Below are 55,238 nucleotides of genomic sequence, written 5' to 3'. Positions count from 1 at the left end.
AAAACTTACTACCCCTACAAATTTCAACACAATTACAACCGCGGGGTGGAGCAGCCCGGTAGCTCGTCAGGCTCATAACCTGAAGGCCGCAGGTTCAAATCCTGCCCCCGCAACCAATGTAGCCTGCTCATTACTTGAAGAGCGCAGTTTTCTTCGGTTGCAGGTCCCCGCAACCAATGTATCCTGTTCAATGAACGACTGAAGAACGTCGTGGTCCGGATGGACTGCGGCGCTTTTTTTGTTGGACGAGAAGTTCAGAATTGCAGCGAGGTCTCCTTCGAGGAAGATGGCAAGCTCGCCGTCCAGCGGAATCAGCTTGATCCGTGAGACCAGAGCGCGCAGCCTCTCGATGGCCTCAAGGCTCGCATCCTCCTTCTGAAGGTTTTCGTAAAGGGCTTCGATGCGTTCCCTGTAGATCACAGCCATGTTTGGATGCAGCAAAGGAGGTGGCTGGGGTGCATCGGCGAGCAGAGCCGTCAGTTCTTCCTTGCGGGCCTCCAGCCGTCCGATCTTGTCCTTCAGCTTGACGCCGGGTACGCCGTCGAGAATGGCCTGGATCGCCTTGTCCAGTTCGCGATCAACGCGGGGTAGTTCCGTGCGCATCGCAGCGAGATCTGCGCCGCGCTCCATTCTCACGCGGTTAACCTCCCGAGTAAACTCATCACAGAACTCCTTGAACAGCGCGGGGTCCATGAGGCGCGTCCGTAGCCCGTTAAGTACAGACTTCTCGAGCATGTCCCGCCGGATGGTCATGCGATTGTCGCAAGTGCCTTTGTTGCGCGCAGTCGAGCAGCCAAGCAGGTTTTTCGAGATCATTGAAAAACCACCGCCACAGCAGCCGCAGCGTGTCATCGCAGTGAAGAGGTGACGAGGACGCTTGAGACTGTTCAGAGGATGGACGCCGTCACCACGTGTCTTTTGCGACCACGTTGTCGTTGCCTGACGGGCCTTGGTCGCTTCCCATAGGTCAGGCTCGACAATTCGAAGTTCAGGAACCTCCTGCAGAATCCATTCACTTTCTGGATTCAGGCGCGAGACGCGCTTGCCAGTTTCCGGATCCTTCAGATAGCGAAGGCGGTTCCAGATCAGTCGGCCAATATAAAGCTCGTTGTTGAGGATGCCGGTGCCGCGGTCACGGTTGCCGTGGATGGTGGATGGTCCCCAGGCACCTCCCAATGGTCCGACAATCCCTTCCGCATTCAGATCGAGCGCAATGGCCCTAGGCGCCTTGCCGTCTGCATATTCACGAAAGATGCGCCGCACGATCGCGGCTTCGCTGATGTTGATCGACCGCTCTCCGCGGACAGCTTCGCCGGCAGCGTCAAATTTTCGGACGACGTCATACCCATAGCACAGACCGCCGCCCGATTTACCGGCTTCAACGCGTCCCCGTATGCCGCGCCGCGTTTTGTCTGCCAGATCCTGCAGAAAGAGGGCATTCATGGTGCCCTTGAGCCCGACATGGAGTTGGGTGACGTCGCCTTCTGAAAGCGTGATGATCCGCACCCCGGCAAACTTCATTCGTTTAAACAGCCCGGCGATATCTTCCTGATCGCGCGAAAGACGGTCCATGGCTTCGGCGAGAATGATCGAAAACTTCCCGCGCTGTGCGTCCTGCATCAGTTCCTGAATACCAGGACGAAGCAGGGAGGCACCAGAGACGGCTCTGTCGCTGTAGCTGTCGACGACGTTCCAGTCCTGACGGGCAGCATATTCCCGACACAGCCTCAGTTGATCCTCAATGGAGGCATCGCGCTGGTTGTCAGAAGAATAGCGGGCGTAGAGCGCGACCTTCATGAAGACCTCCTGTTAGTCCTCCGATCGTGTACGGATCGGTCCGTTTTCATGTTCAATGTAATCCCGCGCCGCCTGCCGGGCGAGGGCTCGTATCAGCGCCCGCAGACCCTCACCGTTACCGTCTCCATGACCGGTAGGGTCGAGAATGACACGGGGCGACGTTGACACTGTAGCGTCTTTTGCGCGCATCGTCCTGCCTTTTCTTGAAGCTCAGATGTGTGCCATCGTGCCTCTCATCGGCACGCAGGAAAATAGAAAACCGCAATAAAACAATGTGGTAAGGAGTATCGTGGCGGGTCGGGGCGTGCCCCTGTCGGTCGTGGCGTGGCGTTTTACGCTCGAAACATTCACGTTCTTGTGAGATTTCCCGCTGACTGGATCAGGAACAGAACAGTCAGTGCGATTCGAAGTGCCGCGGCTTTATGCTGCCTCCGACCACGGGGGGCTGTAAAACTACCTAAAAACAACATACTGCGCGGATCGTACTTTCACAAAAGCATTATACCTGCGGCTAGGCCTTCGGTTCTGCCTCTGCAATTATGACGAATACGCGTCAGTACGGTCTTTTTTCTTGACTCAAAACGGACCGTTTCGTCACTGTGCAACATACAGGTCGCGAGCTGTTTCCAGATTGTACACACATTGCAAGGAACTGCTTTATGCTGACACATGCTGGCGGCGCTGCTTTTGCGCGACCGGAGATCAACATCGCTGACGATACACCGCAGGCACTGCGCCGTCTGGTGAATGATGCACTTTCCAACGACAACGCGGATACGTTCCTTGCCTCTCGCGGAGCCTCGGGTCAGTTGGAGGCGCTCGCGCATCGGTGCTGTGATATGGCGTTTGCACAGAGCGACCTTGCCGCACGGAAGACCGTTCATCGCGTGCTGCATGACCTGTATGGTTTGCATCTCTCCCGACCCCACCCGGGCCTTACTGATAACCAGTACAGTATCGAACTGTTGCGAGCTCGCCGTGCGATCGAAGTTTCGTGGATGGAGTGGGAATTGAGCCAGGCCAGCCCAATCCCGGCCGATGTCGAGCCGGAAGCAATTGGCGACGCCATCAAGTCCCTCTGGAAGAGCCATTCCGGGTATAACCATGCGGTATTCGATTTCATGAAGACCGACGCGTCACGACCGCAGATCATCAAGTATTTTACGACCGATTACGCGCTGAATATGCGTTTTTATGACCTGATCGTGCTGTCTCTTGTCGGTATCGACGAAGATGTCCGGATGGAAGTCGCGCATAATTTCTGGGATGAGATGGGGCAGGGTAACCCAGCCCGCACGCATGTGCGTCTCTACCGCGACCTGCTCGACTATCTCAAGATTGAAGATAATCCGACCCAGTTTGTCGATGCGTTGGGTTGGGAGGGCCTCTCGGGGTATAATCTGCTGCTTTATTTCGCCTTCAACCGGCGGGAATATTTCCGCTCGATCGGTGCGCTTGCAATTACGGAACTCTCGGATCCCGAGCAATACGCCAAATTGCTCTCGGGTTGCCGTCGCGTCGGTATTGGCAACGATCAACCGTCGATTCTGGATTATTACAGCGAGCATGTCGAGGTCGATGCCCTGCATGGCGATGGCTGGATTGACAATGTCATTGTGCCTGTTCTCCGGCGGTATCCCGGTGAAGCGCGATCTGTGCTTGAGGGTGCGGCGATGCGCCTGAACTCCAGTGAAGCGTACTGGGACTGGCAACTGGCCGAAATGAAAGCCGTCAAACCAGTTCCGACCGTGGCCCTGGAGGCAGTCAATTAATCAGATAACGTCCCGTGTATGAACGACCGGTACATTTGATATCGCTTTATTAACTTGTGGAAAGGGAATTGCTGTGGCCTGATCTGTGCCTTGAACTTGTTGACGCACAAAACGTTCCGATTATGAATGAGACGGATTGATGCGAATTCCTGTGAGGTCATGGACGTGCCACAGCAAAAACTCCGCAGAAAGCGGAATGGTCCGGATAGTCGGGCTACTCTCTTAACGACAGCGGGATCCCTCTTTGCCCGTTCGGGTTTCCACCAGGTCAGTGTCGATGACATCGCCGACACCGCGCAGGTCGCGAAAACGGCAATCTACTACCACTTTGGAAACAAAGAGGGGCTGGTGACCGACTTCCTGGAAGGACATATTGAGACGCTTGAGGCCTCGCTGATTGAGGCCGTCAGCGCACATACGAAGCCCAGAGCCCGGCTGCGCGCGGTGTTCGACTGGCATACGTCCTGGTTTCGTCAACCCGACTTTGCAGGATGTGTGTTCTCTCGCGCGACCGAGGAATACAAGGGCAAGCAGGACGCAATCGTTGAGATTTCGCGACTGCAGAAGCGCAGCCTGCGGCACGCCATCCGGGCGCTTCTGGAGGCGGATGGCGTTCTGGAAGAGCGATCTGAGCAACTTGCTCACTTCATGATCTACCTGCTTGATGGCGCAGTTGTCTCAGCCAATGTTCTGGACGAGAAGGATGCCGCGGATCAGGCGTGGGTCGCTGCGGAACGTCTGCTGGACGATGAAACCCGCAGGCACCCACCCACAAAAAACTGACTCTTGCCGGGTCTGCCTGAAGCCAGAAGGCGTTTGGAAGTGCTACTTACGCCCGCGCCAGTTTGTTTACGCCTCCGCACGCCCGTGCCGTCAGTTGACTGGGAAAAGTCTTGAACTGAAGGGTGTGTCGTCATGCAGAGTTCCTTCCAACTCGGGAGGAATTCATGTCTGGTTCTCGTATCCTGTGGGGGCAACTTTGCCTCTGTTTCCTGATTGTCATTGTGGCTTGGTGGGCCGCGACGCAGTGGGTCGCGTGGCGGCTTGCATTCCAGCCGGAACTCGGTCCCCCGTGGACTTTAGTGGCCGGACGGTGGCCGCTCTATCCGCCATTTCTGTTTCCGTGGTGGTGGTACGAGTTCGATGCCTACGCGCCACACATTTTCGTAGAAGGCGGATGGATCGCCGGATCTGGCGGAGTGCTCGCCTTCCTGACAGCAGTGGTCCTGTCCGTCAGGCGCGCGCGGGAGCATAAACGCACAGCCACCTATGGATCGGCCCGCTGGGCCGAACGCGACGATATCGAGCAGGCCGGACTTCTCGGCCAGGATGGCGTGGTGCTGGGGCGTTGGGAGCGCGACTATATCCGGCATGATGGCCCCGAGCATGTGCTCTGCTTCGCGCCGACGCGCTCGGGCAAGGGCGTAGGGCTGGTGATCCCGACGTTGCTGACCTGGCCCGGTTCAGCCATCGTTCACGATATCAAGGGCGAAAACTGGTCCATTACGGCCGGGTTCCGGGGCCGTTTCGGCAGATTGATCCTTTTCGATCCCACTAATCTCGCGTCATGCGCCTACAATCCGCTGCTGGAAATCCGTCTCGGCGAGTGGGAAGTGCGCGATGCCCAGAACGTCGCCGACGTGCTGGTCGATCCCGAAGGCTCGCTGGAACGACGCAATCACTGGGAAAAAACCTCACATTCCCTGTTGGTGGGAGCCATTCTTCATATCCTCTATGCGGAACCGGACAAAAGCTTGCGTGGTGTCGCCAGCCTGCTGTCCGATCCGAAACGCTCGATCGCGGCCACCCTCGTTGTGATGATGGGCACGCGCCATCTTGGCGAGCGTGGCGTCCATCCGGTGGTGGCGTCGGCTGCGCGCGAATTGCTCAACAAATCCCCCAACGAGCGCTCCGGTGTGCTGAGTACGGCCATGTCGTTCCTGGGCCTGTATCGTGACCCCGTGGTGGCCGAGGTGACGAGCCGCAGCACGTGGCGGATTGGCGATCTCGTCAATCCGGCCCGGCCGACGACGTTATACTTCGTTGTCCCGCCCTCGGACATCAGTCGCACCAAGCCGTTGATCCGGCTGATGCTTAACCAGATCGGGCGCAGGCTGACCGAGGATTTGTCCGGAGCAGAAGGGCGGCAGCGTCTGTTGCTGATGCTCGATGAGTTTCCGGCGCTGGGGCGGCTCGATTTCTTCGAAAGCGCGCTTGCTTTCATGGCTGGCTACCGGATCAAGGCGTTTCTGATCGCCCAGTCGCTTAACCAGATTGAAAAAGCCTACGGGCAGAACAACTCGATCATTGACAACTGCCATGTTCGCGTCAGCTTCGCGACCAACGATGAGCGGACAGCCAAACGTGTTTCCGATGCGCTTGGCACCGCAACCGAAATCCGCTCGCAGAAGAACTATGCCGGCCATCGCCTGTCACCCTGGCTGGGGCACCTCATGGTGTCCCGTCAGGAGAGTGCTCGACCCCTGCTGACCGTCGGCGAGATTCAGGAGCTGCCAGCAACCGACGAACTGGTCCTGCTCTCGGGGATGTCGCCCGTTCGGGCAAAAAAGGCTCAATATTTTCGTGACAGCCGGTTTCGGGAACGGCTCTTGCCCGCGCCGGAGACGGGGACACGAGGATTACCGGTCGCACCCGACGACTGGACCTCACGTCCGCAGCCATCAAAGCCTGAGGTCAAGCCCGACACACCAGAGGATGCGGTCAAGGAGGCGGGTGAGGAAGAAGATCCTGTCGGCACCGAGGCGCGCCGTCAGCCGGAAATGGACGTTTCCGAGGAGCCCGACCTGCCACCGCAAGGCGACGAGGACCCCGCGCGTGATGCGCCTATGCGCGAGCGTGAACGCGATCCGATGGAAGAGGAAGACCTTCATGCCGTGCTGACGGCGGATTTGGCCCGCAAAGCCCGTCAGGCGGCTCTTGATCCAGGCAATGATCTGGGGCTGTCATGAGCGGCGCGCGCCAGAAGAAGAAGCGGCTTTCGGTCTATCTGGAGCCGCATCTATGGAAGGGGCTGCGGACGCAGGCTGCCCGACGCTCGATGTCGGACTCCCTGCTGGCCGAAGCCGCGATTGCGGCGTGGCTCGACCCGGAAGGCGCTGGTGGCGATCCCAAAGCGTCGCTGGAAGCCGCCGTGCAGCGGCTCGATCGTCGTCAGGCGCGGATCGAACGCGACCTGTCGATCTCGGTCGAGACGCTCGCGCTGTTCATCCGGCTGTGGTTCACCAGTATGCCAGGTCTTTCTGACAGCATGGCTGCAGCGGCTCGTGCCCAGGGGGCGGAGCGCTACGACCGTTTCGTCGAGATGCTGGGACGGCGGCTGGCCAGCGACAGGCGGTTCCGGACAGACATTGAACGTGAGGCGAATGAAGGCGGCGACGCCGGTGTGAAAAAGGACTGACGAACCATCCTCACGCGTGATCTCAGATCAGCGAGAGAACGCGTTGGCCAGTCGATGTTCATCCGCTTTCCCTGCTGACCGTTCCTTCCGGCCCCCCTTGGCCTTGTTTCGTGTAGGTGATGGTGCCCCCGGGGCCGACCGCGCAGACGCGTCGGTGCGGTCCGTTTTGTCCTCACTCTGGGAGGCACGCTTTCCAAGGCCGATTTTCTGTGCAACCTGACGCCGCATTTCCGTATAATTCGGCGCGACGGTCGGATATTCTTCAGGCAGCCCCCATTTGGCCTTGTAATCCTCAATGGTCATGTCGAAGGCAGCCGCGAGGTGCCGTTTGAGCGATTTCAGCTGTTTCCCATCTTCCAGGCAGATGATGTAGTCGGGAAAGACAGATTCCTTAATCGGGACGGCCGGCTGCTGCTGTTTCTCGACGGTCAGAATTGTCGGCGACGTCGCCTCCGCCGGCGCCTCGTCGACAGTCGCGGACGGTTCAGGCTTTTCAGGAGGCGAGGGAACATTGCTGGTTTTCCGGGATACTCCCGATCCTGTCGTGTTCGGCACAGGCTGTTCCTCTGAAAGCGACGCATAAAGCCGACGTACGAGGTCCGGAAGCTGGTCGGTCTCCACTTTCGTCGTCGCAAGGTGCGCCGTCACGATCTGTGCCATCGCATTCAGACGACCGAGAATGATGTCCTTGTCGCTGCTCAATAGGGTAGTCCTCAATATAGGGTGTGAATCGTTATAAGCTTCGGAAAGCCTGTATTTCACCAACGGATTTGCGCCTTGTCGATTCAAGCACGGGTCACACCTTCCGAGCAACTTTTTGACGCCGCGTGACGTCGATCTTCGGCGCACCGAAAATATTGCCAATCAGCCGTCTTCGTCGGTGTATAGCGTGTCGGGTACAATCACGCGCCGGTTTATAGTTCCAGATACAGTAAAAACTCGCCATATCCAAATATCGTACTATACGCGTTGCCGTTGATGAGCGGGGCCTGATACTCGCGTCCATACTTAATATTTGGCCCGGCTCAAAAGTTTCACGCTCGCGAAGTCAGTTATCGCCATCGTTGCAATCGGTTTCTTCGGCTCACCGTAATTCCTGACAACGCCGGATTAAAAGTTTCAAGCCTAATGCACTGATAAAACGCCAAATTTTTAGCCGTCTACGCCTCTGCCAGTTTGTATACGCTTTCGTACGCCCCGGTACGATGATGGCCGAATTTCTTGTTGCGATCTGGAAACGCGTGCCTCCTCTATTTGTCCCTGTCGCGATCCGGACCTCCCGGTTCGCTTTCCACAACGGGGACGACAATGCACACCCATGCGACGACGAACGAAGCCGTGGCGCGTGGTTTTTCCATGCTGCGCACGGCTATGGGAGAGGCGATCACGAGACAGCTTGCTGATCCGGCAGTTGTCGAGGTGATGCTCAATCCCGATGGACGGCTCTGGATCGACCGTCTGTCAGAAGGGCTGTCCGACACCGGGCACACGATCGGCGCAGCCGATGCCGAACGCATCGTGCGTCTGGTCGCACACCATGTCGGCGCGGAGGTTCATGAGGCCGCGCCCCGTATCTCGGCCGAACTCCCGACAGGCGAGCGGTTCGAGGGATTGCTGCCGCCGGTCGTGACAGCGCCCAGTTTCGCGATCCGCAAGCCCGCTGTCGCCGTATTCACGCTCGACGATTATATCGACGCCGGGATCATCACCGTCGCACAGGCGGCCTATCTCCGCGAGGCTGTCGTCCAGCGTAGAAATATCCTCGTTGCGGGCGGCACGTCTACGGGCAAGACGACGCTGGTCAACGCCCTGCTGGCCGAAGTGGCGAAGACCAGGGACCGCGTGATCCTCATTGAGGACACGCGGGAATTGCAGTGCACGGCGCCCAATCTCGTCGCCCTGCGGACCCGGGAAGGGATCATCACGCTTTCCGACCTCGTCCGGTCCACCCTCCGCCTACGTCCGGACCGCATTCCCATCGGAGAGGTGCGCGGCGCCGAAGCGCTCGATCTGCTCAAGGCGTGGGGCACCGGACATCCCGGCGGCATCGGCACGCTGCACGCCGGCTCAGCGCTCGCAGCCCTGCACCGTCTCGAACAGCTGATCCAGGAGGCTGTGGTGACGGTGCCGCGCGGCATGATCGCGGAAACCATCAATGTGATCGCCGTGCTGTCCGGGCGCGGGACTGCGCGGCGGCTGACGGAACTTGCAACGGTGGACGGACTGGATCCGGCAACAGGCCGTTACCGCCTGACCTCGTTTGATGCCCCGCCTGGCGAAGCAGGGCGTTCACATTCCTTCAACCTCTCCAGCATCGAGGACACACTCTGATGTCGCAGACCCTGTCCGCGCGCGTCATGACGCGCGCCCATACCAGTCGCCTGTCCCGTCTGACCAGTATGGCGGCCATCGCGCTGTTTGCTGCAACCTCCTCCGCCTGGGCGTCCGGCTCCGGAATGCCGTGGGAGGAACCGCTCAACCAGATCCTGGAATCCATTCAGGGACCGGTCGCGCGCATCGTCTCGGTGATCATCATCACCGTGACTGGCCTGACCCTGGCCTTCGGGGAAACGTCGGGAGGCTTTCGACGCCTGATTCAGATCGTCTTCGGTCTGTCCATCGCTTTTGCGGCGTCGAGTTTCTTCCTGTCCTTCTTCTCCTTCTCCGGGGGAGCATTGATCTGATGGTGGGATATGACGACAACGCGGTGCCAGGCTTTCATGTTCCGGTGCATCGCTCCCTGACCGATCCGATCCTGCTGGGTGGCGCCCCACGGACGCTGGCGATCGCTAACGGCACGCTGGGCGCGGCGATCTCGCTGGGTCTGCGGCTCTGGCTGGTCGGCGCGGTGTTCTGGATCGTAGGCCACAGCCTCGCGGTCTGGGGTGCGAGGCGCGATCCGCTGTTTGTCGAAGTGGGGCGGCGGCATCTCCGCTATCCCGCCTGGTTCCGGGCATGAGGAGGGCACGGCGATGATGTCCCTTGGCGAATATCGCAATCGTGCGGCACTTCTGTCGGATTACCTGCCCTGGGCCGCGCTGGTCGAAAAAGGTGTCGTCCTGAACAAGGACGGCTCCTTTCAGCGCACCGCGCGCATTCGTGGTCCGGATCTGGATTCCGCCACACCGGCCGAGCTTGTCGGCGTCACCGGACGGCTGAACAATGCCTTGCGGCGTCTCGGTTCCGGCTGGGCAGTGTTCGTAGAAGCGCAGCGCGTGCCTGCGACGATCTATCCCGAGAGCGATTTTCCCGACGCCGCCAGCCAGATGGTGGATCTGGAGCGCCGGGAACAGTTCGAGGATGAGGGCGCGCATTTCGAGAGCCGGTATTTCCTGACTGTAGTCTGGCTACCACCGGCGGAATCATCAGGTCGCGCTGAACGGTTTCTTTATGAGGGCAGGGAGCACGACGGGCCGGATCCGCACGGCATACTGAATTCTTTCATTGACCGCAGCGACCGTCTTCTGGCGTTGCTCGATGGATTCATGCCCGAGGCAGTCTGGCTCGATGACGGCGAGACGCTGACCTATCTGCACAGTACCATCTCCATCCGGAACCAGCGTGTCCGGGTGCCGGAAATCCCGATGCATCTGGATGCCCTGCTGGTCGATCAGCCGCTGTCGGGCGGGCTGGAGCCAAAACTCGGCGATGCCTTCCTGAAAACCCTGACGATTACGGGTTTCCCCAGCCGCACCTTTCCCGGAATTCTGGACGATCTGAACCGTCTGGCCATGCCGTATCGCTGGTCCACCCGTGCCATTCTTCTGGACAAGACCGACGCCACCAAGGTGCTGACGAAGATCCGGCGTCAGTGGTTCGCAAAACGCAAGAGCATCGCGGCCATTGTTCGCGAAGTCATGACCAACGAAGCATCCGTGTTGGTGGACAATGATGCCGCCAACAAGGCGGCCGATGCCGACCTCGCGCTTCAGTCGCTCGGTGCTGACGATGTCGGGCAAGCCTACATCACCGCGACCGTCACGGTCTGGGATGGCAGTGCCGGCATCGCTTCCGAAAAACTCCGTCTTGTGGAAAAGATCATTCAGGGTCGCGACTTTACCTGTATGACCGAGACTCTGAACGCGGTCGAAGCATGGCTCGGCAGTCTGCCCGGTCACGTCTATGCCAATGTGCGCCAGCCCCCGGTCTCGACCCTGAATCTGGCGCATATGATCCCGCTCTCCGCCGTCTGGGCCGGGCCGGAGCAGGATGTCCATTTCAGGGCGCCGCCGCTCTTCTACGGCAGGACCGCCGGAGCAACGCCGTTCCGGTTTTCTCTCCATGCCAGCGATGTGGGTCATACGCTGATCGCAGGACCGACGGGAGCGGGGAAGTCAGTGCTGCTGGCGCTGATGGCGCTCCAGTTCCGGCGCTACGTGGGGTCGCAGATCTTCGCTTTCGATTTTGGTGGCTCCATGCGCGCCGCAACACTCGGCATGGGCGGCGACTGGCATGATCTCGGTGGTGGTCTGACGGATGAGGACGGGCTGGGTGTGGACGGCTTTCCCGGCGTTTCACTCCAGCCTCTGGCCCGGATTGATGATCCGGATGAGCGCAAATGGGCCAGCGAATGGCTGGGCCAGATTTTTGTCAGTGAAGGCGTCGCGCTGACGCCGGAGGTGAAATCCTATCTCTGGTCGGCCCTGAATTCCCTCGCGTCCTCCCCAGAGGAGGAGCGGACCCTATCGGGCCTGGTCGCACTTCTTCAGTCCAACGCACTGAAACAGGCGCTCGCACCCTACTGCCTCGGCGGTCCCTACGGTCGCCTGCTTGATGCTGACACCGAGCGCCTGGGTGATGCCGATGTGGTGGTGTTCGAAACCGAGGGGCTGATCGGCTCCGGCGCAGCCTCCTCCGTGCTGTCCTATCTGTTCCATCGCATTGAAGGACGGCTGGACGGACGACCCACCCTGCTGGTGATCGACGAAGGCTGGCTCGTTCTCGATGACGGGAATTTCTCCGGCCAGTTGCGGGAATGGCTGAAAACCCTGCGCAAGAAAAACGCCAGCGTCATCTTCGCAACCCAGTCTTTGTCGGATATCGCCAACTCGCCCATTGCCCCGGCCGTGGTCGAAAGCTGCCCGACGCGGATCTTCCTGCCCAACGAGCGCGCCATCGAACCGCAGATCATGGCGATTTATCGCGACTTTGGTCTGAACGACCGTCAGATCGCCATCATCGCCCGCGCGGCCTCGAAGCGGGAATATTACTGCCAGACCCAGCGCGGCAATCGTCTCTTCGAACTCGGGCTCGGGCCGGTGGCACTCGCCCTGTGTGCGGCTTCAGGGAAGGACGACCATCGTCTGATTGATGCTGTGCTGGCGGAGCACGGGCGGGAGGGCTTTCTGCCCGCGTGGTTTGAGGCGCGTGGTGTGCCGTGGGCCTCGGACCTTCTGCGACACGGAGGCGTGCCATGACGGAAAGATCTTTCCGTATTCGGGCAAAATATTTCCGTAGCGGTTATACCGCAGCTGTGGGCGCCGTTCTGTTTTTTCTCATGCCGGTCGTCCCTGCCTGTGCGCAGTGGGCGGTCTATGACGGAGCCAACCATGTCCAGAATGTTCTCATCGCAGCACGGACTCTTCAGCAGATTGATAACCAGATCACATCGCTGGCCAACCAGGCGCAGATGCTGGTCAATCAGGGTCGCAATCTGGCGAGCCTCCCGCTTTCGACACTTTCGACGCTGCAATCGACGATTTCCCAGACGACAGCACTCCTCGCGCAGGCGCAGAACATTGCCTATAGCGTCCAGTCGGTCGAGCAGCAGTATCAGCAGTCCTACACATCCGTCTCGTCCGGCATGTCTGACAGCACCCTCTTCAGTCAGGCACAGACACGCTGGCAGAATTCCGTCGGTGGGTTCGAGGATGCCCTGAAACTGCAGGCCCGGGTGGTCGGCAACATCCCAACCGACAGTTCGGCCATGACGCAACTGGTCTCGGCCAGCCAGAACTCTGCGGGTGCGTTGCAGGCGGCACAGGCCGGAAACCAGCTTATGGCCCTGCAATCCCGCCAGTTATCTGACATTCAGGCGGAGCTTGCCGCCAACGGCCGGGCTGCTGAACTGGAACGTGCCCGACAGGCTGCGAACGAAGCCGGCGCCGAGGCACAATACCAGCATTTCGCGCAGTACGACGCCTATGTTCCCGAGACTGTCTCCGTTCCCGGTTCGGGAGACTGATCGATGGACGCCAGTAATGTCGGGATTATCGACGGGTTCCTGAACACCTTCGAGACCACCATCGATTCCGGTTTTGGATTGCTGCGGGGCAGCGTCGTGTCCCTCGCCGGATCGCTCTCCGTCCTTGATATGCTGCTGGCCGGGCTGTTCTGGGCCTGGGCGGTGGACGAGGACATTGTCCAGCGTCTGGTCAAAAAGACGCTTTATGTCGGCTTCTTTGCCTTCGTCATCAACCATTTCAGCCATCTCTCGAGCGTCGTTTTCAACAGCTTCGCCGCGCTCGGTCTTAAAGCGGGCGGGGGAACGCTGACACTTGCCGATTTCATGCATCCGGGACGGCTGGCCGCGACCGGCCTCTCCGCCGCACAACCGCTGCTTGATGCGGCCAGCAAACTGGTGTTTTCCTTCGGCGCAATTGCCAGCATCGTACAGATCCTCGTGCTGCTTCTGTGCTGGTTCATCGTGCTGGCGGCCTTCTTCATCCTCGCGGTGCAGCTTTTCGTCGCGATTGTCGAATTCAAGCTCACCAGCCTCGCCGGGTTCGTGTTGATCCCGTTCGCCCTGTTCAACCGGACGGCCTTTCTGGCCGAGAAGGTTCTCGGGAACGTCGTTTCGTCCGGTGTGAAGATCATGGTGCTGGCCGTCATTTCCGCCGTCGCCTCCGGCCTCTTCAAACAGTTCACGACCTCCTACGGGAACAGTTCGCCCACCATCGGACAGGCGCTGTCCGTGGTTCTGGCCTCCCTGTGCATGGTCGGGCTTGCGATTTTCGGCGGTTCACTGGCCAACGGCCTGATCTCCGGCGCCCCACAACTTGGCGCGGGTGCTGCTGTCGGCACCGGTATGGCGGTCGGCGCCATGGGAGCGGCGGCTGTCGCCGCCCCTGCCGCCATCGCCTCCGGTGGTGGCGCGGCTCTGGCCGCCACGGCAGCAGCCGCTCGTGGCGGGGCCGCTGCGGCGGGGGCGGCCTCAAGCGCCTATTCCATGGGAGCCATGAGCGCCGCGGGTGGGAGCGCGGGCGCGCGCATGGCCGCCGGGCTTGGTGGTGTCGCCCGCGCACCAGGTGCCGCAGCCATGAACGCAGCAAAGAGCAGGGCGTCCGGGGCCGCAGCGTCCATGAAACAGAGTTACGGCGCCGGTGCTCGTGGCGCCTTCACCGCAACAGGGGGGCGCTTTACCGGCGGAGCCGCTTCCGAGGCGGGTGGCGGGAATTCTGCCGGCCCGTCAGACAGCGCCGGCAAAGGTCAAGGCGGCGGCGCCGGCTCTGCTCCCGACAGCAAGCCCCCACGCTGGGCACAAAAAATGAAGCGTCGCAATGCCGCGACCCACGCGGCCGAAGCGGCCCATGTCATCCGCTCCGCCGATGGCGGCGGTGGATCGGCAGCCATCGATCTTTCGGAGAAACAATGATGTTCCGTCGCTCTACCACACGCTACGGGATCACACCCGAACCCGTGACACCCTATCAACACGCAGCCCAGATCTGGGATGACCGGATCGGCTCCGCCCGTGTGCAGGCCCGTAACTGGCGGCTGATGGCTTTTGGCAGTCTGTTCCTCTCGGCAGCACTCGGGATCGGCCTGGTCTGGCAGTCCGCGCGTGGCACCATCGTCCCCTGGGTCGTGCAGGTCGACAAACTCGGCCAGACACAGGTGATCGGCCCAGCGACCTCGGCCTATGTTCCGACCGATCCGCAGGTGTCGTGGTATCTGGCGCGCTTCATCGAAGATGTGCGTGGCCTGTCCGCCGATCCTGTCGTTGTGCGGCAGAACTGGCTGCAGGCCTACGAGTTCACCATGATTTCCGGCGCACAGGCGCTGAACGACTATGCCCGCCTCAACGACCCGTTCTCACGGGTCGGCCACGAACAGGTCGAGGTCGATGTGTCGTCGGTCATCCGGGCATCGCCCGGCAGTTTCCGCGTGGCCTGGACCGAACGGCATTACCGCGACGGCGCCTTCACGGGAACCGAACGCTGGACCGCTATTCTCACGGTCATGATCGTCACCCCACGCACGGCCGATCGCCTGCGGAAAAACCCGCTTGGCATCTATGTCACCGCCATCAACTGGTCGAAGGAACTCGGACAATGATCCGCATGGTCTTGCGCGCCCTGCCGCTGGCGCTGCTCACCCTGTCCGCCTGTGCCGGACAGTATCATCCGCCCGCCATTCGCTATGATGATGCGGCGCGGGCTACACGCCTGCCCGATCCACCCAAACCGGTGCAGGTGGTGGAAATCGCCAGACCTTTGCCGCTGCCGGGCCAACTGAAACGCCTGCCGTCGCGCAGCGTCCAGGCCCGGCGAGGTGCGCCGGAGGTTGCCGATCCGACCGTGCGTGTGATTCAGGCGAACGTCGCCGCCCGGATCCAGCCGACGCGGGCGGGATTTATCAATGCCGTGCAGGTTTATCCCTACAGTCCCGGCGCGCTCTATCAGGTCTACGCGTCGCCCGGTGACATTACCGACATCATGCTCCAGCCCGGCGAAAAGCTGGTCGGAAGCGGGCCGGTTGCCGCTGGTGACACCGTCCGGTGGGTGATCGGGGATACATCGAGCGGCAGTGGTACTGCCAAGCGTGTCCATATCCTGGTCAAGCCGACCCGTCCCGATCTCACGACCAATCTGATCGTCAATACCGACCGCCGGACCTACCTGGCGGAACTGCGTTCCACACCGGCGACCTACATGGCGTCCGTGTCGTGGGACTATCCCGAGGACGATCTGATCGCGCTGCACCGTCAGAATGACGACGCCGAAGAAGAGGCTCCTGTGGATGCGGGGCTGAATCTCGACGATCTGCATTTTCGCTACGCCATACAGCCAGCAAAAGGCGGGGTGCCCCCGTGGCTGCCCTCGCGGGCTTTCGATGACGGACGCAAAGTCTATATCGCTTTCCCGAGCGGGATCGGGCAGGGGGATCTGCCACCTCTTTTCGTGCTGGGGCCGGACGGGAACCCGGCTTTGGTCAATTACCGGGTCCGCCAGAACTGGATGATCGTTGACCGCTTGTTCGCCGCGGCCGAGCTGCGTCTCGGCGACAAGACCAGCGAGCAGCGCGTGCGCATCGTGCGCACTGACGGGCGGCCGTCATGAGCGAGGACAGAGAAGAGGGGGCAGGGCAGGACACCGCTCCACGCCCTGATCAGAATGCCCCGCCCAATGGGGGAAACCCGGCCCCACCGGCGACGCCCCCCGATCTGCGCCTCCGTGCCGAGCGTCCACGCGTCGTGCGTCTGTCGCGGACGGTGATCTGGTCACTCGGGGGGATCGGCGTCATCGTCGTGGCGTTCGCCCTCGGATATGCGTTGGAAGCCAGCCATCGAGCGCCGTCAGCATCAGTCGGTCCGGACAATGCGTCCCCACCATCTGCGGCAGGTCTGGACAACCTCCCGAAAGATTATTCCAATGTGCCCAGGCTCGGACCCGCGCTTCCCGGTGATCTGGGCAGGCCAATCCTCAACGCGCAGCGGCAGGGCAAATCAATCCCTGCCAATGCGATCGGCAACGAGGATGCGCGTCGGGCTCAGCAGGAAATTGATGCCGCCATTGGCAGCAAACTGTTTGCCTCAGTCGATGTGCGTGATCAGCATGACGTGCAGCCGGCTTCATCTGCGACCTCAGCGTCCCCTGGCCAGGGTGCAGGAACGACCAGCACCGGACCACAGGCAGAGAACCGGGCCTTTCTCGCGGGTCAACCTGACCGGCAGACCATCAGCCCCGATCGGATTTTGCCGCTCCTCTCCCCTTACGTGCTTCAGGCCGGAACGGTCATTGCGGGCGCGCTGAACACGAAGATCAGTTCCGATCTTCCGGGCCAGATCGTCGGGCACGTCACCCAGAACGTCTATGACAGCCCGACAGGGCGCTATCTCCTGATCCCGCAGGGCAGTACGCTGTTCGGTGCCTATAACAGCGGCATTTCCTTCGGGCAGCAACGCACCCAGATCATCTGGACCCGGCTGATTTTCCCGGACGGCGAAAGCCTCGTGCTGGAGAAACTGCCCGGCGCCGACGCGATCGGCCAGTCCGGCCTGTCGGACGAGGTGAACAACCACTGGGGCCAGTTGTTCAAAGCCGCACTGGTGACCACGCTGCTCAGCGTCGGGTCGGAAGCTGGCACGAGCCAGAGCGAGAACAATCTCGCCCAGGCCATTCGCAGTGGCGCCAGCAACGGGTTCTCTCAGGTGGGATACCGGCTGGTCGACCGCTCACTCGATATTCAGCCAACCCTCACCGACCGTCCCGGTCTGCCGTTCACGCTTCTGCTGGGGCGCGACCTGATACTCAAACCTTATGTTGCGAAAGGAGAACATCGCAATGGATAAGCTTCGTATCACCGCAATTCCCGACAGTCGTCCTGTCCGGATGACGATTGCCTTTCCCGCGGACATTCATCGTGACCTTCTTCTGTATGCCCGTTTTCTCGCGGAGGAGAATGGCGACGACACCAATGTCGGCAAGAACCCGGCCCGTCTGGTTCCAATTATGGTGGCCCGGTTCATCGAACGTGATCGTGTGTTCCTCAAGAAACGGAAGGAGGAAGGCGAAAAACCCTGAAAGTGAATAGCCAATAAACGGACCGTTCTGTATTGTTGCTCGGAGATGCTACGTGGCATGTTTGCCTCATTCAGTTCCGACATGACGGATCACGACGATGGATAACACGGCGACCGCATTTCACGAGGGCGAACGGCGTGCGCAGGCACTGGCTGGCGTGGCCGCACCTTCGAGCACTTTCATTCGCTCCTTCATGACAGAGCAGCATCGCACGTTCTTTGCATCGCTGCCTTATGTCGTGCTGGGTGCCCTTTCTCCCGACGGCTGGCCGGTTGCAACGCTTGCTACCGGCGTGCCCGGCTTTCTCTCAAGTCCTGACGAGATAACACTTCATCTCGCCTGGCATCCCCTATCAGGAGATCCTGTGGCTGAAGCGCTGGCGCCGGAACGCCCGATCGCGATCCTCGGGATCGAGTTTGCGACACGCCGACGCAACCGCGCCAACGGCACCGTTCTGGCGAACGACGCGGACGGCATCCGGATGCGCGTTCTGCAGAGTTTCGGAAACTGTCCAAAATATATCCGCCCACGTGAGCCACGATCGCTGCTTCGATTACCCGGTGCCGTGGAGAGATATCCGGCACCAGACGCTGAGGCGCGCGACGTCATCATGACCGCCAGCACATTCTTCATCGCCTCCTGCGCATCGTCTGTCGTCCACGGCGGCATGGATGTCTCGCATCGCGGCGGACCATCAGGTTTTGTGCAGCTCAACGGTGATGTCCTGACTGTTCCGGATTACCCAGGTAATCGTTATTTCAACACGTTTGGAAACTTTCTGGAAAATCCTCGGGCTGGTCTTCTCTTCATCAATTTCGACAACGGTGATCTTCTGCATCTGACGGGTGAGGCGTCTGTTTCGTGGAGCGGTGCAGGGCGTTCGTTTGATGTGCGTATTCGAGAGGTGATCCGACGCAGGAAGGCTCTGTCGCTCGGTTGGGTGGAGGGACCTGATATTGGGATCGTATCGTCGAGCCACGACGTATGACCGCAAACCGCATTCGTACTCCACGCATCGTAGAGCGTGTTATGGCGTATGCGTCACTTGGATTGCCACCGCTGTTCTGGGCCGGAAATTTTATCGTCAGCCGTGCGGTTCGCGATCTGACCGCACCCCTGACCCTGTTGACCGTCCGCTGGGTCGTTGCTTTTGTCTGCCTGTCGCCGTTTGCGCTCCCTATCATGCGCCGTGATGCTCCTCGTTATTGGCAGCATCGCTGGCTTATGCTCGGGACGGCGCTTACAGGGATCGTCGGCTTCAATGCCCTGATCTATGTTGGTGTACGAACGACCACGGCGAGCAACGCCCTTCTGATGAACGCGCTGATACCACTCATGATTGTTTTCTTCGGTGCGATCTTTTACCGGCAGCGACTTACACTCGCTCAGGGCGCTGGTCTGATACTTTCGTTGTTGGGCGTGTTCACGCTGGTTCTGCACGGCCAATGGTCACAATGGAGCGCCCTCGCGCTCGTGCCGGGAGATGCTGTTGTCCTTGCTGCGATGGCTTGCTTTGCGTTTTACACGCTCTGGATCCGTCGCCTGCCGGCAGACCTCGACCGGTTGGGTGTGCTGGGTGCTCATATCACGATCGGCGTCTGCCTCCTGTTGCCGCTCTGGTTCATCGCTCCGATAAGTGCGACATCTGCTCATTGGACGATTTCATTTGCCGCAGCTGCCTTATATGTGGGCATTTTTCCGTCCGTTCTGGCCTATTTACTCTACATGCGCGCTGTCAGATTTTTTGGTGCGGAACGTGCAGGCCTGAGCATTCATCTGATCCCGGCCTTTGGAGTCATACTCTCGACGTTGTTTCTTCACGAACGTCTGCATCTCTGGCACGCTACAGGCATTGTAGCGATTGCTTTGGGTCTGGTGTGTTCGTCTTTCCGGCAGGCCTCTGCACCGCCGACCAATGGCGGCGATGTCTCGCACGTTCGGGAAGTATGAGCCCAACGATATGGAGATCACCACACGATTAACTCTGATTGATGAGAGATCAGCATACTTGGGATTTTTGTTGCACTCGTCTTTTCTACTTATATCCGGGATGAAAAATGCAAGAAGTATGATCCCATTTTAGCTTCCATTTTCCACGAGGTAGGGTGGTTCACGACGGGCCAAACGCCCATCTGACAGAGGCCGTTGAAGCCCCAGCGCCTCCTCTGCTGGCGCATTCATCCACACATCCAGCTCATCCGGCTGCGTCAGAATCACCGGCATGGCTTTCGGATGGATGGCTCCAACTTCCCGGTTTGCCTCGGTGGTCAGAAATCCAAACAGGTCATCCGTTGTCTCTCCATCAGCCAGTTTCCGCACGGATGTCCATCGGCACCAGATACCGGCAAAGAAAGCCAGCGGCTCTCCGTCGCTGCGGGCAAACCACACAGGCTGTGATTTCCCATCAGGCAAACGCTCGGGTTCCGAGAACGCTGTCAGCGGAACCAAACAGCGGTGCTCCACCCCTTCCCAGCGCTTCCACCATGCAGATCCCGGATTGCGGATATTGGTCACACCGCGATCCACCTTATGGCCTTTCAGGTAACCGGGGGGAGTCGGCATACCCCAGCGGGCCATGAGCAGTTCACGACCGCCTTCCCCGTTCCTCACAATCGGCGCCATCGTATTCGGGTAGATCTCCGGCAGCGGCTGGAGATTGCCCGTGCGATCCTCAAGAACTTTCGCGATCTCGCGGATCGCCTGCGGGTTGGAAGTCATGGAATAGAGATTGCACATCCGCCTGCTCCCTTACGACCACATGCCGCGTAATCTGGCTGCCATATCGATCCGCACCGACTTCACCGCCTCCTGCCTTGCCTGCTCTTCCGGTTTCACGACAGGCCATGACACGGCTTCGAACAATGGCAGCATGTCCCGGTCGATGAAGCGTGTACGTGAAGCATAGACATGTCGGTCGCCCCGGCTGTGCTGGCCATGCACATAGAAACGCTGCGGCACCATGATATCGAGACTGTCTTTCGCCCTCGTCATGGCCACATAGAGCAGGCGGCGTTCCTCCTCGATATCGTCCTGCTCGCCCGTCGCCAGATCAGACGGAATGCAGCCATCGACTACGTTCATGAGGAACACATTCTTCCACTCCTGCCCCTTGGCGGAATGAATGGTCGAGAGGATCAGATAGTCTTCATCCAGCAACGGCACGCCAGCCTGATCGGACGTGGCATCCGGCGGGTCCAGCGTCAGTTCGGTCAGGAATTTCTCGCGTGACGGGTACCCTCCGGCAATCTGCTCAAGCTGCACCAGATCGGCCAGACGGGTGGAGGCGTCCTCGTGCAGCCGCTCCAGATGTGGCTCATACCAGTACCGCGCGGCTGCAATCTCGCCCGGCCAGCCGACCTGATGGCTGCCGAGAGCGGTCAGCATATTCACGAAACCCGCCCAGACCTCACCACTCCGCTGTGGCGCTTTGACATCCTTCAACGCCTCGAAGGGATGGGCATTCTCGCCCATCGTATCCAGCACGCGCCGGGCTGAACCCGGCCCCACGCCCGGCAGAAGCTGCAATACCCGAAAGCCCGCGATGCGGTCGCGTGGGTTCTGGGCAAAACGCAATAGCGCCAGCATATCTTTCACATGCGCACTGTCGAGAAACTTCAGGCCACCGAATTTCACGAACGGAATATTGCGCCGGGTCAGTTCCACCTCCAGCGTGCCGCTATGGTGCGAAGCCCGGAACAGCACAGCCTGCTGCTTCATTGGTGTTCCGGCCTCACGCTCTTCCAGCACTCGATCGGCAATGTAGTTGGCCTGCGCCGTGTCATCCCAGATAGTGACCAGTCGTGGCTTTTCCTCCGAAGCCCGCTCGGTCCACAGATCCTTGGTGAACCGCTCCGTCGCCTCGCCGATCACCGCATTGGCGGCATCCAGAATGGGTTTCGTGGAACGATAGTTCCTATCCAACGTCACGATGCGCGCCGGGGAATCGAAAGACACTGGAAAATCCAGAATGTTGCGCACGGTCGCCGCCCGGAAGGCATAGATGCTCTGCGCGTCATCACCCACCACCGTCAGGCCTCGGCCATCGGGCTTCATGCCCAGCAGCATCTCCGCCTGCAGCCGGTTGGTGTCCTGATACTCATCGACCAGCACATGATCCCATTTGCCGCCGATATCTGCGGCCAGAACCGGGTTGCTGACCATTTGCGCCCAGCACAGCAGCAGATCGTCATAATCCAGCACGCTCTGCTCCTGTTTCGCCGTGACATAACCGGCGAAAAGCTGTTTCAACTGGGCTTCCCAGCCCGCGCACCACGGATAGTGCTTCAGCAATACATCGGCGAGCGGCGCGCCTGAATTCACCACACGGGAATAGATGGCAAGGCACGTGCCCTTGCCGGGGAACCGCTTCTCGGTTTTGGAAAATTCCAGATCATGGCGGATCAGATTCATCAGGTCAGCGGAATCTTCGCGGTCATGGATCGAAAACGCCGGATCCATGCCGATCTGCTGGGCATACTCCCGCAGCAGCCGCGCACCGATGGAGTGGAACGTCCCAGACCAGGCCAGCGCGTCAGCGAGAGGTCCGGCCTTGTCGCCCAGCACGGTTTTGCAGATGCGTTCTACCCGCCGCGTCATCTCCACACTGGCGCGGCGCGAGAAGGTCAGCAACAGGATGCGGCGCGGATCAGCCCCTGAGGCGATCAGATGCGCGACCCGATGGGCCAGTGTGTTGGTCTTGCCCGAACCAGCCCCGGCGATGACCAGCAGCGGGGATGAATCCGCCCCGCCTGTCGAGACTCCGGTCCCGTGCGTGACAGCCTGTCGCTGGGCCTCATTCAGACGGGACAGATAATCATCGCTGCCCGAAGCAGGAGAAGGTTCTGGATTCAATTCCTTAGCGCACTTTCATCAACGATACTGATCGAACATCGCTAACCAGCATGCCGGATACAGAGCGAATTTGCATTGACTTGCGTAGCATGATTGGAACAAATCAGGAACATATAATCAGGAAATTTGCCTGCATAAGGGACGCCGAGCCGTGACATGACTGCTGAAACCCATAAAAAACCCGGTCTGGAGACGCTGCGGGCCGCGATCAGTCGTCTCGAAGGACAGACCAGTCGCAAGCGTGCCACACTGCCCTTTGGGTTAGCGGAGATCGACCGGAGACTTCCCGGTGGAGGGCTGACTCTCGGAGCCCTGCATGAGATCGCTGGAGGCGGCAACGACGCCCTCAACGCCGCTGCCGCCGCCCGTTTTGCTGCCGGTATCGCCGCACGTACACAAGGTCAGGTGTTATGGATTGTGACAGTTGCCGATCTGTTTACTCCCGCACTTCAGCAGGTTGGCCTTCCACCCTCGCGGGTGCTTTTTGTCGAGAGTGGCACCGATCGTGACGTGCTGGCCTGTTTCGAGGAAGGACTGCGTCATCCGGGCCTGGGCGCGGTGGTCGCCGAAGTCGGTCGCCTGACCATGACGGCTTCGCGCCGGTTGCAACTCGCGGCTGAAAGCGGTGGCGGCATCGGTCTCGCCCTCCGACGGTGGAGACGACAGAGGGATGCCGCTGATTTCGGGCAGCCGACGGCGAGCACCACACGCTGGCGGGTCTCGCTTCTGCCATCGGCGCCGCTGCCGGTTCAGGGGGTAGGGGAGAGCCGCTGGTTGCTGGAACTGATCCGGACACGATCCGGCGAAAGCGCCGACTTCGAGGTGGAGGTACGAAATGGACAGGCAGGATTGCGGATTGCCGGAAGTCCGGACAAAACAGCAGGAGCCGAGGCGAACCACGGTGATCTGGCTTCCGTTCTGGGCCACCGACCGGCTCCGCCGCGAGCAGGGCGACGCCGCGCCTCCGCCTGAACAGCCACTGGTCCTCGCGGGGCGCGAGGGCAGTCGTCGCGTCGTGCTGGCCGCCGACCGCGCTGCCCGTAAAAGCGGGGTGGTGATCGGAATGCCAGTTGCCAAAGCGCAGGCGCTGATTCCGGGCCTGGCGGTTCAGGACGGTCAGCCCGAAGCGGACCGTGCGGCGCTGGAACGGCTGGCGCTGTGGCTGCAGCAGCGGGTCAGTCCCATCGTGGCGGTCGATGCGTCCGGCAAGTCGGCGGACGGGCTGGTTCTCGACACCACCGGAGCCGATCATCTCCTGGGCGGTGAGGCCACAATGTTACGTGACATTGTTCGTCGCCTGAACGGATCCGGTATCACGGCGAGAGCCGCCGTCGCTGATACGCTCGGAGCAGCCTATGCTGTCACGCGCACCACGCCGGGCACGGCGATTGTCGTTCCACCCGGAGAGCACGTCGCTACTCTGGCGGATATGCCGATCGCTGCTCTCCGCCTCCCGACCAACGTCGTTGCCGGAATGGCCGACCTCGGCCTGACTCGGGTCCGCGATCTCGAGAACGCGCCTCGCGCCCCGCTGGTGCTGCGCTTCGGTCCGGAAATCACACGAAGGCTGGATCAGGCCTATGGCAGGGTGGAGGAACCCATCCTGCCGATCCGTCCGGTCGATCCCGTCGCGGTGTCGCGCAACTTCGCCGAGCCAATTGCCGCCGCCGAAACCATCGCGCGCTATATAGGCAAACTGGTGCCGCCGCTCTGCATCGGCCTCGAAGAACGCGGCCTCGGTGCACGGCGACTGGATCTCCTGCTGCATCGTGTCGACAACGCCGTGCAGGCGGTGCGTCTCGCGCTGGCTCGGCCCGTCCGCGATCCGAAGCATCTGCTGCGTCTTCTGTCTGACCAGATTGAGACCATCGAACCCGGGTTTGGCATCGAGCGTATGGAACTGATTGCCATGCTGGCCGAACCAGTGGAGCGGCGCCAGCAGGTCTCATCCCTGATTGAAGAACCGGAGGCCGATCTGTCCGGACTGGTCGATACACTGGCCAACCGGCTGGGCAGCGGGGCGCTTTACCGCGTTGTGCCAGTGGAAAGCGATGTTCCCGAGCGTTCAGTTCAGCGAGTACCGCCGCTTGCGCCAATTCAGGATACGACCTGGCCCGAAGGCTGGCCGCGACCGACCCGTCTGTTGCCGCGACCCGAGCCGATCGAGACCATGGCCATGCTACCCGACCATCCTCCGGTATTTTTCGTCTGGCGAGGCCTGCGCCACAAGGTGAAATGCGCAGACGGGCCGGAGAGAATATTCGGAGAATGGTGGAAAGGTGATGCGGAGCTGACCACGGCGCGGGATTATTTCCGCGTCGAGGATACGTCTGGCGAGCGATTCTGGCTGTTCCGCGCCGGTGACGGCGAACACGGCGAGACCGGATCGCAACGTTGGTTCCTGCATGGGCTCTTCGCATGAGCGCTTCGGCACCGCGCTACGCCGAACTTCAGGTCACGAGCTATTTCTCCTTTCTGCGCGGCGCGTCGTCGCCCGGTGAACTGTTCGGGCAGGCGAAGGCGCTCGGGATCACGGCCCTCGGTGTTACCGACAGGAACACGCTTGCCGGCATCGTTCAGGCGCATCTTGCCGCAAAGGAATTCGGGGTGCGCCTGGTTGTCGGCTGTCGCCTCGATTTGGAGGACGCGCCGCCCGTGCTGGTCTATCCGACCGACCGGGTCGCGTATGGCAAGCTGTGCCGCCTGCTGACGCTCGGCAAGGCCCGGGCGGGGAAGGGGAAGTGCCGCCTGCTCTGGCGTGATCTGGTGGAATGGGGCGAAGGACTGCTCGCCGTGCTGGTGCCGGATGTCGCCGACGAGGAGTGTGCGGCGCATCTGCGGCGGTTGCGGGAGGCGTTCGGTGACCGCGCCTATATGGCGCTCACCCTGCGCCGCCGCCCCAACGACCAGATGCGGCTTTACGACCTGGCCAATCTCGCCCACGCCCAGCGCGTGAAGACTGTCGTCACCAACGACGTGCTGTTCCATACCCATGATCGCCGCATCCTGCAGGACGTCGTCACCTGCATCAGGCACAACACCACCATCGAGCACGCAGGCTTTGCCCGGGAGCGTCACGCCGACCGCTACCTGAAACCACCGCCGGAGATGGCGCGGCTGTTTGCGCGGTATCCTGAGGCGATCGACCGCACGATGGAGATCGTCGAACGTTGCCGGTTCTCTCTGGACGATCTGGCCTATCAGTATCCCGACGAGATCGAGATTCCGGGCCAGACCCCGCAACAGGCGCTGGAGGACCTGACATGGCAGGGGGCGCGGGAGACCTATGGCGGCATAATCCCGCCGGACGTCGAGACGATTTTGCGCCATGAACTCACGCTCATCGGGCGCATGCAATACGCGCCGTATTTCCTGACGGTGCATTCCATCGTTCGTGAAGCGCGGCGACGGGACATTCTCTGCCAGGGACGGGGCTCGGCGGCCAATTCCGCCGTGTGCTTCGTGCTCGGCATCACCGCCATCGACCCATCGCGCACCACGCTCCTGTTCGAGCGGTTCATTTCCGAGGAACGGGGCGAACCACCGGATATCGACGTGGATTTCGAGCATGCTCGACGCGAGGAGATCATCCAGTGGGTCTACGATCATTACGGTCGCGACCGCGCGGCGCTGACCGCCGTGGTGATCCGCTACCGCGCCAAGGGCGCGTTGCGCGACGTCGGCAAGGTGATGGGGCTACCGGAGGACGTGATTGCTCTGTTGAGCAAACAGATCTGGGGCTGGTCGCGGCATGTCGAAGCAGAGAAATTTGCCGAGACCGGGATCGATCTGACCGACCGGTGCATCCGCCTGACGCTGGACCTCGCGCGCTGTCTGATCGGTGTACCGCGCCATCTCTCGCAGCATCCCGGCGGGTTCGTGCTGACCCGCGACCGGCTGGACGAGCTGGTGCCCATCGAGCCGGCGGCGATGGATCAGCGCCAGATCATTGAATGGGACAAGGATGATATCGACGCCCTGAAATTCATGAAGGTCGATATCCTGGCGCTCGGCATGCTGACCTGCATGAAAAAAGGGCTGGACCTGCTCGCTGCGCACAAGGGCCAGCATTTCACGCTTCAGACCATCCCGGCCGAAGACCCCCGGACCTACGCCATGATCCGCAAGGCGGACACCATCGGCGTGTTCCAGATCGAATCCCGCGCGCAGATGTCGATGCTGCCGCGCCTCAAGCCGCGTACCTATTATGATCTGGTGATCGAGGTCGCAATCGTGAGACCCGGCCCGATACAAGGAGATATGGTCCATCCGTATCTACGGCGCAGGGAGGGGCTGGAAGAGCCGGATTATCCGACACCGGAACTGGAGGAGGTGCTCAAGCGCACACTCGGCGTACCGCTGTTTCAGGAGCAGGTGATGCAGGTCGCCATGGTCTGCGCGGACTTCACCGCCGCCGAGGCGGACGGGCTGCGTCGGGCAATGGCGACGTTCAAGAACACCGGCACCGTGTCCCATTTCCAGACCCGTCTGCTCGAAGGCATGACGCGCAAGGGCTATCCGGAAGAGTTCGCGCAGCGCATTTACCAGCAGCTCGAAGGTTTCGGCTCCTACGGTTTTCCGGAAAGCCATGCGGCCAGTTTCGCCATTCTCGCCTATTCGTCGTCCTGGATGAAATGCACCCATCCGGACGTGTTTCTGGCCTCGCTTCTGAATTCCCAGCCGATGGGTTTCTACGCGCCCGCGCAACTGGTGCGCGATGCCCGGGACCACGGCATTGAGGTCAGACCGGTCTGTATAAATTCTTCCCGCTGGGACAGCACTCTTGAAGGCGAGGATGACGATCGCGGCTGTTTCGCGGTGCGGCTGGGGATGAGCCTGGTCAAGGGGCTGGCCAACGCCCATGCGGCGGCGCTCGTGGCGGCGCGGCTACGGCGGCCGTTCGCCTCGATCGACGATCTGTGGCGTCGGGCCGGGGTGCCGCAGGAAGCGCTGGTGCGTCTGGCAGAGGCCGACGCTTTCCGGCCGGCGTTCGGGCTGGCACGGCGCGAGGCGCTGTGGGCGATCAAGGGCCTGCATGACGAACCGCTGCCGCTCTTCGCCGCGGCTGCGCAGTCCCGCGAAACCGACGAGCCGGCGATGGCGCTGGTCCCGATGACCGACGGCGCCGAGGTGGTGGGCGATTACAACCATCTTGGGCTGAGTTTGCGCGCCCACCCCGTGTCGTTCCTGCGGGAGGATCTGCGGCAACGCCGGATCGTGCCCTGCGGCACGGCCATGGTGCTGCGTGACGGTAAACGGGTCGAAGCGGCCGGACTGGTGCTGGTGCGCCAGCGGCCCGGATCCGGCGAGGGGGTGTGTTTCATCACGCTGGAGGACGAGACCGGCATCGCCAATCTGGTCATCTGGCCCGACATCTTCGAGAAATACCGATCGATCATCCTCTCGGCCAGCATGGTGGCCGCCAGGGGGCGCGTCCAGCGCGAGGGGGATGTCGTGCATCTGGTGACGCTGGAACTCACCGATCTGTCCGGATTGCTCCGTCAGGTCGGAGCGCGGGGAGGGGACGACGATCCGGCCAGTTCGGGTCTCGACAGGCTCAGTTTCAGGTCACGGAATTTCCATTAGAAGCACCTTCAGGCTTTTCCTTGACACCCATTTTGGCTACCGTGGTCAGTGGCGTGTGGAAACGCTTTTTGCACTGGGCGGCCTCCTATGTCGGGTGGCCTGCCAAATAGAACACCTGGACCTATGGTCTCGCGGTGAACGGCTTCGGTTGTCCACTGTAGGGAAATAGGCAGGAGGTGGATACGCCCAGCGCAAAACACCTTTCCAACCGCCCGACGCCAGGGAATGGCGGGGTGAATTGCGCGTTAACAGAATTGTACCGACCGGTCACTCCTTGCGTCGATCATTGATTTCGTTTTGTCTCCAAACTTGATGCGCCGGGGACAGGTGATCTGCTCCGGCGGAAGAAACCAAGGAACGACCGGTTATGACATTACCAATACTCTACAACTGTCCCCCATCGGGAAACTGCTACAAGGTTCGGCTGTTCGCAGCGCTGACGGGCATTGAACTTGACATTCAGGATGTCGACCTTGTGGCAGGAGCACATAAAACAGCCGCGTTCACCGCCCTCAACCCCTGGCAGCAGGTACCGGTCCTGCAGGACGGAGAGACCGTGATCTGGGATTCTCAGGCCATTCTCGTCTATCTGGCGGAAAAATACGGCAAGACAGACTGGTGGCCGGCAGATCCGGCAACCCGGGCAGCCGTCATCGAGTGGCTGTCGGTGAGCGTCAATGAAATCCAGCATGGTCCGGCAGACGCACGGCTTGTGAAATTGTTCGACTATCCCCTGCGTTACGACGATGCCGTACGTAACAGCCAGCGAACGCTCAAGGTCATTGACCAGCATCTGAGCACCCAGAAATGGCTGTCAGCAGACCGACCCACTATCGCGGATTGTGCCGCCTATCCGTATCTCGCACTGGCGCCGGAGGGCGACATCGCCCTTGATCCTTACCCGTCATTACGGCGCTGGATCGATAACATGGAAAAGCTGCCGGGCTATGTTCCCGTTGATCACTAAGCGATTTTACGCATGGCTACATCCGTGCCCGTTCTTTCCTCATGGGGAAAGCCGTGCACCTCGAAGCGGCTATGAAGAGGGAAAGTGAAGTTGGGAATTCCGTGACGGGTTGAGAGGGTAGGAGAGAGTCTCCTGTCCGCCCGTCATGGAGTTTTTCGCCATGGCAACCGCCGTTTCCAAAATCGCGCTCAGTTCCTCGCGTGACATTCCGTTCAACAAGCTGGTCCTGTCCCAAGCCAATGTCCGGCGTGTGAAGTCCGGTCTTTCGATCGATGAACTGGCCAAGGATATCGAGCGCCGCGGGCTGTTGCAGAGCCTGAATGTCCGCCCCGTCCTCGACGACAGCGGGGCCGAGACCGGCACCTACGAAGTCCCGGCTGGCGGGCGACGTTTTCGCGCGCTCGAACTGCTGGTGAAGCAGAAGAAGCTGAACAAGACCGCCCCGGTGCCCTGCGTCGTGCGCGAGGCAGGATCGTCCATACTCGCCGAGGATGATTCTCTCGCCGAAAACGTCCAGCGCGTGGCCCTGCATCCGCTGGATCAGTTCCGGGCCTTCCGCGACATGCTCGAAAAAGGCATGTCCGAGGAGGAAATCGCGGCGGCGTTCTTCGTGCCGGTCACGGTCGTCAAGCAGCGTCTACGCCTGATGAGCGTCTCCGAAAAGCTGCTGGACGTCTACGAACAGGACGGCATGCGGCTTGAGCAACTCATGGCGTTTTCCATCAGCGATGACGCGGCGCGTCAGGAGCAGGTCTGGGAAATCGTCGCCCAGAGCCATAATCGCGAACCTTACGTCATTCGCCGGATGCTGACGGAAAAGGCAGTCAGGGCGTCGGATGCTCGTGCGCGGTTTGTCGGTCTGGACGCCTATGTCGCGGCAGGCGGTCACGTCATGCGCGACCTGTTCGAAGCCGATGATGGAGGCTGGCTGCAGGATCCTGTCATTCTCGACCGCCTCGTGATGGAGAAACTACAGGCCGCCACCGAGCAGGTCAGGGCCGAAGGCTGGAAATGGGTCGAGACAGCCCTGTCGTTCCCCTGGGGGCACACCCGCCACCTGATCGAGATCGACGGGACGCTGGCGCTGCTGTCCGAGGAAGAGACCGCACGTCTGGCCGTCCTGCGTGCGGAGCAGGAAACCATAGAAGCCGAATACGCCGAGGCCGAGGAACTGCCCGACGAAATCGATCATCGCCTTGGCGAGATTGAACAGGCCATCGAAGCCCTTGAAACCCGTCCCGCAATTTTCGATCCGGGCGACATCGTGCGGGGTGGGGCCTTCGTCAGCCTCGACAGTGACGGCACGCTGCTGATCGAGCGCGGGTTCGCCCATCCGGAAGACCTTGAAGATGAAAACCTCTCCGACGCGCACGATCCTGCGGCAGCCCTGGAAGACGGCGACGCTCCCGAAGACCATGCTGACAACGCGACCACCGATGCGACAGGACAGCACATCGCGTCCGACGACGCCGAAGACGAGGATGATCTCCGCCGCCCCATCCCGGATCGCCTGCTCTCCGAACTGACCGCATGGCGGACGCTGGCCCTGCGGGACGCGTTTGCCAGCAACCCTGATGTGGCGCTGACCGAATTCCTGCACACGCTCTGCCTCAGCCTGTTCCGCGACGATCGCAGCGGTGCCTGCCTCGAAGGCGGGGTGCGCGTTGTCGGGTTCCCGATCCAGGCGCCCGATCTGGGCAGCAGTCTGGCGGCCCATGCCCTGCGCGCGCGGCACGAAGGATGGAAGCAGGATCTCCCGCAGGACGAGGACGAACTCTGGGCGTGGCTGGATCGGCTGGATGAGACCAGTCGTTCGGCCCTTCTCGCGCACTGCCTCTCTTTCGGGGTGAATGCCCTGTTCGAGAAGGTCAATCCGCACGGGTCAGTTTCTCCGCGCGCGATTGAGCGCCGACTGGCCCGCAGCAACCGGCTGGCATCGGCCCTGCGCCTTGATCCGGTCGAGGCGGGCTGGCAGCCGACGGTCGAAAACTATCTCGGTCGCGTGACCAAGCCGCATATTCTGGACGCCGTGCGCGAAGCACGCGGTGAACAGGCGGCGGGGCTGATCGCGCATCTCAAGAAAGCGGATATGGCCCGTGAGGCGGAACGGCTGCTCGAAGGTTTCGGCTGGTTGCCCGAAGCACTGCGTGCGGGGCTGCCTGAGCATGCCGCGCCTGACGAGGAACAGAACCACACAGCGGAAGACGTGGAACTGCCGGCCTTCCTGAACGCCGAGATCGCCGCTGAATAACCATTTCCCAACCACTCAGGGCCGTGATCCCGAGGTTCGCGGAGTCACGGCCCGCCCTTTCTTCCAACTGTATGATCCGATGGAGCTTGTCATGTCAGAAACATCAGGCGTCCCCGCCACCCCTGAAGCTGCCCCGGTTGACTATACGCTGCGCTGGCAACGTCACGAAGCAGCGCAGAGAGATGCGGCGGTGCAGAACCGGCGGATTGTATTCGCCACACTCGCCCTTCACGGCATCACCCAGGTCAAGGTCTCCTTTAATGGCGAGGGGGACAGCGGCCAAATAGAGGATATCACTGTCACGCCCGAAGACCAGGCCGACATTCTTCAGCGCGAAATTGCCATGAAGACCACGTCATGGCCCGATGCTGACGTTACCCAGGTGTCCGGCTCCCTCAACGATGCGATCGAGAATGTCTGTTACGACGCCCTTGCACAGACGCATGGCGGCTGGGAAAATAATGATGGCGCATATGGCGATATCATTTTTGACGTGCCTGAGCGAACCGTCACGCTTGAATTCAACGAGCGCTATACGTCCTCGGAATATTACGAACATAGCTGGACAGAGGAGGCCGACCATGGCGCATAGTTATCATCATGCCCTCTCTTCCGTGCGGCAGTGGGGTGGAACGGTAGACGATTTCCTGCCAATTCATGACTTCTTCGACGAGTCCAAGCGGATATCGGCAGACTTCCGTCACAGGGCCTTGCGGCATCATGCTGAAGGGATCTACCTCGCGGAGCGGATATTTGGTGTCACCCTTACGCTTTCAACGGGCAGGGTCGTGCCCGTCCGGCTGATCGGTGAGCAGCATATGCGCGAAGATTTCGGCTTTATCCCGAGTTTTGTAGACTGGCTGAAGGAAATCCGGCCGCAACCGTGGATGGGACGGGCGAAGTCTCTGCATCAGATGCTGGAGACCGACCTCGACAACTCATGATAACGTTCTGAACACTCTATTATTCTCTATGGTCATGACGCGGCTTTCGGTCTCCGGAAGCCGCATTTTTTCATGTTGGTCATGCCCTGAAGAGGGAGAGGGCGGCTTCGCCTTTTGTGCCGAATATCCGGCGCAAGAGGAGAGTTTCCATGACCATGACCGTTCTTCCTTCAGCCCGTCCCGCCAGCGGGTTTCGTATTGATCCTTCCCGTGGCCGGGTTGACCACCGTGTGGCGTCCGAGTGGTATTCCCGGCCCGATGACGAGCGTTATCTCTCACTCGCTGATCTGCACGCGGCGACCCTGAGCCGTGCGGAACGGGCGACAGCGCGCACGGTGGAGAGCCGCGCCATCCGCGTGGACGCGTCACGCGACAACGCCGAGCGGCTGACCCTGTCTGTCCCCGGCCAGAGTGCGCCGGTTGCGCCGACCCATTGGTCTTTCGGGCAACTGTGCAGCCTTGTTAGCGCGCCGTCGTCTTACCTGCGTAATCTTCCGGCTCCGCTAGCCGCGATCAACTTACAGCATGGGTTGCTGTCCCATCGGGCGGAACTGGTCAAGACGCTGGAGACCGCGACGGCCGTGTCGAATTGCGGGCCGTGACCGGGCCGGATTACGGCCGGATCTGGGACCACGAGCTTGTGGGTGCGGTGCGAAAAATTGCCGGTAATGGAACAGGGGATACGAACTGGAAAGTACCGGGTGTCATTGACTGGGCGACCATGACCCATAATCCGCATGTGGACATCACGAAGGAAACCACAACCCTGTATGCCTCGGACAGGGACGTTTTCCTGTTTCTCGTCGATGATACGCATCCGATCGAGGCGGGACGGCTGCCAAATGGCGATCCTGATCTTTTCTTCAGGGGGTTTTACGCATGGAATTCCGAAGTCGGTAGCAAAAGCCTCGGTATTGCCTCTTTCTACTTGCGCGGTGTGTGCCAGAACCGGTTGATCTGGGGGCAGGAAAATCTGCAGCAGATCACGATCCGGCACAGCAAGTTTGCGGCCTCCCGCTTTGTCCAACAGGCTGCACCTGCGCTGCGGAATTTCGCAAACGCCAGCACAGCATCGTTCGTTTCCGGAATTCAGGAATCACGCAAGCAGATCGTAGCCCGTGACGAGGACGACCGCGAGCGTTTTCTGCGCCGACAGGGCTTCTCGAAACCCGAGACGGCGAAAATCATCGAGACGGTCCTGCATGAGGAAGGCCGGCCACCGGAAAGCGTGTTCGATTTCGTGCAGGGTATTACGGCCTTTGCCCGCACAAAGAGCAATCAGGACACGCGGCTCGATCTGGAAGGCAAGGCCCGCAAGCTCATGGAGCGGGTCTGATCTTCCAGCTGCATTTTTCATCGTTGCCTTTGCGAAAGCCCGGATTTGTTCCGGGCTTTTTCTGTATGGAGGGTCCGAAAATGGCCGATTATTTTACGCATTTCTCCTGCCTTCTCGACGTAAGAACACATGAAAACGCGCTCAAAGCGCTGGAACTCTATCGGAACGAGACGGAGGATGAAGATGGTTTTTGTCTCTCTGACGGGTTCTCCCTTCTGCTGTCTAGGGAAGGCTCTTCTGAATTGTGGATCCATGATGAGTCTGGCGGCGACCCGGAATGCGTCATCGCATTCGTGCTGAAATGCGCGGAAGCGTTTTCACTCTCCGGTTTGTGGGGAATGGAGTATGCAAATACCTGTTCGCGTCCCCGTCTCGACGCTTTCGGGGGTGGCGCGCATCTCATTGATCTTGGGGCGGGTAAATCCGTCGGCTGGACCAGCACCAACGAATGGCTGGCCGGTGCTCTCGAAGGAGATGATCCTGATGCCTGAGATCCTCTCCGTCACCGTTTATCAGATCGATGAACTGTCCGCTGCCGCTCGCGAAAAAGCCCGTTGCTGGTATCGGGATACTCTGGACGCTTTTCCCTGGTGGGATGCTGTCTATGAGGACTTTCTGCGCATATGCGCCGTAATCGGGGTGGACGTTGCGACGGTATCACGGCGTTCGACAGGCCCGTCCAGCGTATGCGATCCCTGCATCTATTTCCGGGGGTTTTCCAGTCAGGGGGACGGCGCCTCGTTCGAGGGTGTCTACAAATATGCGCCGCGTGCGTCCCATAAAATCCGTCAGTACGCGCCGCAGGACGAGGCGCTTCATGCCATTGCAGACCAGCTAACTGCGCTCCAGAGGTGGAATTTCTACCAGCTGACCGCGCGGATTACCCAACGCGGCCTCTATTACCATGAATATACGATGCGGATCGACGTCAGTCGCGACAGCCCGTCGGATCAGGATATGACGGCTGACGCGGAGGAAGGGGTTACCGAGGCCCTGCGCGATCTGGCACGCTGGCTGTATCGTTCTCTTGAACGCGAATGGGACTATCAAACCACCGATGGGGTGATTGATGACGCCATCCGCGCCAATCGATATACGTTTACCGTAGGAGGAGACCGGTTTTCATGATTGGCAAAGATGCAAGCTAGATACGTGGAGACAATAAATGCGCGAGACTGGAGAGCATGTGCCAAAAATGTATCCCGGATATTTTAGCCGAAAAATATCCCACCCCCCACACAGTAAGAGCGGCACGTAACAAAATAATAAAAGCGCATAGCAGAGGAGGAAATCCCTCCATAGATTTTGATGTAGTAAGTAAGCACAAGAATAAATAGAACTGAGATCCTAGGTATTTTATAAATCCAGAGAATGAGGAATATGTGTTGGACCACGCATTAAAATTAATGCCTCGGGCAAATATTTCTTGGCGTCGTATACGTCCTTTTTCCCACTGATTTTCTGTCGTTAATAGAAACTCGCGCGCGATAGCTGAAAGCGCATGGGCGAAGAAAAACATGTCCATGCCCATGATGATCATATTACCTGATATGGAAGACCATTCCTGCGGCTGCGCAATATGAGGCAAGCAAAGGTAGAGCGCGATCGTGGTCAGGCCGCTCGTCAAGATGCCCCTGAAGAAGGGGCGGATAAATTCAGGCCCCCCTCTGACGAGACCGTACCAGGTTCCGGCTGCAGCTACGGAGGCGACATAGACCCAGATCGGAAACTGGCCGCAATCCGGATGTTTGTCAGTCCACAGGAATGCCATAAGTGTAAGGACGGCGGGTGCGGTGACAGTTTCATCAACGGTTTCAGACCGCTTGCCAATGCGGAGCAGCCAACGGACGATCCTGCCGGTTTTTCCTTTGGAAAAGTGATAATCTTTATCGTCGTTGTCTTTATTTCGGTCGTTTTCTATTTGGTTCGACATCGTTCTTTTCATCTACATGATTTTCGGTTTCTTTAATGGCGGCATAGAGACTCTGTACTGACGCCATCGCCGTGTCGTAGGTGAAATGTTCGCCGTAAACCATGGATGCCTGAAACCGATCGAAGGAATCACGACATTCTGAATTCGTCATAAGATAGGCTAACGCCTGTTCGGTGCCTGCCTCCGGGTCTGCGGCATACGCAGGGAACCACCTCTTAAACTGCTCTGCGTCACTGACCATGATCTGTCTGGCAAGTGTCGAGACGCGAGGCAGATCGAGATGGGGTAGGATGCAATGCAGGTCGTAGACGTGCCGGATCAGGAAGCGGTCATAAGCGTCTGTTTTCCGTCCTTCCAGATAACCTGCTGTCCGACGGGTCAGGGCCACGAATTTCTCTGCAGCGGTCTCGTCCACGGAAATGCAGGTGATCTGCTGTATCTCTGGTTCGCAATTCGTCGCCTCGCTGACGAACGACCGGACCGATCTTTCGACGGTCGGGAGAGCGGCGGGGGCATATGTCAGTTCGACGAGAAGGTGCGGGCGCAGTTCGACGTCTTCGCCCGTGCTGTCCGCATAGCTCAGCTCGGCGCAGATATAGTGGTTTTCATTTTTCGCGGAAATGACCGGATCGGGAAACCCGAGGTCTGCGGTGATTTTTCTGATGGTCTCCTTCAGGGCGCCCAGAATTTTCCGGGCCGCATTCTTACTCGACGGCAGCGGTGTAATCGCGATCTTCAGATCCACGTCTTCCGACATTCTGGCGACCAGCCGATGAGCACGAGCAAGGCACGTGCCGCCAGCAAAAACCAGACTTATCCCTTGAGGGAGGTCCGTATGCTGAAGTGCTGCCAGCACCTCGACAACGCGGTAGTCCTTTTCCACGAGAGATGCTGATGACAGGTCAAGCGCATCGGCAACCTCAGCGAGCAGATCAGGCGTAAGGCTTTTCAAACCGCGCCTCGAGGTTTCGGTAGCGCAGTTTCCGGTTGAACCGGCTCTGGACTTCGAAGACCGGATTGGCCTGAACCTGTGTCGTGCGTCCGTTATTGTACTGTTGGACCGCATCGGACTCCCGCCAGTTGACCTTCAGTTTGCTGAGAGTCTGACGTACGGCTCCATCAAAGCCGCCGCGGACGGCAAGCATCGGGCGACCAGTCAGGCCGTTCGTTTTCACGCGGGCGTAGACCCCGTAGCCCAGACGCGCGATCTCGCCTTCGACAATGAGCTGTCGAAGGGCTCTTTTGACACTGTCATATTCGCCAAGGTCGGCGAAGTCACGCGGCACGAAGACGTCGCTGCGTGCGCGGCGAATGCGTGTCTTCAGCCGATCTTTCAGTGTTCTGGTGCGACGTGGCTGGGTCATGATGACCTCAATGGACCTCCCTGATGCTCCTGCACAGTAACAGAAACAGGACATTCCGATCCACAAAAATAGGACATCCTGCTGTTTGTCAGGACCATCGGAGAGGGCGCGTTTTCAGTCGTTCAACGCGTCTTTCAGGGCCTTGGCGGGCGTAAACGTCAGCTTGCGGGAGGCAGCGATCTGGATCTTGTCACCGGTCGCCGGATTGCGTCCTTCCCGGGCCGGCACGTCCTTGACCTTGAATTTGCCGAAGTCGGGCAGGGAGATCTCCTCGCCTTTTTTGGCTGCGGCGGTCATCGCCTCCACGAGCGCATCGAGCACCTTGCGGGTGTCGGTCTTGCTGGCGTCGGTTGTCTCGGCGATCTGATCGACCAGTTCGGAAATTTTCATGTGCAATGCCTTCTGTAGGAATGGTTCAGGCGTAAGCCTCGCAAAACCGTTACGAAGAGATTGTGGCGGCTTCAAGCCCCGCGTGCCCCGGATGTGCGGCAGCGGAGAGGGAAAGGGTGGTTCTGAACCGGGTGGTTCCGGTGCGGGAGAGGGAGGCGTGCCGGGACCGTCCGTCTTTTTTCCCCGGAGACTTCCGTCATGGATTGGCCTGTAACCCCTATCGGTGAGACGAGCGGTCACGCCGCCGCACGACTGCTTCTCGCCCATCTCGAACGCGGTGAGAAACTGGACGCCAGCCGGTTGCGCCAGGCGATGGAGAGCGCCTTCAAGGCCCCTGATGCGACAGGCGCGTGGGACTGGAAAATGGCTTATGACGCTGCCGAAGCCGCGTCCGTCCTGTTCCTGCGCCGCTATGGACCGGCCCTGATGGCCCGCGCCTCGGGCGATGCGGATCTCCTCACCAGCATTGCACGGCTTGCGTCCCTTATGCCCTCGCAGACGCGTCGGTCGGACGACAGCCAGACCTGGCAGCAGTTCTCAACGCCTCTGCCACTGGCGTTCTGCCTGATGCGGGCGGCGGGTCTCGCGCGCGGCGAGCACGTACTCGAACCGTCCGCCGGGACCGGTCTTCTGGCCATCTTCGCCGAACTGGCCGGTGCCTCGTTGACCCTCAATGAATTGGCGCCGGGCCGTGCTGACCTGCTGGCAGCGCTCTTTCCGGCAGCCCGCCTGTTCCGGCATGACGCCGCACAGATCCACGACTATCTGCCGCAGAGCATTCAGCCGGATGTGGTCATTATGAATCCGCCCTTCTCGGCGACGGTGCATGTGGCCGGTCGCTCACCTGACACGACCTTCCAGCACATCGCCTCAGCACTGGACCGGTTGCGGCCCGGTGGTCGGCTGGTCGCCCTGACCGGCCTGTCCTTCTGCCCTGATAACCCGCGCTGGACCGATGGTTTCTCCACCCTTCAGGCCAAAGCCCGTCTGGTGTTTTCGGCGGGTGTCGCGGGGCCGCTCTATCGGCAGCATGGCACGAGCGTTGAAACGCGGCTTCTGGTGTTCGATCGCACACCTGCTTCCGAGCCATCGCACTTCATCGCGGCCCACGGCACGGCCCCGGATTTTCCGACCCTGCTGGGCTGGATCACCGGTGATCTGCCGTCCCGTCAGCCGCAGACGCGCCAATCGTCGCCAGTGTTACGCTCTGCTGCTCTTTCTTCGCCTCGCACTGTGCGTGGCTATATCGGGCGTAAGGCCGCCGCCGCACCGCGTCACAGGACGGTCCCGGAGATGCAGGACGTACTTCTGTCATATGACATCCTGCCGTCGGATGAGCATGGAACCGCGGCGACACGTCTGTCTGATGCCCTGTATGAGGATTATCGTCTCCAGACCCTCGCAATTCCCGGCGCCCGGCCGCATCCCACCAAATTGGTCCAGTCGGCTGCCATGGCCTCGGTGCGCCCGCCCGGGCCTTCCCACAAGCCAACCCTCCCTGATCCCGTCATCCATGACGGCCTGCTCTCCGACGCCCAACTGGAATCCGTCATCTATGCTGGCCAGGCCCATGATCGCTTTCTGGCAGGTCGGTGGAAAGCCGATCACACATGGGACATCCTCACCCGTGTCGGTGAGGACGATCCCGATGGTGTCCGGTTCCGCCGGGGCTGGTTCCTTGGCGATGGCACCGGCACCGGAAAAGGCCGCCAGGTCGCGGGTATCATTCTGGACAACTGGCTCAACGGCCGCAGGCGCGCGGTCTGGGTGTCGAAGTCGGACAAACTGCTCGAAGACGCGCAGCGCGACTGGTCGGCGCTGGGAATGGAACGGCTTCTGGTCACACCTCAGTCGCGCTTTTCGCAGGGCACCACCATCCGTCTGACCGAGGGCATCCTGTTTACCACCTATGCCACGCTCCGGACGGAAGAGCGTGGCGCGAAAGCCTCCCGCGTCCAGCAGATCGTCGAGTGGCTGGGGGCTGATTTCGACGGGGTCATCATCTTCGATGAAGCCCACTCCATGCAGAATGCCGCCGGCAGCAAAGGGCAGCGGGGCGATCAGGAAGCCTCCCTGCAGGGGCGTGCCGGACTACGACTGCAACATGCCCTGCCGGACACGCGGGTGGTGTATGTCTCCGCCACGGGTGCGACCTCGGTCCACAATCTGGCCTATGCCCAGCGTCTGGGCCTCTGGGGCGGGGAGGATTGCCCCTTCGTCACGCGGGCCGATTTCATTGCCGCCATCGAGGCCGGCGGTGTGGCGGCCATGGAGGTGCTGGCGCGCGACCTCAAGGCCATGGGGCTCTATACCGCCCGGTCGCTCTCCTATGACGGTGTCGAATATGAACTGGTCGAGCATCAGCTCACGCCAGAACAGATCCGCATTTACGATGCCTTCGCCCAGGCGTTCATGGTCATTCATAACAATCTCGATGCCGCCATGCAGGCCGCCAACATCACCGGAACGGACGGTACGCTGAACCGGCAGGCCAAGGCCGCAGCCCGCTCGGCCTTCGAGAGCACGAAACAGCGGTTTTTCAACCATCTGATCACGGCCATGAAAACCGTGACCCTGATCCGCGCGATCGAACGCGATCTGGCCGAGGGCCATGCAGCCGTCATCCAGCTTGTTTCAACGGGGGAGGCCCTGACCGAACGGCGGCTGGCCGAGATCTCGCCGGAAGACTGGAATGATTTGCGGATCGATGTGACGCCAAGGGAATACGTCCTTGGGTATCTGGAACATTCCTTCCCGGTCCAGCTTTACGAACCCTATAGCGACGGGTCGGATCATGTGTATTCACGGCCGGTCTTTCACGATGGCAAGCCTGTCCTGAGCCGTGAGGCCGTGGCCCGGCGGGATGCGATGATCGAACAGCTTGCAGCCCTCCCGGCACTGCCTGGCGCGCTTGATCAGATCATCCAGCATTTTGGCACCGATGCAGTAGCCGAGGTGACCGGCCGCTCGCGGCGCGTGGTGCGCAAGGGGGATCGGCTTGCCGTGGAAAGCCGACCCGCCGCCGCCAGCCTGATCGAGACCCAGGCGTTCATGGATGACGCCAAGCGCATTCTGGTCTTCTCGGATGCCGGAGGCACCGGCCGGTCCTATCACGCCGAACTTTCCGCTGCGAACCGGCGTCTGCGGGTGCATTATCTGCTGGAACCCGGCTGGAAGGCGGATGCCGCCATTCAGGGGCTGGGTCGCACCAACCGGACCAATCAGGCGCAGCCGCCTCTGTTCCGGCCGATTGCCACGGACGTAAAAGCGGAAAAACGCTTTCTCTCCACCATCGCCCGCCGGCTGGACACGCTGGGCGCCATGACCCGGGGCCAGCGCCAGACGGGCGGGCAGGGGCTGTTTCGCCCGGAGGACAATCTCGAAAGTCCCTATGCGCGCGATGCGCTGCGGCAGTTTTACCGTCTTCTCGCCCGGGAGAAGGTCGAAGGCTGCACACTGGCGCAATTCGAGGATGCGACGGGTCTGTCCCTGGTCGATGATACGGGCCTGAAAGACAAGCTTCCGCCGATTTCCACGTTCCTCAACCGGATGCTTGCCCTGCCGGTGGCGCTGCAGAACCTGCTCTTCGCGACGTTCGAGGATCTGCTGGCAGGCCGTGTCGAGGCGGCAGTGGCGGCGGGTGTCTATGATGCGGGTCTGGAAACCCTGCGCGCAGACAGTTTCACCATTCTCGCGCGCCAGACCATTCACACCCATGCGGAAACCGGCGCGGACACGGAATTGCTGACCATCCGGGAACGCCGGCGGTCAGAACCCGTTACGTTGTCGCAAGCACTGGCTCTGGGACGGGAGCGGGAGTCCGGTCTTGTGCGCAATACCCAGTCCGGGCGGGTCGCGGTGCGTGTTCCTGCACCCGGTCTGGTGACGGAAGACGGGGAGTTCGAGTGGCGTGTCCGGCTGGTCAGGCCCATGGACACGCAGATCCTCTCGCGTGACGCCTTCGCGGCGAGCCACTGGAAGCCTGTGGATGAGGACACCTTCGCGGCCTTGTGGGAGGCGGATCTGCGCACGGTCGATGAATTCGTCGAGACCGAGTTCCATATGGTGACGGGGCTGCTGTTGCCGGTCTGGAAAAGCCTGCCGACGGACCATGCACGGGTCTACCGGTTGCAGACCGATGACGGTGAGCGCGTGCTTGGCCGGCGCGTGCCCGTGGCATGGGCCACCAGTGCCGGGGCGACTGGCAGTCTGTCGCCGTCCGGGCAGGACGCACGCACAGCCTTGCTGGACGGCGGAACGGTCCTGCATCTGGCCGAACGGATGCAGGTGCGGCGGGTCCGTGTGATGGGGCGGCCGCGGATCGAACTGACCGGCTTTACCGAAGGGATGCGGGAACGTTTGCGGGCCTACGGCCTGTTTTCGGAAATCATCTCGTGGACATTGCGGTTTTTCGTGCCGGTCGATGAGGCGGGCGATAAGGTTCTGGAACGGCTCTTCGAAACCTGGCCGATTGAGCGCGTGACGGAAAGGGAGGCGGCATGATGGCGGAGCATGATGCACGGGACCTGTCACGCCGTCTGGCGGAGAACGCCGAGGCGGTGTGCCGTCATTACCTCTCGGCCGGGCGACGGCATGGCAATTACTGGCTGGTCGGCGATGTTCGTAACACCCCCGGCCGCTCGCTTTATGTCCGCCTGCATGGCCCTTCGGAAGGGCGCGGGGCCGCCGGGCGCTGGACGGATGCCAGCACCGGTGCGTTCGGCGATCTGCTCGACCTGATCCGTGATTGCCTCGGTCTGATCGAATTCCGCGACGTTGCTGACGAGGCGCGCAGCTTTCTGGCGCTGCCTCAGCCTGAACCTGACCGGGCGGCGGATCGCCCGCGAACGTCCCCGTCGCACCGGCCCGGGACGGGAGGCAGCAGCACGGACGCCGCACGCCGCCTGTGGGATGCCAGCCGGCCCCTGTCCGGTGTCGCGGCTGTCTATCTGCGGGGACGCGATCTGACGCGCTGTTCCCCTTTGGCTGCCCTGCGTTTTCACCCCGACTGCTACTATCGCGCTGATGCCGACAGTCCGCCCGAGACCTGGCCCGCGATGATCGCCGCCGTCACCGATCTCGGAGGTCGCGTCACCGGCGTTCATCGCACCTGGCTGGCGTGCGATGGACGCGGCAAGGCGCCTGTCGCCATACCCCGTCGGGCGATGGGCGATCTGCTCGGCCATGCCGTGCGTTTTGGCGCAGCCTCTGACGCTCTGGCGGCAGGCGAGGGGATCGAAACGGTGCTGTCGCTCCGCGAGGTCATGCCCGATCTGCCACTGGCCGCCTGCCTGTCCTCGGCGCATCTCGCCGCCATGGCGTTTCCGCCTGCCCTGCGCCGCCTCTACGTGCTGCGCGATGACGACCCGGCCGGCGACCATGCGGTGACGACCCTGCTCGCCCGGACGCAGGAGGCCGGGATCGAGTGCCTTGTGCTGTCACCGCGTCTGGCGGATTTCAACGATGATCTGCGCTATCTCGGGCGCGGGGCGATGCGGGCGATCCTGCATCCCCAGCTTGCCCCGCAGGACGTGGCGCGGTTCCTGCAACCCGTCGCGCACTGAGGCGGGCCGGGAAGGGGGTGTGGGGGCATCGTTTTTCCTTGTCGTGCGGGGCTGTCCTGCCTTGCTTCCGGGTGGGGCACGCCCGCGGGCCTTTTAAGAGGGGGAGCGGGCGTCAGCCAGGCCGGGCCTGCAATGGCGGAGCCGGCTATTTTCCGCCGCGCCCTCACACCCCACGCGGCAGGCCGCGTGGGGACCCCGGTTCGGTGCGCTTTGCATCGCGAAGCAAAATAGCCGTCTCCCTGCCATCCTCCACTGCGTTCCGGCCGCGCGTGGCGCGGTTCCGGTCCGGCCTTCGTCTGCCGCTATCCGCCCCTGGAAAGGCCGCGAGGGGCGCGGCCGAGACCGGAGGACAGACCCATGACCCGCACACAGGACGATTTCGAACCCGCACACGCTACCTCTTCCACCGCCCATGTGCTGGCGGAACTCCAGCTTTATGGCCACCGTCCCTTCGAGGACGAGCCGGACCCGAGGCCCTTGCCTGACGCCAGCCAGATCGAGGGCGCGGTCGCTGACATCTTCGATGCCCTGTCAGCCACGCTGACCGACACGCGGCTGGAACCCGATCTCGAACCGCTGCTCTGGTCCACGGTCAACGTCTTTCACCGCATGGTCGGGCAGGTCGAACGGGATCTCGATCGCAACGAGGCAGCGCAGAAGCGCAGCCAGCAGGAACAGGATGGCAGCGAGATCCGCTCGGTGGAACTGGAACGTCTCATCGCCGAGGGCCTGACCCTGCTGGAGCGACGCAACGCTTACGAGATATTCCGCGACCTCGCCTGCGACCAGTTTGAACGTCTGACCATGTCGCCCTGGCGACCGCGTTCCGGTTCGCTGGTCAGCCGCAGCACCCTGACGGCGTCGATGATCGATAGCCGCGATTTCCTCAACGCCCGCCGCAAGGCCGAAGCCGAACTGCTCGTGCCTCCCGGGCCAAAGGTCGCGGTCACTGGCGGCCTCGATTACGAGGACCATATCCTGATCTGGAACCGGCTGGACAAGGTGCGCGAGAAGCACCCCGACATGGTGCTGCTGCACGGAGGTTCCCCCAAGGGCGCGGAATTCATCGCTTCCCGCTGGGCCGATCACCGGCAGGTCGCGCAGATCGCCTTCAAACCGGACTGGAACCGGCACGGCAAGGCTGCCCCGTTCCGGCGGAACGACGCCCTGCTGAAAGTCCTGCCCGTCGGGGTCATGGTATTTCCGGGATCGGGCATTCAGGACAATCTGGCCGACAAGGCGAAGCAGATGGGCATCCCGGTCTGGCGGTTCCGCAAGGACAGTGGCGCGTGAGCGCCATCGTTCTCCAAGAAGGGTATATCAACATCCGTGGTGAGAAGAGTTTATTCTTTCGATATGCTTTTATAAATGCAGGAGATGCTCTGAACGCCGCTATAGGCACCGTCGATATGAAATGGTTTCCCCTCTTCGCAAAGAAGACGCCGATAATAGTCGCCATCTCCCGATACTCGACCCGTGCCTATTTCGGGAACTGGCTGAATTTTTTTGATTTCAATCCGATGTCCGGAATAGCAGGTATGTGCCTTGAATTCTTTGTCCAGATCCTCCGCGCTCCTGTTCTTTCCGATCTCGTTTACAGCATCGACAGAACAGGACGATACGCTCTGAGCACTCGCCGCAGATATATTGGCCAGCATAAATCCAGAAAAAATGGGAAGAACGAAAAGACCGGCCTTCATGATAACGAGTTCCTCTTTTCTATACGAAAGCATTGAGTCGATCGCACAATGTAGAAATGCAAAATAGAGATATATCAACATATGACTTCGATAAAGTGCGCCTTCGCAACCTGTTTCCACACTGAAGGAGATTAAGCCGGACTGCCCCACCCCTCACGCCGGACTGGAGGAGGGAAGAACTTTTCCCCGTTCCGGCTGCGGGGACGATGGATGAGGGAGGCGGTGGTCCCCTTCCGCGTCGGTGAACAGGTCGAAACTGCAGTGGCGAAGCAGGGATCGTCCAGCGGACAACTGGCTGCCCAGCCTTCGTTGAAACGACGGGTCCATAGAATGCGGCTCGAACCGTTTGTAGCAGGGACGCGGCAGATAGGGGCGGGTGTCTCTAGCCGCGATCCGCGCCAACAGCAGGTAAGACGGTCGCACCGGGCGAGCGCGATATCCTCCTATGTCGCACGTTCCCCACCTGTCGGACCGGTCATGCCGGCATCGTCTCTCCATGGGCTGGCGGGTCCGCACACCATGGCCTCTGTCGGATGGCTGATCTAGCCGAAGACCGGCTGCGCCTCGATCGGCTGGCCGCAACGGCGTTCCGGAACTTTCTTCCCCTGCCGGCTGCGCCGTCATTCCTCGCGAGACAAGAAAGTTCCGGCCCTGCCGTCCTCCGCTGCGCTACGGCCCTGAAGGGTGCTGTGCCGCTCGCCTCCGGCTGGTCGATCGCCATCGAGGCCACGGTGGTCGCGGCCCGATAACAGCATGGAGATACGACAATGGCTAACATCGGTTCCTTCAAGAAGGTGGGTGAAGGCTTCGAAGGCGAAATCGTCACCCTGGCCCTGCAGGCCCGCAACGTCCGCCTGGTGGCGGAAACCAACCGGGCCAACGACAACGCCCCCAACTACCGCGTCTACCTCGGACGGGTTGAACTCGGCGCCGCATGGACCCGCCGCTCCAACGAAGGCCGCACCTATCTGAGCCTGAAGCTGGACGATCCCTCCTTCGCCGCCCCAATCTTCGCCAACCTGTTCACCGACGAGGAAGGGGAAGGCTACACCCTCATCTGGACCCGGCCGCGCAGCCGGAACGGGGAGTAATGTCCCCACCACCAACCCCGCCCGGTCTCCCCGGGCGGGGCCTTCCGGGCTTCTTTTCCCACGTGCTTTTCCGGGGCGCGGGCGGCAGCGCTGGTCGCCCGACGTGAGGCACAGGAGGAATACGAGGCTTTCCCTCAGCCTTCCCATTGTACCATGCGCGAGGGCGAACCGCGTCAAGGACACGTGGTCCCCCCAATTTTGCCCGACGCACCCTTCGGGCACGCCGAACAAAATCGGCTCCCCCACGCGCCGGCAGGCCGGTCGCCTGCGGCGATCCCTGACCCGGTCCACCCCGGCATGAGCCGTCCGTCCTGTCTTCGAGAAACGAAAGGAGCAGGACGATGACCACGTTACACGACCACATTCAGATGCTGCGTGCCGAACTGACCAGCTTTCACCTGAGCCGTCGCGAGCGCCGACAGATCGAGCGCGAACTGGAGCATGCCATGGCGCAGATCGCAGCGACGCACCGGCGCTCGGACGAATGAGCCGGGCGGAACGGCAGTCCCATGCATGTAGGTGGGGAACACTTCTGGTAAGCCTGTTTGAGCAAAACATCCCCGCCAGATCATATTGGGTACATCTTTTTTTCTGGAATAACTACCGAACGGTACGTATTATAATGTCCCGTAATGTTTGCCGGAGGTGGAGATGATTGTCATCGGGTTCATCTCGTGGGTCTTGGGGATCGGACTGCTCTGTTGGGTCTTCTTTAGCCTTGTATCCATTGTCGTGCCCACAATGGCGGGACTGATCGTCTTCTTCTGGACATATCGCATGGGTGCCGGATTGGCGGCCGTTCTTCCTGCCATTATTGCTGGTAGTCTCGTACTATGGCTATTTCGGGTAGCGCTGACGACGGCCCGGCGTCCCGAAATCAGACTTGCCGTAGTGCTTGCCTTCTGTTTTCCGGCCTCTGTTGCGGGATACTTCGCCACAACTGGATTGGCCGAGATCGGCATTTCTTCTCCGCTCATGCGGATCATCCTCGGAGTGTTGGGTGCCGCTGTCGTCGGGGCGGCCTCTTTTGCGCGGCTTGCCCCTGACGCTGATCTTGTGACCGGAACATTCCCTTCTCGACGCAATTAGCGCGTCCCTGGCGCTGTTCGGGCGCAACGGACGTTTGCCGACACGAACCGATCAGATGCTGCTTGTGATTGATCTTTGGATGACGCGTCCACGTGATGACAGGAGATTGGCCGACGATGGAGACACGACCCGATTGGTATAGTCCCGGATTTCTGGACAGGGCGTTCACGCTCGACCTCCCTGATTTTGCGCAGGAGTTCCTCTCCCTGAATCAGGATTATGTGCGTGGATACCATGCATTTACCGGACTCTCCGACTCAGACGAGACGGTCCGCCAGCGCAATCTCGATGCTTTTGCACGTCAGTGGGGCCTCCGATTTCCCTGTTGACCCGTCCATCCCTGCGTGGGCTGCCCCTGCGCTTTGGGCGGCGGAGGCTCTCTCTGCCATCATCGCGCTGGTCCGCGCCCCTGAAATCTACACAGCCGCCACATTTACACCCCTGATCCTGACACCACACATTCATGCCGCAACCGCCGATGACGGCCTTCACGTCATCATGGGAGATCGGGCCGGACCGCTGCGGTTATGGATCGCCGATGACTGCCACGGCAGACCCGCTGTCGTGATTCCTCTTGATGAATCCTGTTGGGTACGTCTTCATCATTTGCGTCGCTTCATCGAGCATCTGTATGGCAGGAGGAGCGGTCCGTTGCCCAACGTCTTTCGCCCCACACGCTATAGAATCAGGCGTCTTGCCCACGCCTTGCAGGCGCTCACCGCCAAACGTTCCGGCGCCACGGCGCGTGACATCGCGGCCCTGACGGACCCCGAAGTGAAGTCTCTGAGCGGCTCTCTGTGGAAAGACGTTCACCAGCGTGCCCGCGTCGAACGCCTGCTGACGCTTGGGGAGCAACTTGCCGCCGGCGAATACCTCGCCTTGCTGCAATATGGTCGTCGTGCATTTCCGCAGACGACATCGCACACTCCCTGCTGAAAACAACCGTCTTCTCCATAAGGTGTTCTGATTCGCCTCGCCAGTAAACGCGACGCGGCGCCCACTGAACATAGTCTGTCTGCCGTGCTGATGGGGTGGACGATTCCTTGGGAGCCCCCTGTTTTCGTCCACCACCCCCGGCCTTTTTTTTCGCCAGTCTCCGCCCCGGTACGCGGCGTTACGCCACGTCCTGTTTCAGTGGAGAATAGTCATGGTCAGGAAAAGGCCCCAACCGAGACCGGCCCGGCATCTGCGGACCCCACAGGCTGCTGAATGGCTCGGTATTTCACCAAGAACACTTGAACGATACCGCACAATTGGCGGTGGTCCTGTCTTCTACAAGCTCGGTAACCGCGTCACCTATACAACTGGAGATCTGAAAACATGGGTCGAAAACGGCCTTTCAAAGTCTATTTTCTCTAAAAATTACATCCTCATGCGCGCGGGTGTCGCACGGCGCGGAAAGGGGCGATCATGACCCCCTGCATGCCCCGTCTCTTCATGTCCAACGCGTTCTTTGCGCTGGGGAAGGGACGCCGTCACGCCCCGCTGCGCTTCAGGCAGGGCAGTCAGAACATCCTCGTTTCGTCTCCGATGGCGCTTGCGACCATATGGGACGCTGACATCCTGATCTGGGCAACATCGACGATGATTGCGGCGCAGCGTTGCGGCGCCCCGATCCCGACAGTCCTTCAGGCCACACGGTATGAGATCCTCGGCTTTCCGGGGCGCTGCGTCTCGGGTGGGTATTACGAGCGTCTGCCAGACGGGCTCGAACGCCTCAGCCGGACCAATGTCGTCATGAGCGCGTCAGAATGGACTGATGAGCAGACCGGCGCGCCGTGGATCGAAGACTGGCGGATCTCCGCCGGCTTCGTCCAGATCCGTCTCGCCGGCTGGGTGCGCGAAGCGGTTCTCACGCCAAGGGCCGTGCTCGCGCTTGACCCGGCGTATTTTACCCTCACTAGCGGTCTCGAACGACTGCTCTACCTGATCGCACGCCGCCATGCTGGACGGCAACGTGACGGGTGGGTTTTCGAGGTCGCCCATCTGCACCGCAAAACAGGAATTACCCAGACGCTCACAGCGTTCGTGGCGATCCTCCGGCGCATAGCCCGCAGCAACCCGCTTCCCGGTTATCGCATCGAACTGTCCGATCTGAACTGGCCGGAACGCGTGCGCCTGAAGCCCGCTCTCGATGCATCTGTGGATAAGTCTGTTGATATCCCTGTCGATAATTTTGTGCGGACACGCCTATCGACCAGTGAATCCACGCCTATCGCGTGCGAAAACCATCGATAAGGGACTGGAAAACAATGACAAATCGTCTCTCTCTAAAGAGTCTAAATAGACTCTCTTTGTACATGTGTACCGCGTGCGACCCAATGTATGGCCCATGGCGTGCGATCTTCTTCGCGCCGCAGGGCTGCGACATACGCCGAACCAATATCGGGAACGGTCCGTTTTTCCCGTCTCCTGTTCCACCTCGTCGGAGCCGTGGCCGCCACCTGAGCGGACGACGCGGGCAGGGCGCTGCGGAGACATCGTCATGACGCTGCTCTGCGGCGACTGCCGCAACCTCATGCCGGCGCAGGGGCCGTATGACCTGATCCTCGCCGACCCGCCCTACGGCGAAACCTCCCTGTCGTGGGATCGGCGCGTCGAGGGCTGGCTGCCGCTGGCAGCACAAGCCCTGACGCCGTCCGGTTCGCTGTGGGTGTTCGGTTCCCTGCGCAGCTTCATGGCGACCGGGACGGACTTCCGCACGGCCCGCTTACGGCTCGCGCAGGAGATCGTCTGGGAGAAGCAGAACGGCAGCGTGTTTCACGCCGACCGCTTTCGGCGTGTTCATGAACTGATCGTGCAGTTCTATCCCGCGACCGCCCGCTGGCAGGACATCTACAACGAAGTGGCTACCACGGACGACGCCCGGGCGCGGACGGTGCGCCGTAAGCACCGCCCGCCGCACACCGGCGCCATCGCGGCATGCACCTATCGCAGCCTCGACGGCGGCCCGCGTCTCGCCCGCTCCGTGCAGCGTTTCCGCAACGTTCATGGGCGCGCCATCCACCCCACCGAAAAGCCGGTGCCGCTGCTCGACCTGCTGGTGCGCGTGAGCTGCCCGCCTGACGGCCTCGTCGGCGACTGGTTCGCCGGGTCCGGCGCGGCCGGCGTCGCCTGCCGACTGGCCGGCCGCCGCTATGTCGGTTGCGAAATCGACCCGGACATGGCGCGGCGCGCCCGCGATCGCCTTGCCACCATCCTTCCCTTTCCCGTCGGAGAACCGTCATGAACGATCTTCGTGCTCCTACCGGTGCGCAGCTCGATCTGGTCTGGATCGAGACCCGCATCGAGCACTGGTTGCGCTTCGGCATTCCCGAGACCAGCGTCAGAATTGACCGCCACAGACGCCGCGTGAGTTTCGCAGCAGGCGATGTGTTTGCCCTGATGCGCTGGCTTGCCAGCGACACGGGCGCCGTCACGGTGTCCATCGACATTGTGCGAGTTATGCCGCCGGGCGAGCCATGCGCCGTTCTGCCATGGATCACGGGCGCTGCCGACAGGCTGCTGCGTCAGACCGGCGACGGGCCAGTCCGCGCGGTGCTCGATGCTATCACCCGCATCGAACGGCAGCCGTTTGACCCGCGCACTGTCTGCCCGGATTACTGGCGCGATCTCGACGCGCGACTGCGGGCCGGGCTGCGGCCCCCTCTTTACTGTCGCGCCCGCCATGAGGCGTGGCTCTGGCGGAGAACCGCGTCATGACCCGGCGCGGCTGGTTGTTCACCACCTATTTCGCAGCACTCACGACACTGGCGACGACCGGTATCTCGCCCACGCCACACTGGATGTGGAACGCCACCGCCAGCGTGCCGGTCGGGCTGTATCGGGTCACGCCGACGGCCGCTCTGCGCGTCGGCGACATCGTGGCGCTGCATCTGCCCGAGCGCGACGCGACGCTGCTGGCGACGCGCGGCTACCTGCCCTTCGGCGTGCCGCTGCTCAAGCCGGTTGCAGCACTCGCCGGTCAGACCGTCTGTCGTGTCGGCCTGCGTGTCACCATCGACGGGAAGACGGTCGGAGAGGCCAAAGCCGTTGACCATCGGGGGCGTCCGCTACCCGGGTGGCGAGGGTGCCGTCATCTCGCGCCGGGGCAGGTCTTCGTCATGAACCCGGCGGTCCCGGCCAGTCTCGACGGACGCTATTTCGGTGTCCTGTCGGCCGACACCGTGATCGGTCGTGCCACCCCTGTCTACCTGCGCACGGGCGAGGCAGAGCCACCGCCTCCGCAGTTCGCAGCGCTTCCGGATCTGCCGGACCCGCGACCACGGTTCCCCACGATGCTGGTGCGTCCAGCGGTTCAGCGGCCGCCCGAGCCGCCGCTCGAGTGACGTCGCCAGACCTTTTCACAATCCCTGACACGAAAGCTCTCAACCCATGACCCACATCGGTGTCTTCACGCGCACGGCGAGCGGCTTTGCCGGCCGCCTGCGCACACTCGCCCTTGACGCGGAACTGACCGTCGTTCGTGCCGAGAACGCGAACGCGGAGCACGCGCCCGATTATCGCATCCATCTCGGCGATAATGCCGAAGCACCGGAGATCGGGGCAGGGTGGACCCGTACCGGGGAACGAGCTGGCGAATATGTCTCGGTGCTGCTGGATGATCCTTCATTTGTCCAGCCGATCCGCGCCACCCTGTTTCAGGCCGGTCGTGGCGGTCGTGTCTGGAACCTCGTCTGGACGCGCGCTGCCAGGCGTCAGGGAGGCCGGGAATGACGCTTGCCCGTCTCCGGCTCGGCTATGCCGACCCGCCCTACGTGAACTGCGCCCACCTCTATCGCGGACAGCCGGACTACGCGGGCGAAGTCGATCACGCAGCACTCGTCCGACATCTCGATGCGACCTATGACGGCTGGGTGCTGCACGCCGCCGCGACACCGGCGTCGATCGCTACGCTGGCCCCACTCGTCATGGACACCGGTGCGCGCTGGATGGTCTGGGTCAAAGGCTTCGCTGCCTTCAAGCGCAATGTGCCAGTCGCCTATGCGTGGGAGCCGGTCATCATCAAGGCGGCGCGGCGCCCTGTCGTCAGCCGTCGCCAGGTGATGCGGGACTGGATTCAGGAGAGCATCACCCTGCGTCGGGGACTGACCGGAGCGAAGCCCGAGGCGGTGTGCCACTGGGCGTTTGAGTTGCTGGGCGCCCGGCCCGACGACGTGCTGGACGATCTCTACCCCGGCACCGGAGCCGTGACCCGGGCATGGGAGTCGTGGCGACGGAAGTTCGTCCTGCCACAGCTCTCCCTCTCGCCGCCGAAACGTCACCCGGATGATCCACCGCTGGACATGCTCATGCCGGAGGATTTGTGATGTCGACACCGGTTTTCTGTCGATGGGGCACCCTGACGGTTGCCCGGTTCGGGCTCGCGCTGGCGCTCTCGCCGGTTCCGGTCCATGCACAGGATCTCGACCCACTGGTAAGGGAGGCGGCTCGTCAGGCTGCTATCCCGCCGTCATGGATACACGCCGTACTGCGCATCGAGAGCGACGGCGATCGGCATGCCATATCATCGGCGGGCGCCATGGGGCTGATGCAGATCATGCCCGCCACCTGGCGTGACCTGCGCCGTGCCCTCAATCTCGGCGCTGATCCTTTCGACCCGCATGACAACATCGTCGCCGGCGCCGCCTATCTGCGCTGGCTGCACGACCGCTACGGGGACGCCGGGTTTCTGGCCGCCTATAACGCCGGTCCCGGACGCTATGACGAGCATCTGGCGACCGGTCGACCGCTGCCCGACGAGACGCGGGCTTACGTGACTGCGGTCGCACGTCGGATGGGGGACAACGCTGTTTCGACATTTCTTCGTCAACTGCCGAAGGCTTCGCCAGTCTCGCACATTTCCACCGAGAAGCTGTTCGTCGGTCCTGTGCGGGCTTCAACGAGTGGGACGATGACGACCGGCGTGAGCCTTGTTCCATCGGCTTCACCATCGGATCTCTTCGTTTCGGTCGGCTGGAGGGATGGACCATGACGGCATGGTGCATGCTGGCTCCTGCCTCGTTGCCACGTCCGGGTTTGGATGGGCACAGAAGGACGCTGGGGGAGGGGGTTGCGTATAGGCAGGATAAAAGCCGCGAGGTGCGGCACGGTTGGGGGTGGTTTTGTGGCGGGTTTCTGCGGATTTTCGGCACCCTCTGCGAGGTGCGCGGAGCTTTGAAGCCTGCCGGTTCCCGTTTCTGGCGGTTTACCGCCATTTCGCGCACATCGCGGGCATTAGCATGAAGAATGACGACGATTTCCGGGTTCGTCCCGGACGCATCCGTTCCCCTGGCGCCCAGCGTGCACGTCCCTTTATCGCGCAGGCCCTGGCGGCAACCCAGCGTGCTGGGGGCATGGGGCGGGGACGTCAGGGAACTGGAGGAAGTGGTCGCTCGACCTTCGGGCGTGGCCGTGTCGCGAGCGCGCATGCCAACCGGTTTCTGACCACCCGATCGCGTGGGGTGGTGATCAAGGCCCGCGTGGTGAAGCACGGCCCTCGGGCCGCACCGCTGACGCCCCACCTGCGTTATCTGCGCCGCGAGGGCGTCACGAAGGACGGCGCGAAGGCAAAGATGTTCGGCCCGGAACAGGACGAAGTCGATCCCAAAGCCTTCGCCGAGCGCTGTGCCGATGACCGTCACCATTTTCGTTTCATCGTCTCGCCAGATGATGCGGTGGAAATGGCGGACCTGAAGCGCTTCACGCGCGATCTTATGATGCAGGCTGAGCATGATCTCGGCACGAAGCTCGACTGGGCGGCGGTTGATCACTGGAACACCGAACATCCCCATGTCCATGTCATCGTGCGCGGCAAGGCGCAGGACGGCGAGGACTTGGTAATCTCGCGCGATTACATCCGTGAAGGCATGCGTGGTCGTGCGCAGGAACTCGTGACCCGCGAGCTTGGTGTGCGCAATGACATCGAGATCCGGCGTGCCGTCGAACGTCAGGTCGAGGCGGATCGCTGGACGCAGCTTGACCGCCAGCTTCAGCGCGATGCAAATGAGCACGGGATCATCGACATGCGTCCCACGCCCGATCGCCGGTCCGATACGTTCGAGGTACTCAAGGTGGGCCGTCTCCGGCGCCTGGAAGGCTTGGGGCTGGCGCAGCAGATCGGGCCGGGTCGGTGGGCGTTGGAGGAACACGCGGAGGCCACGCTGCGTGAGATGGGTGAGCGCAACGACATCATCAAACGGATCCACCGTGGTCTCGCCGAGCAGGGCGTCGAGCGCCCGCAATCCTCGTGGGTGCTGGCCGCCGAGGAAACCGCCCATCCCGTCATCGGCAAACTGGTCGGGCGCGGGCTGGATGATGAGCTGAAGGGTACGGCCTTCGCAGTGGTGGATGGGATCGATGGGCGTACGCACCACATCCATCTTCCGAGCCTGGAGGCAACCACCGACGCTCCAATGGGGGCGATCGTTGAATTGCGCCGGTTCGAGGACGCAAAAGGACGGGCACGTGTTGCGTTGGCGGTGCGGTCGGACTTCACACTAGACCAGCAGGTGGAGGCGCAGGGGGCGACGTGGCTGGACCGACAGGCTGTAGCGAAGGAACAGCCGGAACTCGGGGGTGGTTTCGGGGCTGAGGTGCGGGATGCGATGCGTCAGCGCGTTGATTATCTCGCACGGGAGGGGTTCGCACAACGGGAAGGGGGGGAGCGCGTCAAGTTCGAGCGTGGCTTGCTCACTGCGCTCCGTAATCGGGAGGTAAGGGCACTGGGCGAAAGGCTTGCGCTGCAGGAGGGAAAGGCCTTCGACTTTGTTGCTCCTGGCGACAACGTGGCCGGTGTCTATCGGAAACGTCTTGCTCTTGCATCAGGGCGGTACGCGATGATTGACAACGGCTTGGGCTTTCAACTTGTCCCGTGGACGCCATCTCTGGAGAAACAGATCTGCAATGCGGTCTCCGGGGTGGCGAAGAGCAATGCATCTATCGCCTGGGAATTCTCGCAGCGACGGGAGGCGGGGATTGCGATGTGAGCTAAACAGACAAATCGAATGTGAACGATATCAACGCTGTCGAGTTTTGGTCTAAATTAAACAAACAATCTATAATGGTTGTCTCAATCTTTACGTAAATATACAAAGTGGTTTTGCCTCAAGCCCCCATAATAAACCTGAAAATATCTCTTTTATAGACCTACGAATCCACTTCGTTGAAAACCTCAGGTTTAAAGTTCTTCCCCCATAAGAAGATCCTTCGGCGTCGCCTCAGAGAAGAGACAGAGCTTGGTGAAGTTTAGGTGTCCCTAGGGAAAAAGAGGAAGCTCTACCGACTCAGGCTTCGTCTGTCCTGACATAGCGGACCACAATGTCGCTCATTCTGATGATAAAGGGGGAAATAGGCGCGAATGGGCGGGCTAGACCTTAGAGCCTGATCCGAAAGTTTTTGAACAATACCAGCATGTTGTGATTCATTCGTCTTTGCGAAGAGATGGAGTGAATAGTGGCAT

53 protein-coding genes, 1 tRNA gene and 1 pseudogene are annotated in these 55,238 nt (G+C 61.2%); 46 read left to right on the top strand and 9 right to left on the bottom strand.

What is annotated here, in order from left to right:
- Positions 1–39 precede the first annotated feature (39 nt).
- Positions 40–116, top strand: a tRNA-Met gene (locus FKW19_RS04325).
- Here FKW19_RS04325 and FKW19_RS04320 read toward each other — a convergent pair.
- On the bottom strand, positions 73–1,797 hold the full coding sequence (locus tag FKW19_RS04320; protein WP_081938986.1) for a recombinase family protein: 1,725 nt from the start codon (positions 1,795–1,797) through the stop codon (positions 73–75). The genes FKW19_RS04325 and FKW19_RS04320 overlap by 44 nt on opposite strands.
- Positions 1,798–2,456: 659 nt before the next feature.
- Between FKW19_RS04320 and FKW19_RS04315 the strand changes: the two genes are divergently transcribed.
- The 4 genes from FKW19_RS04315 (at position 2,457) to FKW19_RS04300 (ending at position 6,987) form a co-directional block, all read left to right on the top strand.
- Positions 2,457–3,569 (top strand): iron-containing redox enzyme family protein, encoded by a 1,113-nt coding sequence (locus FKW19_RS04315; protein ID WP_035378738.1) that lies wholly within the window; start codon positions 2,457–2,459, stop codon positions 3,567–3,569.
- Positions 3,570–3,728: 159 nt separating this feature from the next.
- Complete coding sequence (locus FKW19_RS04310) at positions 3,729–4,352, top strand: TetR/AcrR family transcriptional regulator (RefSeq protein ID WP_238331253.1); 624 nt, start codon at positions 3,729–3,731, stop codon at positions 4,350–4,352.
- A 164-nt stretch (positions 4,353–4,516) separates the two neighbouring features.
- On the top strand, positions 4,517–6,538 hold the full coding sequence (locus FKW19_RS04305; RefSeq protein WP_035378733.1) for a conjugal transfer protein TraG: 2,022 nt from the start codon (positions 4,517–4,519) through the stop codon (positions 6,536–6,538).
- Positions 6,535–6,987: a hypothetical protein gene (locus tag FKW19_RS04300; protein ID WP_035378731.1), complete on the top strand. Its 453-nt coding sequence runs from the start codon at positions 6,535–6,537 to the stop codon at positions 6,985–6,987. Before FKW19_RS04305 ends, FKW19_RS04300 begins: the two co-directional genes overlap by 4 nt.
- 27 nt (positions 6,988–7,014) lie before the next feature.
- On the opposite strand, the gene FKW19_RS04295 is transcribed toward FKW19_RS04300, so the two are convergent.
- On the bottom strand, positions 7,015–7,689 hold the full coding sequence (locus FKW19_RS04295) for a MucR family transcriptional regulator (protein WP_370512886.1): 675 nt from the start codon (positions 7,687–7,689) through the stop codon (positions 7,015–7,017).
- Between the two features lie 606 nt (positions 7,690–8,295).
- On the opposite strand from FKW19_RS04295, the gene trbB reads away from it, so the two are divergent.
- From trbB to FKW19_RS04235, 12 genes are all read left to right on the top strand, one after another.
- Positions 8,296–9,318: a P-type conjugative transfer ATPase TrbB gene (gene trbB / locus FKW19_RS04290; protein ID WP_150150571.1), complete on the top strand. Its 1,023-nt coding sequence runs from the start codon at positions 8,296–8,298 to the stop codon at positions 9,316–9,318.
- Positions 9,318–9,671 (top strand): TrbC/VirB2 family protein, encoded by a 354-nt coding sequence (locus tag FKW19_RS04285; RefSeq protein ID WP_052051224.1) that lies wholly within the window; start codon positions 9,318–9,320, stop codon positions 9,669–9,671. The genes trbB and FKW19_RS04285 overlap by 1 nt, the downstream gene beginning before the upstream one ends.
- The gene (locus FKW19_RS04280) at positions 9,671–9,946 is read left to right on the top strand and encodes a VirB3 family type IV secretion system protein (RefSeq protein WP_035378726.1); all 276 of its coding nucleotides are present in this window, start codon (positions 9,671–9,673) and stop codon (positions 9,944–9,946) included. The genes FKW19_RS04285 and FKW19_RS04280 overlap by 1 nt, the downstream gene beginning before the upstream one ends.
- Positions 9,947–9,959: 13 nt before the next feature.
- Positions 9,960–12,404 (top strand): conjugal transfer protein TrbE, encoded by a 2,445-nt coding sequence (gene trbE / locus FKW19_RS04275; protein ID WP_150150572.1) that lies wholly within the window; start codon positions 9,960–9,962, stop codon positions 12,402–12,404.
- Positions 12,401–13,171 (top strand): P-type conjugative transfer protein TrbJ, encoded by a 771-nt coding sequence (gene trbJ, locus FKW19_RS04270; RefSeq protein ID WP_089179471.1) that lies wholly within the window; start codon positions 12,401–12,403, stop codon positions 13,169–13,171. The genes trbE and trbJ overlap by 4 nt, the downstream gene beginning before the upstream one ends.
- Before the next feature lie 3 nt (positions 13,172–13,174).
- Complete coding sequence (gene trbL, locus FKW19_RS04265; protein WP_089179470.1) at positions 13,175–14,581, top strand: P-type conjugative transfer protein TrbL; 1,407 nt, start codon at positions 13,175–13,177, stop codon at positions 14,579–14,581.
- A complete protein-coding gene (gene trbF / locus FKW19_RS04260) occupies positions 14,581–15,264 on the top strand; it encodes a conjugal transfer protein TrbF (protein WP_089179469.1) in 684 nt (227 codons plus the stop codon). The genes trbL and trbF overlap by 1 nt, the downstream gene beginning before the upstream one ends.
- Positions 15,261–16,268 carry a P-type conjugative transfer protein TrbG gene (trbG, locus tag FKW19_RS04255; protein ID WP_089179468.1) on the top strand — a complete coding sequence of 336 codons (1,008 nt, stop codon included), beginning with the start codon at positions 15,261–15,263 and terminating at the stop codon, positions 16,266–16,268. Before trbF ends, trbG begins: the two co-directional genes overlap by 4 nt.
- Positions 16,265–17,500: a TrbI/VirB10 family protein gene (locus tag FKW19_RS04250; RefSeq protein WP_089179467.1), complete on the top strand. Its 1,236-nt coding sequence runs from the start codon at positions 16,265–16,267 to the stop codon at positions 17,498–17,500. The genes trbG and FKW19_RS04250 overlap by 4 nt, the downstream gene beginning before the upstream one ends.
- Positions 17,493–17,732, top strand: a complete 240-nt coding sequence (locus FKW19_RS04245; protein ID WP_035378714.1) for a DUF2274 domain-containing protein — start codon at positions 17,493–17,495, stop codon at positions 17,730–17,732. The genes FKW19_RS04250 and FKW19_RS04245 overlap by 8 nt, the downstream gene beginning before the upstream one ends.
- A 97-nt stretch (positions 17,733–17,829) precedes the next feature.
- The gene (locus FKW19_RS04240) at positions 17,830–18,720 is read left to right on the top strand and encodes a pyridoxamine 5'-phosphate oxidase family protein (protein WP_035378712.1); all 891 of its coding nucleotides are present in this window, start codon (positions 17,830–17,832) and stop codon (positions 18,718–18,720) included.
- Positions 18,717–19,682: a DMT family transporter gene (locus FKW19_RS04235; protein ID WP_035378710.1), complete on the top strand. Its 966-nt coding sequence runs from the start codon at positions 18,717–18,719 to the stop codon at positions 19,680–19,682. The genes FKW19_RS04240 and FKW19_RS04235 overlap by 4 nt, the downstream gene beginning before the upstream one ends.
- A 129-nt stretch (positions 19,683–19,811) precedes the next feature.
- Here FKW19_RS04235 and FKW19_RS04230 read toward each other — a convergent pair whose 3' ends face one another.
- Positions 19,812–20,468 (bottom strand): SOS response-associated peptidase, encoded by a 657-nt coding sequence (locus tag FKW19_RS04230; protein WP_035378708.1) that lies wholly within the window; start codon positions 20,466–20,468, stop codon positions 19,812–19,814.
- A 12-nt stretch (positions 20,469–20,480) separates the two neighbouring features.
- Positions 20,481–22,583: an ATP-dependent helicase gene (locus FKW19_RS04225; protein ID WP_052051223.1), complete on the bottom strand. Its 2,103-nt coding sequence runs from the start codon at positions 22,581–22,583 to the stop codon at positions 20,481–20,483.
- 156 nt (positions 22,584–22,739) lie between these two features.
- On the opposite strand from FKW19_RS04225, the gene FKW19_RS04220 reads away from it, so the two are divergent.
- The 10 genes and pseudogenes from FKW19_RS04220 to FKW19_RS04175 all read left to right on the top strand — a co-directional run bounded on the left by FKW19_RS04220 (position 22,740) and on the right by FKW19_RS04175 (position 34,795).
- Positions 22,740–23,555, top strand: a complete 816-nt coding sequence (locus FKW19_RS04220) for an ImuA family protein (RefSeq protein WP_232877465.1) — start codon at positions 22,740–22,742, stop codon at positions 23,553–23,555.
- Entirely contained in the window at positions 23,485–25,005 is a 1,521-nt protein-coding gene (locus FKW19_RS04215) for a DUF6504 family protein (protein WP_370513144.1), read from the top strand. The genes FKW19_RS04220 and FKW19_RS04215 overlap by 71 nt, the downstream gene beginning before the upstream one ends.
- Positions 25,002–28,169 (top strand): error-prone DNA polymerase, encoded by a 3,168-nt coding sequence (locus FKW19_RS04210; RefSeq protein WP_086898285.1) that lies wholly within the window; start codon positions 25,002–25,004, stop codon positions 28,167–28,169. The genes FKW19_RS04215 and FKW19_RS04210 overlap by 4 nt, the downstream gene beginning before the upstream one ends.
- 367 nt (positions 28,170–28,536) lie before the next feature.
- On the top strand, positions 28,537–29,136 hold the full coding sequence (locus FKW19_RS04205) for a glutathione S-transferase family protein (RefSeq protein ID WP_035378701.1): 600 nt from the start codon (positions 28,537–28,539) through the stop codon (positions 29,134–29,136).
- 160 nt (positions 29,137–29,296) lie between these two features.
- Positions 29,297–31,387, top strand: coding sequence for a ParB/RepB/Spo0J family partition protein (locus FKW19_RS04200; protein ID WP_035378751.1), 2,091 nt, complete (start codon positions 29,297–29,299; stop codon positions 31,385–31,387).
- Positions 31,388–31,478: 91 nt separating this feature from the next.
- On the top strand, positions 31,479–31,979 hold the full coding sequence (locus tag FKW19_RS04195; protein ID WP_035378699.1) for a DUF6878 family protein: 501 nt from the start codon (positions 31,479–31,481) through the stop codon (positions 31,977–31,979).
- Positions 31,969–32,331 carry a DUF6915 family protein gene (locus tag FKW19_RS04190; RefSeq protein ID WP_035378696.1) on the top strand — a complete coding sequence of 121 codons (363 nt, stop codon included), beginning with the start codon at positions 31,969–31,971 and terminating at the stop codon, positions 32,329–32,331. Before FKW19_RS04195 ends, FKW19_RS04190 begins: the two co-directional genes overlap by 11 nt.
- Before the next feature lie 149 nt (positions 32,332–32,480).
- A pseudogene (locus tag FKW19_RS04185) lies at positions 32,481–33,667 on the top strand (DUF932 domain-containing protein).
- Positions 33,668–33,747: 80 nt separating this feature from the next.
- Positions 33,748–34,158, top strand: a complete 411-nt coding sequence (locus FKW19_RS04180; RefSeq protein ID WP_035378692.1) for a hypothetical protein — start codon at positions 33,748–33,750, stop codon at positions 34,156–34,158.
- The gene (locus FKW19_RS04175) at positions 34,151–34,795 is read left to right on the top strand and encodes a hypothetical protein (RefSeq protein WP_035378691.1); all 645 of its coding nucleotides are present in this window, start codon (positions 34,151–34,153) and stop codon (positions 34,793–34,795) included. The genes FKW19_RS04180 and FKW19_RS04175 overlap by 8 nt, the downstream gene beginning before the upstream one ends.
- Before the next feature lie 16 nt (positions 34,796–34,811).
- On the opposite strand, the gene FKW19_RS04170 is transcribed toward FKW19_RS04175, so the two are convergent.
- From FKW19_RS04170 to FKW19_RS04160, 4 genes are all read right to left on the bottom strand, one after another.
- Positions 34,812–35,600, bottom strand: a complete 789-nt coding sequence (locus FKW19_RS04170) for a hypothetical protein (protein WP_035378688.1) — start codon at positions 35,598–35,600, stop codon at positions 34,812–34,814.
- Positions 35,569–36,552 (bottom strand): nucleotidyl transferase AbiEii/AbiGii toxin family protein, encoded by a 984-nt coding sequence (locus FKW19_RS04165; RefSeq protein ID WP_052051222.1) that lies wholly within the window; start codon positions 36,550–36,552, stop codon positions 35,569–35,571. The genes FKW19_RS04170 and FKW19_RS04165 overlap by 32 nt, the downstream gene beginning before the upstream one ends.
- Positions 36,533–36,964, bottom strand: a complete 432-nt coding sequence (locus tag FKW19_RS15360; protein WP_035378686.1) for a hypothetical protein — start codon at positions 36,962–36,964, stop codon at positions 36,533–36,535. Before FKW19_RS15360 ends, FKW19_RS04165 begins: the two co-directional genes overlap by 20 nt.
- A gap of 114 nt (positions 36,965–37,078) precedes the next feature.
- Complete coding sequence (locus FKW19_RS04160) at positions 37,079–37,354, bottom strand: HU family DNA-binding protein (protein ID WP_035378684.1); 276 nt, start codon at positions 37,352–37,354, stop codon at positions 37,079–37,081.
- 198 nt (positions 37,355–37,552) lie between these two features.
- Between FKW19_RS04160 and FKW19_RS04155 the strand changes: the two genes are divergently transcribed.
- The 3 genes from FKW19_RS04155 to FKW19_RS04145 all read left to right on the top strand — a co-directional run bounded on the left by FKW19_RS04155 (position 37,553) and on the right by FKW19_RS04145 (position 44,211).
- The gene (locus tag FKW19_RS04155) at positions 37,553–41,857 is read left to right on the top strand and encodes a bifunctional class I SAM-dependent methyltransferase/DEAD/DEAH box helicase (RefSeq protein WP_150150574.1); all 4,305 of its coding nucleotides are present in this window, start codon (positions 37,553–37,555) and stop codon (positions 41,855–41,857) included.
- Entirely contained in the window at positions 41,857–42,918 is a 1,062-nt protein-coding gene (locus tag FKW19_RS04150; protein ID WP_035378747.1) for a toprim domain-containing protein, read from the top strand. Before FKW19_RS04155 ends, FKW19_RS04150 begins: the two co-directional genes overlap by 1 nt.
- Positions 42,919–43,275: 357 nt before the next feature.
- The gene (locus FKW19_RS04145; protein ID WP_035378681.1) at positions 43,276–44,211 is read left to right on the top strand and encodes a DUF2493 domain-containing protein; all 936 of its coding nucleotides are present in this window, start codon (positions 43,276–43,278) and stop codon (positions 44,209–44,211) included.
- A gap of 50 nt (positions 44,212–44,261) precedes the next feature.
- On the opposite strand, the gene FKW19_RS04140 is transcribed toward FKW19_RS04145, so the two are convergent.
- A complete protein-coding gene (locus tag FKW19_RS04140) occupies positions 44,262–44,618 on the bottom strand; it encodes a hypothetical protein (protein WP_123809148.1) in 357 nt (118 codons plus the stop codon).
- A 533-nt stretch (positions 44,619–45,151) separates the two neighbouring features.
- Between FKW19_RS04140 and FKW19_RS04135 the strand changes: the two genes are divergently transcribed.
- The 16 genes from FKW19_RS04135 (at position 45,152) to FKW19_RS04065 (ending at position 54,765) form a co-directional block, all read left to right on the top strand.
- Entirely contained in the window at positions 45,152–45,367 is a 216-nt protein-coding gene (locus FKW19_RS04135) for a hypothetical protein (RefSeq protein ID WP_035378676.1), read from the top strand.
- An 18-nt stretch (positions 45,368–45,385) separates the two neighbouring features.
- Complete coding sequence (locus tag FKW19_RS04130; RefSeq protein ID WP_035378674.1) at positions 45,386–45,709, top strand: DUF736 domain-containing protein; 324 nt, start codon at positions 45,386–45,388, stop codon at positions 45,707–45,709.
- A 341-nt stretch (positions 45,710–46,050) separates the two neighbouring features.
- Positions 46,051–46,197, top strand: coding sequence for a hypothetical protein (locus FKW19_RS15355; protein ID WP_164076296.1), 147 nt, complete (start codon positions 46,051–46,053; stop codon positions 46,195–46,197).
- A gap of 289 nt (positions 46,198–46,486) precedes the next feature.
- Positions 46,487–46,798, top strand: coding sequence for a hypothetical protein (locus tag FKW19_RS04120; RefSeq protein ID WP_150150575.1), 312 nt, complete (start codon positions 46,487–46,489; stop codon positions 46,796–46,798).
- Between the two features lie 95 nt (positions 46,799–46,893).
- Positions 46,894–47,127, top strand: coding sequence for a transcriptional regulator domain-containing protein (locus FKW19_RS16060; RefSeq protein ID WP_370512885.1), 234 nt, complete (start codon positions 46,894–46,896; stop codon positions 47,125–47,127).
- Positions 47,033–47,734 carry a DUF2285 domain-containing protein gene (locus tag FKW19_RS04115; protein ID WP_237390106.1) on the top strand — a complete coding sequence of 234 codons (702 nt, stop codon included), beginning with the start codon at positions 47,033–47,035 and terminating at the stop codon, positions 47,732–47,734. Before FKW19_RS16060 ends, FKW19_RS04115 begins: the two co-directional genes overlap by 95 nt.
- Before the next feature lie 211 nt (positions 47,735–47,945).
- Positions 47,946–48,212 carry an AlpA family transcriptional regulator gene (locus tag FKW19_RS04110; RefSeq protein WP_081938982.1) on the top strand — a complete coding sequence of 89 codons (267 nt, stop codon included), beginning with the start codon at positions 47,946–47,948 and terminating at the stop codon, positions 48,210–48,212.
- 8 nt (positions 48,213–48,220) lie between these two features.
- A complete protein-coding gene (locus FKW19_RS04105; RefSeq protein WP_157772959.1) occupies positions 48,221–49,036 on the top strand; it encodes a replication initiator protein A in 816 nt (271 codons plus the stop codon).
- Between the two features lie 247 nt (positions 49,037–49,283).
- Positions 49,284–50,027 carry a site-specific DNA-methyltransferase gene (locus tag FKW19_RS04100; RefSeq protein ID WP_035378666.1) on the top strand — a complete coding sequence of 248 codons (744 nt, stop codon included), beginning with the start codon at positions 49,284–49,286 and terminating at the stop codon, positions 50,025–50,027.
- Entirely contained in the window at positions 50,024–50,500 is a 477-nt protein-coding gene (locus tag FKW19_RS04095) for a DUF2840 domain-containing protein (protein ID WP_035378664.1), read from the top strand. Before FKW19_RS04100 ends, FKW19_RS04095 begins: the two co-directional genes overlap by 4 nt.
- On the top strand, positions 50,497–51,126 hold the full coding sequence (locus FKW19_RS04090; RefSeq protein ID WP_035378662.1) for a S26 family signal peptidase: 630 nt from the start codon (positions 50,497–50,499) through the stop codon (positions 51,124–51,126). Before FKW19_RS04095 ends, FKW19_RS04090 begins: the two co-directional genes overlap by 4 nt.
- 46 nt (positions 51,127–51,172) lie before the next feature.
- Entirely contained in the window at positions 51,173–51,514 is a 342-nt protein-coding gene (locus FKW19_RS04085; RefSeq protein WP_035378660.1) for a DUF736 domain-containing protein, read from the top strand.
- The gene (locus FKW19_RS04080) at positions 51,511–52,107 is read left to right on the top strand and encodes a hypothetical protein (protein ID WP_035378658.1); all 597 of its coding nucleotides are present in this window, start codon (positions 51,511–51,513) and stop codon (positions 52,105–52,107) included. The genes FKW19_RS04085 and FKW19_RS04080 overlap by 4 nt, the downstream gene beginning before the upstream one ends.
- Positions 52,107–52,772 carry a lytic transglycosylase domain-containing protein gene (locus FKW19_RS04075; protein WP_081938981.1) on the top strand — a complete coding sequence of 222 codons (666 nt, stop codon included), beginning with the start codon at positions 52,107–52,109 and terminating at the stop codon, positions 52,770–52,772. The genes FKW19_RS04080 and FKW19_RS04075 overlap by 1 nt, the downstream gene beginning before the upstream one ends.
- Positions 52,769–53,023 carry a hypothetical protein gene (locus FKW19_RS04070; RefSeq protein WP_150150576.1) on the top strand — a complete coding sequence of 85 codons (255 nt, stop codon included), beginning with the start codon at positions 52,769–52,771 and terminating at the stop codon, positions 53,021–53,023. The genes FKW19_RS04075 and FKW19_RS04070 overlap by 4 nt, the downstream gene beginning before the upstream one ends.
- Positions 53,020–54,765, top strand: coding sequence for a VirD2 family relaxase/mobilization nuclease (locus FKW19_RS04065; RefSeq protein ID WP_035353783.1), 1,746 nt, complete (start codon positions 53,020–53,022; stop codon positions 54,763–54,765). Before FKW19_RS04070 ends, FKW19_RS04065 begins: the two co-directional genes overlap by 4 nt.
- Positions 54,766–55,238: the final 473 nt, after the last annotated feature.

Source organism: Acetobacter sp. DmW_125128, from assembly GCF_008704325.1.
GTDB lineage: Bacteria > Pseudomonadota > Alphaproteobacteria > Acetobacterales > Acetobacteraceae > Acetobacter > Acetobacter oryzifermentans.
Note: the sequence above shows the minus strand (reverse complement) of the source record. Positions and strands in the feature narration are given on the sequence as shown.

What these genes read in the sequence shown, in the direction of transcription:
- FKW19_RS04320 (WP_081938986.1), bottom strand. Translation starts at nt 1,797, where the DNA reads ATGAAGGTCGCGCTCTACGCCCGCTATTCTTCTGACAACCAGCGCGAT.
- FKW19_RS04315 (WP_035378738.1), top strand. Translation starts at nt 2,457, where the DNA reads ATGCTGACACATGCTGGCGGCGCTGCTTTTGCGCGACCGGAGATCAAC.
- FKW19_RS04310 (WP_238331253.1), top strand. Translation starts at nt 3,729, where the DNA reads ATGGACGTGCCACAGCAAAAACTCCGCAGAAAGCGGAATGGTCCGGAT.
- FKW19_RS04305 (WP_035378733.1), top strand. Translation starts at nt 4,517, where the DNA reads ATGTCTGGTTCTCGTATCCTGTGGGGGCAACTTTGCCTCTGTTTCCTG.
- FKW19_RS04300 (WP_035378731.1), top strand. Translation starts at nt 6,535, where the DNA reads ATGAGCGGCGCGCGCCAGAAGAAGAAGCGGCTTTCGGTCTATCTGGAG.
- trbB (WP_150150571.1), top strand. Translation starts at nt 8,296, where the DNA reads ATGCACACCCATGCGACGACGAACGAAGCCGTGGCGCGTGGTTTTTCC.
- FKW19_RS04285 (WP_052051224.1), top strand. Translation starts at nt 9,318, where the DNA reads ATGTCGCAGACCCTGTCCGCGCGCGTCATGACGCGCGCCCATACCAGT.
- FKW19_RS04280 (WP_035378726.1), top strand. Translation starts at nt 9,671, where the DNA reads ATGGTGGGATATGACGACAACGCGGTGCCAGGCTTTCATGTTCCGGTG.
- trbE (WP_150150572.1), top strand. Translation starts at nt 9,960, where the DNA reads ATGATGTCCCTTGGCGAATATCGCAATCGTGCGGCACTTCTGTCGGAT.
- trbJ (WP_089179471.1), top strand. Translation starts at nt 12,401, where the DNA reads ATGACGGAAAGATCTTTCCGTATTCGGGCAAAATATTTCCGTAGCGGT.
- trbL (WP_089179470.1), top strand. Translation starts at nt 13,175, where the DNA reads ATGGACGCCAGTAATGTCGGGATTATCGACGGGTTCCTGAACACCTTC.
- trbF (WP_089179469.1), top strand. Translation starts at nt 14,581, where the DNA reads ATGTTCCGTCGCTCTACCACACGCTACGGGATCACACCCGAACCCGTG.
- trbG (WP_089179468.1), top strand. Translation starts at nt 15,261, where the DNA reads ATGATCCGCATGGTCTTGCGCGCCCTGCCGCTGGCGCTGCTCACCCTG.
- FKW19_RS04250 (WP_089179467.1), top strand. Translation starts at nt 16,265, where the DNA reads ATGAGCGAGGACAGAGAAGAGGGGGCAGGGCAGGACACCGCTCCACGC.
- FKW19_RS04245 (WP_035378714.1), top strand. Translation starts at nt 17,493, where the DNA reads ATGGATAAGCTTCGTATCACCGCAATTCCCGACAGTCGTCCTGTCCGG.
- FKW19_RS04240 (WP_035378712.1), top strand. Translation starts at nt 17,830, where the DNA reads ATGGATAACACGGCGACCGCATTTCACGAGGGCGAACGGCGTGCGCAG.
- FKW19_RS04235 (WP_035378710.1), top strand. Translation starts at nt 18,717, where the DNA reads ATGACCGCAAACCGCATTCGTACTCCACGCATCGTAGAGCGTGTTATG.
- FKW19_RS04230 (WP_035378708.1), bottom strand. Translation starts at nt 20,468, where the DNA reads ATGTGCAATCTCTATTCCATGACTTCCAACCCGCAGGCGATCCGCGAG.
- FKW19_RS04220 (WP_232877465.1), top strand. Translation starts at nt 22,740, where the DNA reads ATGACTGCTGAAACCCATAAAAAACCCGGTCTGGAGACGCTGCGGGCC.
- FKW19_RS04210 (WP_086898285.1), top strand. Translation starts at nt 25,002, where the DNA reads ATGAGCGCTTCGGCACCGCGCTACGCCGAACTTCAGGTCACGAGCTAT.
- FKW19_RS04205 (WP_035378701.1), top strand. Translation starts at nt 28,537, where the DNA reads ATGACATTACCAATACTCTACAACTGTCCCCCATCGGGAAACTGCTAC.
- FKW19_RS04200 (WP_035378751.1), top strand. Translation starts at nt 29,297, where the DNA reads ATGGCAACCGCCGTTTCCAAAATCGCGCTCAGTTCCTCGCGTGACATT.
- FKW19_RS04195 (WP_035378699.1), top strand. Translation starts at nt 31,479, where the DNA reads ATGTCAGAAACATCAGGCGTCCCCGCCACCCCTGAAGCTGCCCCGGTT.
- FKW19_RS04190 (WP_035378696.1), top strand. Translation starts at nt 31,969, where the DNA reads ATGGCGCATAGTTATCATCATGCCCTCTCTTCCGTGCGGCAGTGGGGT.
- FKW19_RS04180 (WP_035378692.1), top strand. Translation starts at nt 33,748, where the DNA reads ATGGCCGATTATTTTACGCATTTCTCCTGCCTTCTCGACGTAAGAACA.
- FKW19_RS04175 (WP_035378691.1), top strand. Translation starts at nt 34,151, where the DNA reads ATGCCTGAGATCCTCTCCGTCACCGTTTATCAGATCGATGAACTGTCC.
- FKW19_RS04170 (WP_035378688.1), bottom strand. Translation starts at nt 35,600, where the DNA reads ATGTCGAACCAAATAGAAAACGACCGAAATAAAGACAACGACGATAAA.
- FKW19_RS15360 (WP_035378686.1), bottom strand. Translation starts at nt 36,964, where the DNA reads ATGACCCAGCCACGTCGCACCAGAACACTGAAAGATCGGCTGAAGACA.
- FKW19_RS04160 (WP_035378684.1), bottom strand. Translation starts at nt 37,354, where the DNA reads ATGAAAATTTCCGAACTGGTCGATCAGATCGCCGAGACAACCGACGCC.
- FKW19_RS04155 (WP_150150574.1), top strand. Translation starts at nt 37,553, where the DNA reads ATGGATTGGCCTGTAACCCCTATCGGTGAGACGAGCGGTCACGCCGCC.
- FKW19_RS04150 (WP_035378747.1), top strand. Translation starts at nt 41,857, where the DNA reads ATGGCGGAGCATGATGCACGGGACCTGTCACGCCGTCTGGCGGAGAAC.
- FKW19_RS04145 (WP_035378681.1), top strand. Translation starts at nt 43,276, where the DNA reads ATGACCCGCACACAGGACGATTTCGAACCCGCACACGCTACCTCTTCC.
- FKW19_RS04140 (WP_123809148.1), bottom strand. Translation starts at nt 44,618, where the DNA reads ATGAAGGCCGGTCTTTTCGTTCTTCCCATTTTTTCTGGATTTATGCTG.
- FKW19_RS04135 (WP_035378676.1), top strand. Translation starts at nt 45,152, where the DNA reads ATGGCTGATCTAGCCGAAGACCGGCTGCGCCTCGATCGGCTGGCCGCA.
- FKW19_RS04130 (WP_035378674.1), top strand. Translation starts at nt 45,386, where the DNA reads ATGGCTAACATCGGTTCCTTCAAGAAGGTGGGTGAAGGCTTCGAAGGC.
- FKW19_RS15355 (WP_164076296.1), top strand. Translation starts at nt 46,051, where the DNA reads ATGACCACGTTACACGACCACATTCAGATGCTGCGTGCCGAACTGACC.
- FKW19_RS04120 (WP_150150575.1), top strand. Translation starts at nt 46,487, where the DNA reads ATGGGTGCCGGATTGGCGGCCGTTCTTCCTGCCATTATTGCTGGTAGT.
- FKW19_RS16060 (WP_370512885.1), top strand. Translation starts at nt 46,894, where the DNA reads ATGACAGGAGATTGGCCGACGATGGAGACACGACCCGATTGGTATAGT.
- FKW19_RS04115 (WP_237390106.1), top strand. Translation starts at nt 47,033, where the DNA reads ATGCATTTACCGGACTCTCCGACTCAGACGAGACGGTCCGCCAGCGCA.
- FKW19_RS04110 (WP_081938982.1), top strand. Translation starts at nt 47,946, where the DNA reads ATGGTCAGGAAAAGGCCCCAACCGAGACCGGCCCGGCATCTGCGGACC.
- FKW19_RS04105 (WP_157772959.1), top strand. Translation starts at nt 48,221, where the DNA reads ATGCCCCGTCTCTTCATGTCCAACGCGTTCTTTGCGCTGGGGAAGGGA.
- FKW19_RS04100 (WP_035378666.1), top strand. Translation starts at nt 49,284, where the DNA reads ATGACGCTGCTCTGCGGCGACTGCCGCAACCTCATGCCGGCGCAGGGG.
- FKW19_RS04095 (WP_035378664.1), top strand. Translation starts at nt 50,024, where the DNA reads ATGAACGATCTTCGTGCTCCTACCGGTGCGCAGCTCGATCTGGTCTGG.
- FKW19_RS04090 (WP_035378662.1), top strand. Translation starts at nt 50,497, where the DNA reads ATGACCCGGCGCGGCTGGTTGTTCACCACCTATTTCGCAGCACTCACG.
- FKW19_RS04085 (WP_035378660.1), top strand. Translation starts at nt 51,173, where the DNA reads ATGACCCACATCGGTGTCTTCACGCGCACGGCGAGCGGCTTTGCCGGC.
- FKW19_RS04080 (WP_035378658.1), top strand. Translation starts at nt 51,511, where the DNA reads ATGACGCTTGCCCGTCTCCGGCTCGGCTATGCCGACCCGCCCTACGTG.
- FKW19_RS04075 (WP_081938981.1), top strand. Translation starts at nt 52,107, where the DNA reads ATGTCGACACCGGTTTTCTGTCGATGGGGCACCCTGACGGTTGCCCGG.
- FKW19_RS04070 (WP_150150576.1), top strand. Translation starts at nt 52,769, where the DNA reads ATGACGGCATGGTGCATGCTGGCTCCTGCCTCGTTGCCACGTCCGGGT.
- FKW19_RS04065 (WP_035353783.1), top strand. Translation starts at nt 53,020, where the DNA reads ATGAAGAATGACGACGATTTCCGGGTTCGTCCCGGACGCATCCGTTCC.